49 protein-coding genes and 1 tRNA gene (2 of these 50 only partly in view) are annotated in these 56,648 nt (G+C 72.9%); 12 read left to right on the forward strand and 38 right to left on the reverse strand.

All coding sequences use genetic code 11. The features are described 5' to 3' along the window. Both ACIQFX_RS11085 and ACIQFX_RS11090 read left to right on the forward strand, forming a co-directional pair. Positions 1 to 1,476: the 3' portion of a LuxR C-terminal-related transcriptional regulator gene (locus tag ACIQFX_RS11085; protein ID WP_402461027.1), read on the forward strand. It extends 279 nt beyond the left edge of the window; the window shows 1,476 of its 1,755 coding nt (coding positions 280-1,755); its start codon lies beyond the left edge, outside the window; its stop codon occupies positions 1,474 to 1,476. Positions 1,477 to 1,671: 195 nt separating this feature from the next. Continuing rightward, positions 1,672 to 3,042, forward strand: coding sequence for an FAD-binding oxidoreductase (locus tag ACIQFX_RS11090; RefSeq protein ID WP_402461028.1), 1,371 nt, complete (start codon positions 1,672 to 1,674; stop codon positions 3,040 to 3,042). Positions 3,043 to 3,050: 8 nt separating this feature from the next. Here the strand turns inward: ACIQFX_RS11090 and ACIQFX_RS11095 are convergent, their stop codons facing one another. The 3 genes from ACIQFX_RS11095 to leuA all read right to left on the reverse strand — a co-directional run bounded on the left by ACIQFX_RS11095 (position 3,051) and on the right by leuA (position 7,197). Beyond that, positions 3,051 to 3,743: a TerB family tellurite resistance protein gene (locus ACIQFX_RS11095; protein ID WP_402461030.1), complete on the reverse strand. Its 693-nt coding sequence runs from the start codon at positions 3,741 to 3,743 to the stop codon at positions 3,051 to 3,053. Positions 3,744 to 3,874: 131 nt separating this feature from the next. Beyond that, positions 3,875 to 5,197: a choice-of-anchor A family protein gene (locus ACIQFX_RS11100; RefSeq protein ID WP_402461031.1), complete on the reverse strand. Its 1,323-nt coding sequence runs from the start codon at positions 5,195 to 5,197 to the stop codon at positions 3,875 to 3,877. A 236-nt stretch (positions 5,198 to 5,433) separates the two neighbouring features. Beyond that, entirely contained in the window at positions 5,434 to 7,197 is a 1,764-nt protein-coding gene (gene leuA, locus ACIQFX_RS11105; protein WP_402461033.1) for a 2-isopropylmalate synthase, read from the reverse strand. A 293-nt stretch (positions 7,198 to 7,490) separates the two neighbouring features. On the opposite strand from leuA, the gene ACIQFX_RS11110 reads away from it, so the two are divergent. Further along, positions 7,491 to 8,543: a M4 family metallopeptidase gene (locus ACIQFX_RS11110; RefSeq protein ID WP_402461035.1), complete on the forward strand. Its 1,053-nt coding sequence runs from the start codon at positions 7,491 to 7,493 to the stop codon at positions 8,541 to 8,543. 20 nt (positions 8,544 to 8,563) lie between these two features. Continuing rightward, on the forward strand, positions 8,564 to 8,815 hold the full coding sequence (locus ACIQFX_RS11115; protein ID WP_402461037.1) for a protealysin inhibitor emfourin: 252 nt from the start codon (positions 8,564 to 8,566) through the stop codon (positions 8,813 to 8,815). Positions 8,816 to 8,820: 5 nt separating this feature from the next. On the opposite strand, the gene ACIQFX_RS11120 is transcribed toward ACIQFX_RS11115, so the two are convergent. From ACIQFX_RS11120 to ACIQFX_RS11150, 7 genes are all read right to left on the reverse strand, one after another. Beyond that, positions 8,821 to 10,176, reverse strand: coding sequence for a TerD family protein (locus ACIQFX_RS11120; protein WP_402461039.1), 1,356 nt, complete (start codon positions 10,174 to 10,176; stop codon positions 8,821 to 8,823). Between the two features lie 39 nt (positions 10,177 to 10,215). Further along, positions 10,216 to 11,166, reverse strand: a complete 951-nt coding sequence (era, locus tag ACIQFX_RS11125) for a GTPase Era (RefSeq protein ID WP_402461041.1) — start codon at positions 11,164 to 11,166, stop codon at positions 10,216 to 10,218. 21 nt (positions 11,167 to 11,187) lie between these two features. Continuing rightward, a complete protein-coding gene (locus tag ACIQFX_RS11130) occupies positions 11,188 to 12,135 on the reverse strand; it encodes a DUF916 domain-containing protein (RefSeq protein ID WP_402461043.1) in 948 nt (315 codons plus the stop codon). Between the two features lie 70 nt (positions 12,136 to 12,205). Then, the gene (locus ACIQFX_RS11135) at positions 12,206 to 13,534 is read right to left on the reverse strand and encodes a beta-xylosidase (protein WP_402461045.1); all 1,329 of its coding nucleotides are present in this window, start codon (positions 13,532 to 13,534) and stop codon (positions 12,206 to 12,208) included. Between the two features lie 214 nt (positions 13,535 to 13,748). Further along, on the reverse strand, positions 13,749 to 14,228 hold the full coding sequence (locus tag ACIQFX_RS11140; RefSeq protein ID WP_376488733.1) for a hypothetical protein: 480 nt from the start codon (positions 14,226 to 14,228) through the stop codon (positions 13,749 to 13,751). 204 nt (positions 14,229 to 14,432) lie between these two features. Beyond that, positions 14,433 to 14,795 (reverse strand): cytidine deaminase, encoded by a 363-nt coding sequence (locus ACIQFX_RS11145; RefSeq protein WP_367824780.1) that lies wholly within the window; start codon positions 14,793 to 14,795, stop codon positions 14,433 to 14,435. A 138-nt stretch (positions 14,796 to 14,933) separates the two neighbouring features. After that, entirely contained in the window at positions 14,934 to 15,821 is an 888-nt protein-coding gene (locus tag ACIQFX_RS11150) for a helix-turn-helix transcriptional regulator (protein WP_402461048.1), read from the reverse strand. A 162-nt stretch (positions 15,822 to 15,983) separates the two neighbouring features. Between ACIQFX_RS11150 and ACIQFX_RS11155 the strand changes: the two genes are divergently transcribed. Continuing rightward, positions 15,984 to 17,378, forward strand: coding sequence for an MFS transporter (locus tag ACIQFX_RS11155; RefSeq protein ID WP_402461050.1), 1,395 nt, complete (start codon positions 15,984 to 15,986; stop codon positions 17,376 to 17,378). 1 nt (position 17,379) lies between these two features. On the opposite strand, the gene ACIQFX_RS11160 is transcribed toward ACIQFX_RS11155, so the two are convergent. The 5 genes from ACIQFX_RS11160 to ACIQFX_RS11180 form a co-directional block, all read right to left on the reverse strand. Further along, positions 17,380 to 17,733 carry an MmcQ/YjbR family DNA-binding protein gene (locus ACIQFX_RS11160; protein ID WP_402461052.1) on the reverse strand — a complete coding sequence of 118 codons (354 nt, stop codon included), beginning with the start codon at positions 17,731 to 17,733 and terminating at the stop codon, positions 17,380 to 17,382. Then, on the reverse strand, positions 17,730 to 19,025 hold the full coding sequence (locus tag ACIQFX_RS11165) for a hemolysin family protein (RefSeq protein ID WP_402461054.1): 1,296 nt from the start codon (positions 19,023 to 19,025) through the stop codon (positions 17,730 to 17,732). The genes ACIQFX_RS11160 and ACIQFX_RS11165 overlap by 4 nt, the downstream gene beginning before the upstream one ends. 4 nt (positions 19,026 to 19,029) lie before the next feature. After that, complete coding sequence (ybeY, locus tag ACIQFX_RS11170; RefSeq protein ID WP_017239253.1) at positions 19,030 to 19,527, reverse strand: rRNA maturation RNase YbeY; 498 nt, start codon at positions 19,525 to 19,527, stop codon at positions 19,030 to 19,032. A gap of 12 nt (positions 19,528 to 19,539) precedes the next feature. Next, a complete protein-coding gene (locus ACIQFX_RS11175; RefSeq protein WP_402461056.1) occupies positions 19,540 to 20,586 on the reverse strand; it encodes a PhoH family protein in 1,047 nt (348 codons plus the stop codon). 105 nt (positions 20,587 to 20,691) lie between these two features. Then, positions 20,692 to 21,810 carry a carbohydrate kinase family protein gene (locus tag ACIQFX_RS11180; RefSeq protein WP_402461058.1) on the reverse strand — a complete coding sequence of 373 codons (1,119 nt, stop codon included), beginning with the start codon at positions 21,808 to 21,810 and terminating at the stop codon, positions 20,692 to 20,694. Between the two features lie 255 nt (positions 21,811 to 22,065). On the opposite strand from ACIQFX_RS11180, the gene ACIQFX_RS11185 reads away from it, so the two are divergent. After that, the gene (locus ACIQFX_RS11185; RefSeq protein ID WP_402461060.1) at positions 22,066 to 23,415 is read left to right on the forward strand and encodes an MFS transporter; all 1,350 of its coding nucleotides are present in this window, start codon (positions 22,066 to 22,068) and stop codon (positions 23,413 to 23,415) included. Between the two features lie 80 nt (positions 23,416 to 23,495). Here the strand turns inward: ACIQFX_RS11185 and ACIQFX_RS11190 are convergent, their stop codons facing one another. The 5 genes from ACIQFX_RS11190 to ACIQFX_RS11210 form a co-directional block, all read right to left on the reverse strand. Further along, positions 23,496 to 24,509: an adenosine deaminase gene (locus ACIQFX_RS11190; RefSeq protein ID WP_402461062.1), complete on the reverse strand. Its 1,014-nt coding sequence runs from the start codon at positions 24,507 to 24,509 to the stop codon at positions 23,496 to 23,498. A 10-nt stretch (positions 24,510 to 24,519) separates the two neighbouring features. Beyond that, a complete protein-coding gene (locus ACIQFX_RS11195; RefSeq protein WP_402461064.1) occupies positions 24,520 to 25,422 on the reverse strand; it encodes a ribonuclease Z in 903 nt (300 codons plus the stop codon). A gap of 3 nt (positions 25,423 to 25,425) precedes the next feature. Continuing rightward, complete coding sequence (locus ACIQFX_RS11200) at positions 25,426 to 25,785, reverse strand: histidine triad nucleotide-binding protein (protein ID WP_402461066.1); 360 nt, start codon at positions 25,783 to 25,785, stop codon at positions 25,426 to 25,428. Between the two features lie 76 nt (positions 25,786 to 25,861). Continuing rightward, a complete protein-coding gene (locus tag ACIQFX_RS11205) occupies positions 25,862 to 26,965 on the reverse strand; it encodes a tetratricopeptide repeat protein (RefSeq protein WP_402461068.1) in 1,104 nt (367 codons plus the stop codon). Further along, positions 26,962 to 28,344 carry an AAA family ATPase gene (locus tag ACIQFX_RS11210; protein ID WP_402461069.1) on the reverse strand — a complete coding sequence of 461 codons (1,383 nt, stop codon included), beginning with the start codon at positions 28,342 to 28,344 and terminating at the stop codon, positions 26,962 to 26,964. Before ACIQFX_RS11210 ends, ACIQFX_RS11205 begins: the two co-directional genes overlap by 4 nt. A 73-nt stretch (positions 28,345 to 28,417) precedes the next feature. Between ACIQFX_RS11210 and ACIQFX_RS11215 the strand changes: the two genes are divergently transcribed. Next, positions 28,418 to 28,786, forward strand: a complete 369-nt coding sequence (locus tag ACIQFX_RS11215) for a hypothetical protein (protein WP_402461070.1) — start codon at positions 28,418 to 28,420, stop codon at positions 28,784 to 28,786. Here ACIQFX_RS11215 and ACIQFX_RS11220 read toward each other — a convergent pair. The 4 genes from ACIQFX_RS11220 to hrcA all read right to left on the reverse strand — a co-directional run bounded on the left by ACIQFX_RS11220 (position 28,783) and on the right by hrcA (position 32,898). Beyond that, positions 28,783 to 29,526: a 16S rRNA (uracil(1498)-N(3))-methyltransferase gene (locus ACIQFX_RS11220; protein WP_402461072.1), complete on the reverse strand. Its 744-nt coding sequence runs from the start codon at positions 29,524 to 29,526 to the stop codon at positions 28,783 to 28,785. The two genes, ACIQFX_RS11215 and ACIQFX_RS11220, sit on opposite strands and share 4 nt — an antisense overlap. Next, positions 29,523 to 30,605 carry a nitronate monooxygenase gene (locus ACIQFX_RS11225; RefSeq protein WP_402461073.1) on the reverse strand — a complete coding sequence of 361 codons (1,083 nt, stop codon included), beginning with the start codon at positions 30,603 to 30,605 and terminating at the stop codon, positions 29,523 to 29,525. Before ACIQFX_RS11225 ends, ACIQFX_RS11220 begins: the two co-directional genes overlap by 4 nt. Before the next feature lie 133 nt (positions 30,606 to 30,738). After that, a complete protein-coding gene (gene dnaJ, locus ACIQFX_RS11230; protein ID WP_402461075.1) occupies positions 30,739 to 31,878 on the reverse strand; it encodes a molecular chaperone DnaJ in 1,140 nt (379 codons plus the stop codon). Next, positions 31,879 to 32,898 (reverse strand): heat-inducible transcriptional repressor HrcA, encoded by a 1,020-nt coding sequence (hrcA, locus tag ACIQFX_RS11235; protein ID WP_402461076.1) that lies wholly within the window; start codon positions 32,896 to 32,898, stop codon positions 31,879 to 31,881. It lies immediately after the preceding gene. Between the two features lie 147 nt (positions 32,899 to 33,045). Between hrcA and ACIQFX_RS11240 the strand changes: the two genes are divergently transcribed. Further along, positions 33,046 to 33,774: an MBL fold metallo-hydrolase gene (locus ACIQFX_RS11240; protein WP_402461078.1), complete on the forward strand. Its 729-nt coding sequence runs from the start codon at positions 33,046 to 33,048 to the stop codon at positions 33,772 to 33,774. A gap of 10 nt (positions 33,775 to 33,784) precedes the next feature. Continuing rightward, positions 33,785 to 34,585, forward strand: a complete 801-nt coding sequence (locus ACIQFX_RS11245; RefSeq protein ID WP_402461080.1) for a DUF3097 domain-containing protein — start codon at positions 33,785 to 33,787, stop codon at positions 34,583 to 34,585. Between the two features lie 661 nt (positions 34,586 to 35,246). Here ACIQFX_RS11245 and hemW read toward each other — a convergent pair. The 3 genes from hemW to lepA form a co-directional block, all read right to left on the reverse strand. After that, positions 35,247 to 36,488 (reverse strand): radical SAM family heme chaperone HemW, encoded by a 1,242-nt coding sequence (hemW, locus tag ACIQFX_RS11250; protein ID WP_402461081.1) that lies wholly within the window; start codon positions 36,486 to 36,488, stop codon positions 35,247 to 35,249. 39 nt (positions 36,489 to 36,527) lie between these two features. Then, positions 36,528 to 38,405 carry an AMP-dependent synthetase/ligase gene (locus ACIQFX_RS11255; RefSeq protein WP_402461083.1) on the reverse strand — a complete coding sequence of 626 codons (1,878 nt, stop codon included), beginning with the start codon at positions 38,403 to 38,405 and terminating at the stop codon, positions 36,528 to 36,530. A 195-nt stretch (positions 38,406 to 38,600) separates the two neighbouring features. After that, entirely contained in the window at positions 38,601 to 40,466 is a 1,866-nt protein-coding gene (gene lepA, locus ACIQFX_RS11260; RefSeq protein WP_359670559.1) for a translation elongation factor 4, read from the reverse strand. 185 nt (positions 40,467 to 40,651) lie between these two features. On the opposite strand from lepA, the gene rpsT reads away from it, so the two are divergent. Next, positions 40,652 to 40,918, forward strand: a complete 267-nt coding sequence (gene rpsT / locus ACIQFX_RS11265; protein ID WP_367824803.1) for a 30S ribosomal protein S20 — start codon at positions 40,652 to 40,654, stop codon at positions 40,916 to 40,918. Positions 40,919 to 41,674: 756 nt separating this feature from the next. Here rpsT and holA read toward each other — a convergent pair. Then, positions 41,675 to 42,667 carry a DNA polymerase III subunit delta gene (gene holA, locus ACIQFX_RS11270; protein WP_402461085.1) on the reverse strand — a complete coding sequence of 331 codons (993 nt, stop codon included), beginning with the start codon at positions 42,665 to 42,667 and terminating at the stop codon, positions 41,675 to 41,677. 62 nt (positions 42,668 to 42,729) lie between these two features. Between holA and ACIQFX_RS11275 the strand changes: the two genes are divergently transcribed. Continuing rightward, the gene (locus ACIQFX_RS11275) at positions 42,730 to 42,972 is read left to right on the forward strand and encodes a hypothetical protein (protein ID WP_402461087.1); all 243 of its coding nucleotides are present in this window, start codon (positions 42,730 to 42,732) and stop codon (positions 42,970 to 42,972) included. A gap of 107 nt (positions 42,973 to 43,079) precedes the next feature. Here ACIQFX_RS11275 and ACIQFX_RS11280 read toward each other — a convergent pair whose 3' ends face one another. The 10 genes from ACIQFX_RS11280 to ACIQFX_RS11325 form a co-directional block, all read right to left on the reverse strand. Continuing rightward, the gene (locus tag ACIQFX_RS11280; protein ID WP_402461088.1) at positions 43,080 to 43,964 is read right to left on the reverse strand and encodes a YceI family protein; all 885 of its coding nucleotides are present in this window, start codon (positions 43,962 to 43,964) and stop codon (positions 43,080 to 43,082) included. 104 nt (positions 43,965 to 44,068) lie between these two features. Next, a complete protein-coding gene (locus ACIQFX_RS11285) occupies positions 44,069 to 44,989 on the reverse strand; it encodes an arylamine N-acetyltransferase (protein WP_402461090.1) in 921 nt (306 codons plus the stop codon). Positions 44,990 to 45,019: 30 nt separating this feature from the next. Continuing rightward, entirely contained in the window at positions 45,020 to 46,282 is a 1,263-nt protein-coding gene (locus ACIQFX_RS11290; protein ID WP_402461092.1) for an MFS transporter, read from the reverse strand. 5 nt (positions 46,283 to 46,287) lie between these two features. Beyond that, positions 46,288 to 46,908: a winged helix-turn-helix domain-containing protein gene (locus ACIQFX_RS11295; protein ID WP_402461093.1), complete on the reverse strand. Its 621-nt coding sequence runs from the start codon at positions 46,906 to 46,908 to the stop codon at positions 46,288 to 46,290. Between the two features lie 79 nt (positions 46,909 to 46,987). Next, positions 46,988 to 49,654, reverse strand: a complete 2,667-nt coding sequence (locus tag ACIQFX_RS11300) for a ComEC/Rec2 family competence protein (protein WP_402461095.1) — start codon at positions 49,652 to 49,654, stop codon at positions 46,988 to 46,990. 41 nt (positions 49,655 to 49,695) lie between these two features. Continuing rightward, complete coding sequence (locus ACIQFX_RS11305) at positions 49,696 to 50,610, reverse strand: helix-hairpin-helix domain-containing protein (protein ID WP_402461572.1); 915 nt, start codon at positions 50,608 to 50,610, stop codon at positions 49,696 to 49,698. A gap of 354 nt (positions 50,611 to 50,964) precedes the next feature. Then, the gene (locus ACIQFX_RS11310; RefSeq protein WP_402461097.1) at positions 50,965 to 51,810 is read right to left on the reverse strand and encodes a DegV family protein; all 846 of its coding nucleotides are present in this window, start codon (positions 51,808 to 51,810) and stop codon (positions 50,965 to 50,967) included. Between the two features lie 99 nt (positions 51,811 to 51,909). Further along, a complete protein-coding gene (locus ACIQFX_RS11315; protein ID WP_402461099.1) occupies positions 51,910 to 52,626 on the reverse strand; it encodes a hypothetical protein in 717 nt (238 codons plus the stop codon). Positions 52,627 to 52,767: 141 nt separating this feature from the next. After that, positions 52,768 to 55,644, reverse strand: coding sequence for a leucine--tRNA ligase (gene leuS, locus ACIQFX_RS11320; protein WP_402461101.1), 2,877 nt, complete (start codon positions 55,642 to 55,644; stop codon positions 52,768 to 52,770). Positions 55,645 to 56,019: 375 nt separating this feature from the next. Next, positions 56,020 to 56,092: transfer RNA gene (locus tag ACIQFX_RS11325), tRNA-Ala, on the reverse strand. Positions 56,093 to 56,216: 124 nt separating this feature from the next. Between ACIQFX_RS11325 and ACIQFX_RS11330 the strand changes: the two genes are divergently transcribed. Further along, a protein-coding gene (locus tag ACIQFX_RS11330; protein WP_402461103.1) for a glycosyltransferase 87 family protein crosses the window boundary here: on the forward strand, positions 56,217 to 56,648 show its 5' portion. 789 nt of this gene lie beyond the right edge of the window; 432 of the gene's 1,221 nt are visible here — the first part of the coding sequence; it begins with the start codon at positions 56,217 to 56,219; its stop codon lies off the right edge, out of view.

The following is a 56,648-nucleotide window of genomic DNA, read 5'->3' on the forward strand; positions in this document are numbered from 1 at the left end:
TGGTGGCTGCACTTCGAGTACGCCGGCCTCGGGCGCCCCGCCGCCGCCGCGGGCTGGCTCCACCGGGCCCGGCACCACCTCCAGGACCTGCCGCCGTGCCCCGAGCAGTGCTTCCTCGCCTGGACGGACGCCGAGGAGGCCGAGCAGCACGGCGACCGTGCCGCCGCCCTCGCCGCCGCCCGCCGCATGACCCGCCTCGCGCTCCGCTCCGGCAGCCCCGACCTGCTCGCCCTGAGCCGACAGGCCGAGGCCGCCGTCCTCCTCGCCGACGGCCGCCGCGCCCAGGCCCTCGCGCTCCTCGACGACGCCATGTGCGCCGTCTCGGCCGGCGAGCTCACCGGCATGTTCACGGGCTGGCTCTACTGCCTCGCCCTCACCCAGTGCATGGAAGCCGCCGACCTCGGCCGCGCCGTGGAGTGGACCAACGCGGCCATGGAGTGGTGCGCGCCGCCCTGGTCCGGCCGCCCGCCAGCGGACCCGGCCCCCGGCCCGGCCGCGCCCGGGGCCCCCGCGCCCCTCCCCCTGACCGTCCCCTCCGGCGAGAACCCCTTCCGGGGCGTCTGCCGGGCGCACCGGGTCCAGGTCCTCGACCTGGTCGGGGCCTGGGACCTGGCGGAGGAGGAGGCGCGGCTGGCGTGCCGGGAGGTGCCGGTGGACTGCCTGGAGTCGGCGGCGGCCGCCTACTACGCCGCCGGGGACGTGCAGCGGCGGCAGGGGCGGCTCGACGCGGCGGCCGTGTCGTACGCGCACGCGCACGAGCTGGGCCGGATCCCGCAGCCGGGGCTCGCGCTGCTGCGGCTGGCGCAGGGCCGGGCCGACGCGGCGGTGGCGGGCGTCGAGCTGGCGCTCGCCTGCCAGAGCGACCCGCGGCACGACCTCCTGGGCCGGGCCCGGCTGCTCGCCGCCCGCACGGAGGTGGCCCTCGCCGTCCGGGACGTGCCCGGCGCGGCGCAGGCGGCGACGGACCTGGAGGCGCTGGCCGGGGACGTACCGCTGCTGCGGGCGATGGCGGACACGGCGCGCGGCGCGGTCGCCCTGGCCTCCGGTGAGGCCGCGCTGCCGCCGCTGCGGCGGGCGCTCGCCGGGTGGCTGGAGCTGCGGGTGCCGTACGAGGCCGCGCAGGTGCGGATGCTGCTCGCGGCGGCCTGCCGGGCGGCGGGCGACGAGGAGGCGGCCGCTCTCGAACTGGGGGCGGCGCGGGCCGTGTTCGAGCGGCTCGGGGCCGTGCCGGACGCCCGGCGGGCGACGGCGCTGCTCTCCGGCGGGAAGCGGCGGCGGCTGCCGGGCGGGCTGACCGCCCGCGAGGCGGAGGTCCTGCGGCTGGTCGCGGCCGGGGGCACCAACCGGGACATCGCCCACGCCCTGGTGATCAGCGAGCACACGGTCTCCCGCCACCTGAACAACATCTTCGCCAAGCTCGGCGTCGGCTCCCGCGCGGCCGCCACGGCGTACGCGTACGCGCACGACCTGGTCTGACGGGCCGCCCGCCGCGTGAGCCGTGGACCACCCGCGCCGCGGACAGTCCGGCCCCGTGGACCGCCCGCGCACCATGGACCACACGCGCGCCGTGGACCGCCCGCACCATGGGCCGTACGGCCCACTCCCCGGTCCGGCCGCCGATGGCCGGTTCGGGCGATGCCCGGCCCGGCCGCGCGGGGCTACACCGGAGGCATGACCACCACGACCGCATCCCTGGACACGCTTCGCGGTGCCGTGCGCGGCACCGTCGTGACCCCCGGCGACCCGTCGTACGACGTCTCCCGGCGGGTCTACAACGCCCTGCACGACCGCCGGCCGGCCGTCGTCGTCCACGCCGTGGACGCCGGCGACGTGAGCGCGGCGGTCCTCCACGCCCGGGAGCACGGGCTTCCGCTCGCCGTGCGGGGCGGCTCCCACTCGGTCGCCGGGTTCGGCACCGTGGACGACGGCCTCGTGGTCGACCTGTCCCGCATGCGGGGCGTGCGGGTCGACCCGGAGGCCCGGACGGCCCGGGCCGAGGGCGGCGCCACCTGGGGCGACTTCAACCACGCCACCCACGCCTTCGGGCTCGCCACCACCGGCGGGGCCGTCTCCACGACCGGCATCGGCGGTCTCACGCTCGGCGGCGGCATGGGGCACCTGGCCCGCCGCTGCGGACTGAGCTGCGACAACCTGGTCGCGGCGGACGTGGTGACCGCCGAAGGGACGCTCCTGACCTGCGACGCCGAGCGGAACGCGGACCTGTTCTGGGCGCTGCGCGGCGGCGGCGGGAACTTCGGTGTCGCCACCTCGCTCGCGTACCGGCTGCATCCGATCGACGTGGTCTTCGGCGGGATCACCTGCTACCCCCTGGACGGGGACGTGGCGCGCGCCTGGCAGGCGATGGTCACGGCGGCGCCGGTCGAGCTGAACTCGATCCTCCTGATCGTGCTCGGCCCGGAGGAGCCGTTCCTGCCCGAGCGCTGGCACGGCCGCCCGATCTGCGCCGCCTTCACCTGCTTCTCCGGCCCGGTGGCGGACGACGAGAAGGTCCTCGCCCTCCTGGACGGGCTCGGTCCGGTCGTGGGCCGCTTCATGGACCGGATGCCGTACCCGGTGATCAACACCCTCTTCGACGAGCAGCTGCCGCCGGGGCTCTACCACTACTGGAAGGGCAACTTCAGCCGCGAGCTCTCCGAGGGCGCCGTCGCGGCCCACATGGCGTACGGCGAGACGATGCCGTCGATGGAGTCGGACACGGCCGTCTTCCCGATCGACGGGGCCTGCCACGAGGTGGGACCGGAGGACACCGCCTTCGCCTACCGGGACGCCGTCTTCTCGCACTCCTTCGGAGCCACCTGGACCGACCCGGCGGACTCGGAGCACAACATCGCCTGGACCCGCGCCTACGACGAGGCGCTCCGCCCGCACACCCAGGAGGGCGGCTACGTCAACTTCATGGACACCGACGACCAGGACCGGGTCCGGGTCAACTACCGCCAGAACTACGACCGGCTGCGCACGGTGAAACGCCGGTACGACCCCGACAACGTGTTCCGGCTCAACCAGAACATCGCCCCGTAGACCGGGGCCTACGGCACCGTCCGCGCCGAGTCGAGGAGGCGGACGGTGTCGTCGGGCGCGAACGCGAGGGCGTTCCCGACGGTCCCGAGGACCTCCATCTCGGCCGGGCTGTACGCCCCGTCGGCGAGGGCGATCCGCGCCGCCTGGACCAGGATCGACTCCCGCCCCGAGGGCGCGAGGTGCGGGGTGAGGGGTTCGAGGGCCTCGTGGAGCTCGATCGCGAGGAGCGTGCCCTCCGGGTTCACCTCGGGCATGAAGCGCCCGGTGTCGGCGGCCAGGGCCTCGACGAGGTCGACGAGCTGGACGGCCGTGCACTCGGTGAAGCCGGCGGACCGGACCGCCGTGACGGCCCGGTCGAGGACCGCGCGGGAGTCGGTGCCGCCGGCCGCGAGCACGGCCAGCGCGACGGTGTGCACGCCGTCCCTCAGCATCGCCGAGAAGCGGCTGGTCGTCGGGTGGTCGAGGACCTCCGTGCCGAAGTGCGTGTGGCAGGCCGCGCACTCGACGACGGGGCCCGTACAGCCCCGGGGCAGGACCGGGACGCCCAGGACGGCAAACCTGCGGCGGCCGGTGCGCCGCCGGTAGTTCCGGTCGCCGCCGCACTCCTCGCAGAAGAACTCGCCGTCTCCGACGGTGTTCCAGGAGGTGCGGATTCCGCAGACGCCCACTTTCCCACCACGTGAATTCCGGGCAGACCGCACACGCACCTCCTCAACGGCCCGGCTGCACTGCCGGCGTTGGCGTGATGTTAGCCACATCCATGATGTGACGTCAGCACCCCGTGAGGAGTTCACCGTGGAGTTGGCCGAGACACGTCACCCTGCGGAATCCGTCAGGAGGCGCGGCGGCGACGCTTTGCGAAGGCCAGGAAGCCCCCGCCGACGACGACGGCGGCCGCGGCGGCACCGATGGCACCCGGACCGATGGCCGATCCGGTCGTCGCGAGATCACCCTCCGGGGTGGCGGACGGCGCGGGGGTGGTGGCGGGGGCGGTGGTGCTCCCGCCCGGGGTGGCGGGCGCGGACGGGGACGCGGAGCCCGTGGGCGTCCCGGAGGCGCTCGGCGTCGCGCCGCCCTCGCTGGGGGTCGGCTCGGGGGTGGCCGGCGGCGTGGGGACGGGGGTGTCGGTCGGCTTCGGCGTCTCGGGGGTGACGACCGGGCCGGGCGTCGGCTCGCCGGGCAGGCAGCCGGTGAAGTTCATCCGGTGGGTCTCGGCGCCGGGGACGGTGACGAGCTCCTCGGCGATGACGGAGCCGTTGACGTGGCCGGGGCCGACGTTCTTGCCGCCCATCTCGACCTTGGCGTTCGGCGCGAGGATCGTGCCCGGCCACGAGGTGTAGTTCTTCTTCACGCTCTCGGCCTGCGGGAAGTTCCACAGCAGCTTGGAGCGGATCTGCCCGTACTCCGGGCGCGGCACCGCGTAGTCGTCGACGACCGGGGCGCCGCCGTCGAGGTTCTTGTAGTAGACGCCGTAGGTGGCCGAGGTGCTCATGTCGTACGAGGTGCCGAGCACGTTCACCAGGGTCGAGGAGCCGACCGGGACGTCCAGGGTGATCGCGCGGAACCTCTCCAGGTCGGCGGCGTTCACGGCGAAGACGTTCAGCTTCGGGTCGGTGCCGGTGAGGAAGACGCCGTCGCCGGAGGTGGAGACCGTGCCGTTGGGCTTCGTCGCGGCCCAGCCGGTGGACAGCGCGCGCAGCCCGGTGAACTCCTTGCCGAAGTCGACCGGCGAGGCGCCCTTCGCGTGCGGGCCGTCGACGGCGAAGCCCGCGCCCTTCACCGAGCGGTCGTCGAGCGATCCGTACACGCCGGAGCCCTTGTTGATCACGACCTGGTTGGCGTGCAGGGTGCCGCCGACGACGAGGCTGTGGCCGCCGGGCAGCGCGGCCAGGTCGGCGCCGGTCAGCTTGTGGCCGACGGAGAAGCCCTGGCCGACCTTCGCGTCGCCGAAGAAGGCGTCGCCACCGACCGCGACCGCGCCCTCGGAGTCCGAGTAGCGGGTGGAGTCCTTCTCGACGAACTCGGCGTACCGGCCGGCCGTTCCGAGCGGGTTCGTCGCGCACTCCGCGGAGTTCGTGGCGGAAGCGGCGGGGGCCCAGGAGAGGGCGGCACCGGTCACCGCGAGAACGGCGGCCACGGCAGCGGTCGTGCGCATACGAAACTCCAGGTCAGGGAGGTATAGAGGGGGCGCGTGGGGGGTGTGTCCGAAGGGACGAGCCGACCTTCCGCCATTCCCCGATGTGCCGTCAACTCACCTGATATGGCGCCGATTCCGGCATGCCGGGATCATCTTCCTTAAGCGAACCTGAAACCGTGACGCAGCTCACACGAGACGGCCGCCCCGCACCCTCCGCGAGGAGGGTGCGGGGCGGCCGTCGGGCGCGGTGCGGGTCAGCGGGCGGAGCGGTTGACCGCCGAGATGACCGCCTTCAGGGACGCGCGGGTCGTGTTGGCGTCGATGCCGATGCCCCACAGGACCTGGCCGTCGATGGCGCACTCGATGTACGAGGCGGCCTGCGCGGACGCGCCCTCGCTCATCGTGTGCTCCTGGTAGTCCAGCAGGCGGGCGTCGACGCCGATCGACTGCAGCGCGGCGAAGAACGCCGAGATCGGGCCGTTGCCGGAGCCCGTCAGGACGGTGTCGACGCCGTCCACGACCGCCTCGACGGTCAGCGTGTCCGTGCCGTCGGTGTCCGAGGTGCTCTGGCCGGAGCGCAGCTGGATGCGACCCCAGGCGTTCTCCGGGTTGGGCAGGTACTCGTCCTGGAAGACGGACCAGATCGCGGCCGGCGTGACCTCGCCGCCCTCGGTGTCGGTCTTCTGCTGGATGATCTTCGAGAACTCGATCTGCATCCGGCGCGGCAGGTCCAGCTTGTGGTCGTTCTTCAGGACGTACGCGATGCCGCCCTTGCCGGACTGCGAGTTGACCCGGATGACGGCCTCGTACGAGCGGCCGACGTCCTTGGGGTCGATCGGCAGGTACGGCACCGCCCACTCGATCTCGTCGACCGTCCTGCCGGCGGCGGCCGCGTCGGCCTCCATGGCGTCGAAGCCCTTCTTGATGGCGTCCTGGTGGGAGCCGGAGAAGGCCGTGTAGACCAGGTCGCCCGCGTAGGGGTGGCGCGGGTGGACCTCCATCTGGTTGCAGTACTCGGAGGTGCGGCGGATCTCGTCGATCTGCGAGAAGTCGATCTGCGGGTCGACGCCCTGCGAGAACAGGTTCATGCCCAGCGTCACCAGGTCGACGTTGCCGGTCCGCTCGCCCTGCCCGAACAGGCAGCCCTCGATGCGGTCCGCGCCGGCCATGATCGCCAGCTCGGCCGCCGCGACGGCCGTACCGCGGTCGTTGTGCGGGTGGACCGACAGGCAGACGTGCTCGCGGCGGGTCAGGTGCCGGGACATCCACTCGAACCGGTCCGCGTGCGTGGACGGCGTCGAACGCTCCACGGTGGCGGGCAGGTTGAGGATGATCTCGCGGCCCGGGCCGGGCTGCCAGACGTCGCAGACCGCCTCGCAGACCTCCAGGGCGAAGTCCAGCTCGGTGTCGGTGAAGATCTCCGGGCTGTACTGGTAGCCGAAGGTCGTCTCCGGACCCAGCAGCTTCTCCGCGTACTCCATGACCAGGCGGGTGCCGTCCACGGCGATCTGCTTGATCTGCTCCTTCGAACCGCGGAAGACGACCCGGCGGAACGTGGGGGCGGTGGCGTTGTACAGGTGGACGGTGGCGCGCTTGGCGCCGACCAGCGACTCCACGGTCCGCTCGATCAGGTCCTCGCGGGCCTGGGTCAGTACGGAGATGGTGACGTCGTCCGGGATCGCGCCCTCTTCGATGATGGAGCGCACGAACGCGAAGTCGGTCTCACCGGACGACGGGAAGCCGACCTCGATCTCCTTGTAGCCCATCCGGACCAGCAGGTCGAACATCTCGCGCTTGCGCGCCGGGGACATCGGGTCGATCAGGGCCTGGTTGCCGTCCCGCAGGTCGGTGGACAGCCAGCGGGGTGCCTGGGTGATGCGCTGCTCGGGCCACGTCCGGTCGGGGATCTCGACGGCCTCGTACCGGCCGTACTTGTGGATCGGCATGCCGGACGGCTTCTGCAGCTGCGTCGCGTTGGTGACGGGCGTGGGCCGACTGACGAACGGTGACTGGGACATTGCGTTGGGCTCCTCGGGTCCAGCAAGAAGGACGGCCGACTGTCGAACGCAACACCAGGTCCCGCGGGGAGGGGGTCGGCCTACGACTACAGGCCCTCGCCGCGGCAGCTAAGGAGAAGCAGCCCGAAACGCATGATGGGCGTCACCCTAGCCCAGGTCCGTGGAGGACGGACGGACCGTTCCAGTATGCGGGACGGCCGCCGCGTCAATGCCGAATGGTGACTCATCACTCCATTTCGCCAATCCTCGTCTCCCCCCGTGACAGCTGCGTCACACAGTGCCACATTGCAGGGATGCATCCCCACACGCCCGCCTTCTGCTCGATCGTGCCGCCCCACCTCCTGGAGCACCTCGCCCGCTCCTCCGACCCGGCGATCGCCGCCGCGGCCCGCCGCACCCTGGTCGCGGACGCCGCCGCCCGCACCTTCCGGGTGCTGCCGCTGCCCGGCGCCGCGCCGACGCTCGCCCCCGGTGACGCGGGCAAGCCCCACCGCACCGTCCACGACTGCGCGCGCGGCACCGACCTGCCGGGCCTCAAGGTCCGCGGCGAAGGCGAGGAGGCCGTCGCCGACGCCACCGTCAACCGGGCCTACGCCGGCCTCGGCGCCACCTTCGACCTCTTCATGAACGTCTTCGGGCACGACTCGATCGACGGCTCCGGACTGCCGCTGATCGCCTCCGTCCACTACGACGAGAACTACGGCAACGCCTTCTGGAACGGCGAGCAGATGGTGTTCGGCGACGGCGACGACGAGATCTTCCTCGACTTCACCCTCCCGGTGGACGTCATCGGCCACGAGCTCGCCCACGGCTTCACCCAGTACACGGCGAACCTGGAGTACTTCAGCCAGTCCGGCGCCCTCAACGAGTCGGTCTCCGACGTCTTCGGCTCCCTCGTGAAGCAGTACGCCCGCGGCCACAGCGCCCAGGACGCCGACTGGCTCATCGGCGAGGGCCTCTTCCACCCGAACGTGCAGGGCACCGCGCTGCGCTCCATGAAGGCTCCGGGCACCGCGTACGACGACGACGTCCTCGGCAAGGACCCGCAGCCCGGCCACATGGACGACTACGTCCGCACGGGCCGCGACAACGGCGGCGTGCACATCAACTCCGGCATCCCCAACCACGCCTTCTACCTGGTCGCGACCGAGCTCGGCGGCAACGCCTGGGACCGGGCCGGGCAGATCTGGTACGACGTGATGACCGGTGGCACCCTCACCCCCGAGACCCGGTTCTCCGAGTTCGCGGCGGCCACGGTGGCGGCGGCCCGCGCCCGGTACGGCGACGGCGAGGAGATCCAGGCCGTCCTCAAGGCGTGGGCGGCGGTGGGGGTGCCCACCGACTGACCGGCTGGTAGACAGGGCCCATGCGAATTCGAGTGCGGCGCACCGGCGGTTTCGCGGGCATCGAGCGGTCGGCGGAGGTGGCGGCCGCGGACCCCGAACTGGAGTCCCTGGCCGCCGCCGTCCTCACGGACGGCGACGGCGACGTCCGGGGCGTCCCCGACGGCTTCTCCTACGAGATCACGATCGACGGCGTCACGGTCCGCTGCGGCGACCCCCGCCTCACCGACGCCCAGCGGGCCCTCGTCACCAGGGTCCTCAAGGAAGGCGCGTAGCGGCCCTACCGGGTGCGGCGCCAGAAGCGCCCGGACCGGCGCCCTTCGTCCCGGACGGGCCCGACGTCGAGGGTCCAGTCCCCCTCGGCGCTCCGGACCGCCACCAGCAGAGGCCCCTCGGGGAGCGGCCGCGAGGACTTCGGTCGCCTGCTCGCCTCGTTCACCAGCAGGTGGCCGCTTCCGTCCGGCTCGTAGCCGTGCGCGTGGAAGTACGCGTGGTCGTCGCGCGGGCGCAGCCGGCCGACGAGCTCGCCGGCCGGCCCCGTGTGCAGCAGGACGTCGGCGCCCCGCCCTGCGGCGCCGTCGCCGAGCGGCCGCACGGCGCTGATGGGCCGGATCACGATCTTCCAGTCCTCCTCGCTGTGGGAGCCGACGCGGAGGCGCAGCGGATTCCGGCCCTCGTGGCGCAGCAGCATCCGGCCCTCGTAGTCCTGCAGAGTGGTGTTCGCGAGGAGCTTCTCGCCCTTGCCCGTCTTGCCGAGCGCTTCGAGCAGGAAGTAGCCGTCACCCCACCGGTAGGAGTCGACCAGCAGGAACCCGGCCGGCAGGGGAACGTCGACGGTGATGTCGGTCCTGCCGTTGCCGGTGCGCACGAACTCGGGGAAGTCCTCGCCGAAGAGACCGGCGGGTGAGGCCGCCGAGGACACCGGTGAACCCGGCGACGGGGACTCGGCGCGGGCCTGGACGCCCGGAGCGGGAGTCGCGACCGGAGAAGCGACCTCAGCCGGGGTACCGACCGGGGAAGCCACCTGGGCCGGGATGTCGACCGGGTCCGTCGTCTTGGTGACGGCGAGGTGCTGCGGCCCCACGGGGGCGGGCTCGACGGGGTCCCTGCCCTCGATGCCGAAGTCCTCGGCCAGTCCGACGAGCCCGGAGTCGTACCCCTGGCCCACGGCGCGGAACTTCCACGCGCCGTCGCGCCGGTAGAACTCGCCGAGGACGAACGCGGTCTCGGTGCTCGCGTCGTCGACCTCGTACAGCGCCAGCTGCTCGCCGCTTCCGGCGCTCACCGTCCGCACGTACAACCCCGGCACCTGCCCGAACATGCCGCCCTCGCTGGAGGCGGTGATCACGACCCGCTGGACGGCCGGCTCGACGCGCGCGGTGTCGATCTCCAGCCAGTCGGCGACCTGGTCGTCCTCGAGACTCACCCGGCCGAGCAGGCGGACCGCCCCCGACGCGTGGCTGAGCTGGTTGTAGAAGACCAGGTCACCGTCGCCCCTGACCCTGCCGGCGGCGTCGAGCAGCAGCGCCGCGGTGTCGACCTCCGGCACCTCGCCACCGGCCGCTCGCCGGACGACCGCGATCCGCCACACCTGGCCGGGGACCGGCAGGTTTCCCCCCTTGACGATCTTTGTCATCGCGCCATGCTGGCACGCGGCCCGGGGGATGTCGACGGGCTAGAAGCCCAGCTTGCGGAGCTGCTTCGGGTCGCGCTGCCAGTCCTTCGCGACCTTGACGTGGAGGTCGAGGAAGACGGGGGTGCCGAGGAGCGCCTCGATGTGCTTGCGGGACTTCATGCCGACCTCCTTGAGGCGGCTGCCCTTGGGGCCGATGATGATGCCCTTCTGGCTGGGGCGCTCGATGTACACGTTGGCGTGGATGTCGAGGAGCGGCCGGTCAGCGGGGCGGTTCTCGCGCGGGATCATCTCCTCGACGACGACCGCGATGGAGTGCGGCAGCTCGTCCCGTACGCCTTCGAGCGCGGCCTCGCGGATCAGCTCGGCGACCATGACCTGCTCCGGCTCGTCCGTGAGGTCGCCCTCCGGGTAGAGCGGCGGGGACTCGGGCAGCAGCGGGATGATCAGGTCGGCGACGAGCTGGACCTGCTTGTCGCCGACGGCCGAGACCGGGACGATCTGCTGCCACTCGAAGCCCAGCTCCTTGCCGAGCTGGTCGACCGCGATGAGCTGCTCGGCGAGCGTCTTGGAGTCGACCAGGTCGGTCTTGGTGATGATCGCGACCTTCGGGGTCTTCTTGATCGCGGCGAGTTCCTTGACGATGAACTTGTCGCCGGGGCCGAGCTTCTGGTCGGCGGGCAGGCAGAAGCCGATCACGTCGACCTCGGCCCAGGTGGTGCGCACGACGTCGTTGAGCCGCTCGCCGAGGAGGGTGCGCGGCTTGTGGAGGCCGGGGGTGTCGACCAGGATCAGCTGCGCGTCCGGGCGGTGCACGATGCCGCGGACGGTGTGCCGGGTGGTCTGCGGCCGGTTCGAGGTGATGGCCACCTTCTGGCCGACCAGAGCGTTCGTGAGGGTGGACTTGCCCGCGTTGGGGCGGCCGACGAAGCAGGCGAAGCCGGCCCGGTGGACGGCTTCGGTTTCAGGTTTGCGAGCGCTCATGGGGGCCATTGTCCCCGATGAGCGCCCGCCTCACGTACTCAGTGCCCGGCGGCGCCGTATCCGCAGGCCGAGGAGGCCGGCCGCGCCGCCCACGACGAGGACCGCGGCGGCGAGCCACGGCACGGCCAGGAAGGAGACGGTGCCGGTCTCCCGCACGTCCTTCGCGGTGACGGTCAGGGTGACGTCGCCCCGGTCGAACTGCGGGGAGCCGGTCCACCGCTCGGTGAGCCGGATCTTCTGGCGGGGCAGCAGCTCGGCCGGGACCCGGGCCAGGTCGCGGTCGAGGAGGGTGCGTCCGAAGAGCCCCCGGGCCTTCAGCTCGACCTTCGGGTTGAGGGTGACGTTGCCCCGGTTGTGCAGGGTGTAGGAGACGAGGGCGCTGCTCGCGCGGGTGCCGGGGACGAGCGGCCGGTCCTGGTCGAGGGTGACGTCCTCGACGGCGAGCGCGGGGACGGTCGGCCCGTTGACCCGGAGGTAGAGGCGGGCGGCGACGGCGCGCTGGACGCCGACGGCGACGGAGCCCTGCCCGCCGGGGCTGATCCGCTCGTCGAGCGCGACGAGGGCGCCGGGATGGTCGCCGGGGTCCGCGTCGGCGGGGACGGCGAGGGTGTACGCGACGGTGACGGCGGAGCGGGCCGGGACGGTGACCCGGGTCCGCTCGGGCTTGATCCAGGCGCCGGCGCCGGTCTGCTTCTCCGCCCGGGTGCGGACGGCGAAGCCGCCGTCCCGGTCCGTGTTGTAGGCGTCGGCGCCGTACAGCCGGAAGGTGAGCGGGGCGGCGGTCTTGTTGGCGACGGTGACCCGGTCGGTGAGGGTGCCGCCGGGGTCGGCGGAGAGGAAGAAGTAGGGGCGGCTGCCCAGTCGCGCGGCGGCCGGGTAGACGGCCCACTCGCCGTTCTCGGCGGCCTCCGCGCTCGGGGCGAGGGACAGCAGCACGAGGAGGGTGCTCAGGAGGAGGACGTACGGCTTGGTGCGCACGGGTGCGGAACCCCCCGGGGGTGCGGAGACGGAGCGGGCCGGCCGGGTGCGCGCCCGGCCCGCGGGGTGGTCAGGACAGCGTCAGCGTGAGCACGCCCGCGTACGAGCCGGGCGCGGTGTACGCCGGCACGTCGAGGGAGAGGCCCGCGTCGACGGTGAACTCACCGCCCGTGAGGGTGCCGTTCGGGGTGGAGGCGAGGGTCGCGCCGCCACTGCCGACGGGACCGGCCGAGCCGGCCGCGCAGGTGCTGGGGCTGCCGGCCTTGGCGGTGCAGGCGGGCGTCCAGCTGAGCTTCCCGGCGCCGATGGCTCCGCCGGGACCGGTGAAGTCGGTGACCTTGCCGGTCAGGGACCAGCCCGCGGGTCCGCCGCGGAAGTCCTTGACGGTCACCGTCTGGAGGGCGCCGGTGGCCGCGCCGCCCGCGCCGAAGTCGACCGAGGACAGCTGGACGGCGTCCCCCGCCTGGGTCATGGACAGCTCGCCCGCGGTGACGGCCGCCGTGATCGTCTGGCTGTTCGGCGGAGTCGGCACGATCACCTTGTACGCGGCGGGTCCGGCGCCCTTCTCGGCGTCCCAGGCCGCGCCCTCGTACGCCACGATCCCCGTGGTGGCCGGGTCGTTGACCTTCAGGCGCGCGGCGAAGCCGCCCTCGCTGTCGGTCGTGACCGTCATCTTGTCGGCGGTCTCGGCCGCGCCGGACCGGCCGACGACGGTCACCTCGGTGAGCGGGGTGAACTTGGCGCCGGTGACGGTGACCCGGACGCCGGGGTCCCCGGACGCGCTGTCGAGCTGGAGCGTGCGCGTGTTGGGGCTGGTGACGGGGCTCGCGACGACCGTCTCGGAGACCGGGGCGGGCGGGTTGAGCACCGTACAGGGGGTGTCCAGCTCCATGAGGTAGCTGGTGTGGATGTTGTAGTCGCCGGGCGAGAGGGTGATCGAGCCCGCCGCGGTGGCCGTGAAGGTGCCGGTCATGGAGAAGCCCGGGAAGGCGCCCTTGCCGGGGACCGGCGGGTTCTTCTTGGGGCCGGTGACGGTGACCTCGCCGGTCTGGGCGCCGCCGAGGACGACCTTGCCGCTGGGCGTCAGGATGTCGGCCGGGAGCGCGAGGTCGACGGGGTTGGACGCGGCGGGCTTGGTGACCGCGTAGGTCACGGTCACGGTCTCGCCGACCTTGGGGTTGGGCTTGTCGACCGTGATCTGGGCGGTGGTGGTGCCCTCGATCGGCGGGATCTGGGCGACCGGCGGCGGGACGCAGCGGGTCTGGAAGTCGACCGACTGCGAGACCGCGCCGGCCGGGGCGGCGATGACGCCTCCGCCGGCGACCGCGAGGGCGGCGACGCCGAGGACGGCGGTCCAGCGCCGTCTTCGGGTCGCCGCCCGGGATCGATTGAGTGCCATGGGTGTGCCCCTCCTGAGGGATGAGTGGGCGCCATTGACGGCTGCGGGCGGAGAGAAGTCAATGGAATCGGGAGACATCGACTGATGACCCATCAGATGGTGTCAAGATCGCCCCATGGTGACGTTTCCCCAGTTCACAGGGGTCGGATCGACGGCCGGGCACACCAGAGACCGGTGCCGCCGAGGGCGACACCGGTCGAGGTGCGGGACGTGCTCAGCTGAAGACGAACGGGCCGGGCGACTGGGACGTCAGCGCGTCGCAGTTCACCGTGACCCCGAAGATCACCATCTTGAGGGCGACCCCAGCGAAGTACGAGTTGAGACTGTCGCCCGAGGCCACGGTCCCGCTCAGCGGGCCGATGACGACGGACTGGCCGGCGCCGAGCGCCGGGTTCTTCTTGCCGGTGAAGACCCGGGTGCCGCCGCCGCCCTTGGCCATCGTCAGGGTGGCGTTGATCGAGTCGGCGCCGACCGCGATCGGCGTCGTGATGGCCGAGGTGAGCTTGACGGTCGCGGCGGTGCCGCTCTGCGTGGCCGTGAGGGTGGCGGTGCCACCGCCCCAGCTGCCGCAGTCGTACGTGGCCGTGGCGGAGCCCGGCGCGACGGCGCCGGCCGTCGGCGCGAAGGCGAGTCCGGCGGCGGCGAGCGCCCCCGCGAGGACCGCGACGGTTCCTAAGCTGCTTCTGCTTCTCATGGCGGGTTCGTACCCCTTCCGATGCTGAACGCAGGGGTGCGGACACTGCGTGGACGATGAACATCTGACGGTCCGTCGGGCGAACCGTTGCCATTGATGCGCAGACGGCCGGGGAAGGCAAGAGAAGGTGCGGTGATCCTTCACAAACGCGCAAAGGGCCCGGCGTGCCGCCGGGCCCTCGATGGCCTGCTCCCGCCGCCCGGCTCAGCCGGCCGTGACCGCCGTGCGCAGCTGCCCGTCGGGGCCCGCGAGCAGCACCGGGGTCTCCGGGCCGCCGAGGTCGCGCACCGCGGCGCGGTCCTCGTCCGAGGCGGCCCCGGCGTTCGACACGACGGCCGCCGCCTCCAGGGACTGGGCGCCGCTGGCCACGGCCATGGCCACCGCCGTGCGCAGCGCGCTCAGCTTGAGCGACTCCAGCTCCACGGTGCCGGCCACGTACGTCCGGCCCGTCTCGTCGCGTACGGCCGCGCCTTCGGGCACGCCGTTGCGGGCGCGGGCGCTGCGCGCCAGCGTGATGATCTTGAGGTCCTCGGCGCCGAGGTCGCCGTGCTCGCTGCTGAGTGTCATGCCCCGAGCATAGGTCGGGGGCCGGACCCGACCGGAGGGCGTCTCAACCCTCGACCGGCGCGTCTCAGCGGGCGACCGTCCCGAATCGGCGCGCGACCCGTCCGGGAACCGGAACCGGCGCACGCGCCCGTCCGGAGGTCAGACCGCCACCGGGTACATCGCGCCCCGGCGGCCCTCCGGCGACACCAGCCACTCCAGCTTCCCGGCCGTGTCGGCCTCGGGGAGCGGGGTGTGCAGGACGATGACGAGGTCCGGACGGGCCGGGACGCGGAGCTGGGTCGCCTCGACGACGAGCGTGCCGACGACCGGGTGCTCCATCTCCTTGCGGTTCTGGCCGCCGGGCAGGATGTCCCGCCGCTCCCACAGCTCGACGAACTCCTCGCTGCACTCCCTGAGTTCGTCGATCACCGCCCGGAAGCCGTCGTCGTCGTCGCACTCCGAGCAGGCCGACCGGAACTGCGCGACCACCTTCGGCGCGAGCTCCTCCCAGTGACCCATCCGCGACCGGTACAGCGGATCGGTGAAGAACGCGATCAGGCAGTTCTGCGAGATCTCCGGCCGCATCCCGAGCACGATCGACGCCGCGTCGTTGTACATGACCGTGTTCCAGTACTGGTCCATGATGTGCGCCGGGAACGGCATCCACGCGTCGATCAGGCGCCGCAGCCCGTCGCACATGTCCCGGTCCTCCGGGGCCGCCTCCAGGGCCGGCGGGTTCAGGGCCGCCAGGACGTACAGGTGGCGCCGCTCCGCGGGGCTCAGCCGCAGCACCCGCGCGACCGAGTCGAGGACCTGCGGCGAGACCGTGATGTCCCGGCCCTGCTCCAGCCACTGGTACCAGGAGACGCCGACGCCCGCGAGGACCGCGACCTCCTCCCGGCGCAGCCCCGGGGTGCGGCGGCGCGCGCCGCCGTCCGGGAGACCCGCCTCCGCCGGGCTGACCCGGGCCCGACGGCTCATCAGGAACTCGCGCAGTTCGGCGAGTCGGCGCTGCTTCGCTCCGGCGCTCTCGAGGACCGCGGCCACGTGTGCTTCCTCCCCCTGGACGCATGGTGGACACCCGGTGGTGCCTGGCGGTGCCTGGTGGTGCCTGGCGGTGCCCGGCGGTGCCCGGCGGTGCCTGGTGGTGCGACCAACAGGATAAGTTCCCGCTCCCCACGGTTGTTCCCGGACTCCGAAGGTGGGGCCATGGCAACGACGACCTCTCCCCCGACCGCCCCCGCGGCTCCCCCGGTGCTCACCGGCCGCACCCGGCTCATCCTCTTCGTGCTGTGCGCCGCCCAGTTCATGGTGGCGCTCGACTTCTCCGTCCTGAACGTGGCGCTGCCGGTCCTCGGCGCCGACCTCGGCCTCGGCCGGTCCGCCCTCCAGTGGGCCGTCACCGCCTTCGCCCTGCCGTCCGGCGGCTTCCTGCTCCTCTTCGGACGGGTCGGCGACCTCTACGGACGCAGGAAGCTGTTCCTCGCCGGGCTCGCGCTCTTCGGCGCCGCCTCGCTGCTGGCCACCTTCGCCTGGAACCCGGCGAGCTTCCTCACCGGCCGCGCCCTCCAGGGACTGGGGGCCGCCGCGATCGTCCCCACCGGCATGTCGCTGCTGACGACCACGTTCCCCGAGGGGCCGCTGCGCGACCGGGCGCTCGGCATCTCCGGGACGCTGCTCTCGCTCGGCTTCACCGTCGGCATGGTGCTCGGCGGCGTCATGACCGACACCCTCGGCTGGCGCTCCACGATGGGCCTGCTCGCCCTGTTCACCGTGGTGGTGCTGCCGCTGGCGCCGGGCCTGCTGCCCGAGTCCCGCACCCCGGAGCGGCCCCGGCTCGACGTGCCGGGCGCGGTGACCGTCACCGGCGGTCTGCTGGCGCTGGTCTACGCCCTGTCGACGGCGGCCCAGCGCGGCTTCGGCGGCGCGGACGTGCTGGTCACCCTGGTGGCGGGGCTGCTGCTGCTCGCGGTCTTCGTGCGGGTCGAGTCCCGGCACCCGGCCCCGCTGGTCTCGCTGCCGATGCTGCGGCGGCGGACGGTCGCCTTCGGCAACCTGGGCGGTCTGATCACCTTCTCGATGATGTCGACCGTCGTCTTCGTCCTGACCCTGTACCTGCAGGAGACGCTGCGCCTCTCGGCCTTCGTCACCGGCCTGGTCTTCGGCGTGCAGGGCGTGTCCGCGATCGTCGCCGGCATGCTGGCCCCGAAGGTGATCGGCCGGCTCGGCACCCGCCGCGTCCTGATCGGCTCGCTCGTCGGGCAGGGCCTGCTGACGGCCGCGATCCTCGGTGCGGGACGGGAGTCCGGGGCGGTCCTGGCGACCGTCGCGGCCTCACTGGCCTGCATGTTCCACCTGGGCGCGATCATCTCGTACGGGCTGACCGTCACCTCCGGCGTCCCGGACGAGGAGCAGGGCCTGGCGACCGGTCTGGTGACCACCACCCAGCAGGTCGGCATCACGATCGGCATCCCGCTGCTCGGTGTGCTCGCCACCACGGGCGGCGACCTGTTCGGCGGCGTCCGCACGGTCCTCGCCCTGGACGCGGCGATCGTCCTCGGCACGGCGGTCCTCGTCGGCCTCGGCCTGCGGCGCAGCTCCTGAGTCAGGGGCGGTCGAGGCGGAGCCGTACCGCCTTGGGCAGACCGGCGACGACGAGGTCGTACGAGTCCTCGACGAGCTCCCGGACCATCCGGTCCGGAAGCTCTCCGACGGTCACGGTGTTCCAGTGCCGCTTGTTCATGTGGTAGCCGGGGGCGACGGCGGGGTACTCGGCGCGGAGCCGTACCGCCTCGTCCGGGTCGCACTTGAGGTTGATCCGCAGCGGATCGCCGTCGAGCCACGACAGCGCGAACATCTTCCCGGCCACCTTGAAGACGGAGGTGTCGGGTCCGAACGGGAACTCCTCCGAGGAGTCGTTGAAGTCCAGGCAGAGCGCGCGCAGCTCGTCGGGGGTCATTCCGGTGCGTCCTCCGGTTCCAGGGGTTCCACCAGCACGGTGACGATCTTGTTCCGGCGGCCGGCCGGCGCCTCCGCCGTCAGCCGCAGCGAACGGCCGTCGGGCAGTTCCACGACCGCCTTGGCACCCGCGATCGGGACGCGGCCGAGCGCCTTGGCGAGCAGTCCGCCGACGGTCTCCACGTCCTCGTCGTCGTACTCGTCGGGGCCCAGGCCGTACAGCTCGCCGAGGTCGCCGATGTCGAGCCGGGCGGTCACCCGGCGGCGGCCCTCGCCGAGGTCCTGGACGGGCGGCAGCTCCCGGTCGTACTCGTCGGTGATCTCGCCGACGATCTCCTCCAGGATGTCCTCGATGGTGACGATGCCGGCCGTGCCGCCGTACTCGTCGATGACGACGGCGACGTGGTTGCGCTCCTGCTGCATCTCGCGCAGCAGGTCGCCCGCGTTCTTGGTGTCCGGCACGAAGGCGGCGGGCCGCATCGCGGTCGACACCAGGTCCGCCTCGGAGTCGCGGTTGATGTGCGTCTTGCGGACCAGGTCCTTCAGGTACACGATGCCGACGATGTCGTCCTCGTTCTCGCCGGTGACCGGGATCCGGGAGAAGCCGGAGCGCAGCGCGAGGGTGAGGGCCTGACGGATCGTCTTGTACCGCTCGATGCAGATGAGGTCCGTGCGCGGCACCATCACCTCGCGCACCAGGGTGTCGCCCAGCTCGAAGACCGAGTGCACCATGCGGCGCTCCTCGTCCTCGATCAGCGACTCCTGCTCGGCGAGGTCGACCATGGCCCGCAGCTCGGCCTCGGAGGCGAAGGGGCCCTTGCGGAAGCCCTTGCCCGGGGTCAGCGCGTTGCCGATGAGGATGAGCAGCTGCGGGATCGGGCCCATGATCCGGGCCAGCGGCAGCAGGACGTACGCGGCGGCGGTCGCCGTGTTCAGCGGGTGCTGGCGGCCGATGGTGCGCGGCGAGACGCCGACGGCCACGTACGAGACGAGGACCATGACGACGATGGCGACGAGCAGCGCCTCCCAGGTCTCCGGGAAGGCCTCCAGGCAGGCGTACGTGACGAGGACGCCGGCCGCCATTTCGCAGGCGACGCGGACGAGCAGCGCCACGTTGAGGTAGCGGGTCGGGTCGGAGGCGACCTGCGCCAGCTTCTCCGCCCCGCGCCGCCCGGACCGTACGGCCTCGGCGGCGCGGAAGCTGGAGACGCGGGCGAGACCGGCCTCGGCACAGGCGGCGAGCCAGGCCACGACGACCAGCGCGACGGCGCCGAGGACGAGCGAGACGTCCATCGGGTCAGGACACGGTCGGCGCCGGGGACGGGCCGGTGAGGCCCTTCTCCGCGCGCCAGCCGTCGACGATCGCCGCCTGGAGGCCGAACATCTCGGCCTTCTCGTCCGGCTCCTCGTGGTCGTACCCGAGGAGGTGCAGCACGCCGTGGACGGTGAGGAGCTGGAGCTCCTCGTCCATGGAGTGCTCGGTCGGCGCGTCCTTGCCCTGCTGGGTGGCGACCTCGGGGCAGAGCACGATGTCGCCGAGGAGCCCCTGCGGGGGCTCCTCGTCGTCCTTCGACGGCGGGCGCAGCTCGTCCATCGGGAAGGACATGACGTCCGTCGGACCCGGCAGGTCCATCCACTGGATGTGGAGCTGCTCCATCGCCTCCGCGTCCACGACGATCACCGAGAGCTCGGAGAGCGGGTGGATGCGCATGCGCGCGAGCGCGTAGCGGGCGATGTCGAGGATCGCCTGCTCGTCGACCTCGGTACCGGACTCGTTGTTGACGTCGATCGACATGGTGCTTGTGTACTACTTCCCGTTGCGGCCGTTTCGGCTGTCGTACTGCTCGTACGCGTCGACGATACGGCCGACGAGCTTGTGCCGGACGACATCCTGCGACGTGAGCGTCGAGAAGTGGACGTCCGGGACGCCGTCCAGGATGTCGCGGACCTGCCGCAGACCGCTCTTCGTCCCGTTCGGCAGGTCGACCTGGGTGACGTCACCGGTGATGACGATCTTCGAGTCGAAGCCGAGGCGGGTGAGGAACATCTTCATCTGCTCGGGGTTCGTGTTCTGCGCCTCGTCGAGGATGATGAACGCGTCGTTCAAGGTCCTGCCCCGCATGTAGGCCAGCGGCGCGACCTCGATCGTCCCGCTCGCCATGAGCTTGGGGATCGAGTCCGGGTCGAGCATGTCGTGCAGGGCGTCGTAGAGCGGACGCAGGTACGGGTCGATCTTCTCGTAGAGCGTGCCGGGCAGGAAGCCCAGTCGCTCGCCGGCCTCGACGGCGGGCCGGGTCAGGATGATCCGGGTGACCTGCTTGGACTGCAGGGCCTGGACCGCCTTGGCCATGGCGAGGTAGGTCTTTCCGGTGCCGGCGGGGCCGATGCCGAAGACGATCGTGTGCTTGTCGATCGCGTCGACGTACCGCTTCTGGTTGAGCGTCTTGGGTCGGATCGTGCGGCCCCGGTTGGAGAGGATGTTCTGCGTGAGCACCTCTGCGGGAGTCTCCTCGCCGCCCTCCGCCGAACCGTTCCCGCTCGCCCTGAGCATGGCGATCGAGCGTTCCACTGCGTCCTCCGTCATCGGCTGACCGGTGCGGAGCACCAGCATCATCTCGTCGAACAGGCGCTGGATCAGGGCGACTTCCGCCGCGTCTCCGACCGCGCTGACCTGGTTGCCCCGGACATGGATGTCGGATCCCGGGAACGACCGCTCGATGACGCGGAGCAGCGCGTCACCGGAGCCGAGGAGGCTCACCATCGGATGCTTGGCGGGGACCGTGAACTGGGCGCGGGCCTGACCGGGCGTGCCGTCGTGGGCCGCGCCGTTGTGGGCTGTGGGTGACTGAGTCATGGGCCGGCACTGTGGCCTGCACATACCTCCCGTTGCGGGGTTCTCGCCGCTCGACAACCTCTCGATCTCCAAGCCTACGACTTGGCGGCGGCGGGTCGAAGGAATTTACGAGGCAGCGGCCCGGAAGCCGATCGTCGGCACGGCCCGGCGCAGCGGCCAGGGGCGGGCGGGGGCGGGCAGGAGGCTCTCCAGGAAGGCGTAGCGGCCGCGCAGGGCCTCGGGGTCCTGCTGGGCGTGCCCCTGGACGTGCTGCCACCAGGCGGCGATCTCGCCCCAGGTGGGGGCGGAGAGGGAGCCGCCGAACTCCTGGACGGAGAGGGCCGCGGTGAGGCCGGCGAAGGCCAGCCGGTCGGCGAGGGGCCAGTCGGCGAGGGTGCCGGTGACGAAGCCGGCGACGAAGACGTCCCCGGCGCCGGTGGGGTCGAGGGCGGAGACCCGGATGGCGGGGACCTCGGCGGTCTCGCCGGTGGCGCCGTCGACGGCGTAGGCGCCGTCGGCGCCGAGGGTGACGACGGCGTAGCGGACCTTGTCGGCGAGGGCGCGGGCGGCGGCCCGGGGGCACTCGGTGCGGGTGTAGCGCATGGCCTCGGCGGCGTTCGGCAGGAAGGCCTCGCAGTGCTCCAGGTCGGTGAGCCCGGCGAGGTCCCAGCGGCCGGTGTCGTCCCAGCCCACGTCGGCGAAGACCTTGGCGCCGCCGCGGGCGGCCCGGGCGACCCAGTCCTCGGAGCGGCCGGGGACGAGGGAGGCGACGGCGGCGCGGGCGCGCGGCGGGTAGGCGGTCAGGGCGCCGTCGAGCGGCGGGGCCTCGTGGCCGTGGGAGACCATCGTGCGCTCGCCCTCGTAGGCCATGGAGACGGTGACCGGGGAGTGCCAGCCGGGGACGGTGCGGGAGAGCGAGAGGTCGATGCCCTCGCCCTGCTCCAGGGCGTCCCAGCAGTACTCGCCGTAGTGGTCGTCGCCGAAGGCGGCGGCGAGGGAGGTGCGCAGGCCGAGGCGGGCGAGGGCGGTGGCCATGTTGGCGACGCCGCCGGGGCTGGAGCCCATGCCGCGGGCCCAGGACTCGGTGCCGCGGACGGGGGCGCTGTCGAGGCCGGTGAAGATGATGTCGAGGAAGACCGTGCCCGTCAGGAAGACGTCGCAGGCGGGGTCGGTGGGCTCGCGCAGGCACACCAACGGGTCGACCCCGGCGTCGTGTTGCGGCTGGTCTCCCCTTGCTGTGGTCACGGCGGACTCCCCGGTTGCGGTGCGGTTCCGGCCAGTGTGCCCGATGGGGAGGGGGTGGCGGGTGGGACGCAGCGAGGAAGCCGACTCCTACCCGGGAATCGGAGAGCCAAACCGACAGTGACCCAGATCACGTGGCGAATCGGCGGATTCCACCTTCTCCGGTCAAGCACCTGCTTGATACACATGGTTCCGCGACCCCGTGTTCCCCGCACCACCGGGCGCTCCACCTCCCCCCTTCTGTTCCTGGGAACGCCCATGTCCTCGCGGACCCGCGGCCCGGGCGCCCTCGCCGCCCTCGTCGCCCTCTTCACCGCCGGCTACCTCGCCCCGTACCTGCTGCCGACCGTCGTCGGCCGGCTCTCCGCCGGACTCGGCCTCACCCCCGCCCAGGCGGGCCTCGTCGGCTCCGTGCTGCTGCTCGGCTCCTCGTCGGCCGGATTCACGCTGGCCGCGCGCGGGGACCGGATCGGGCCCCGCACCGCCGCCCGCGCGGGCCTGCTCGCCATGGCCGTCGGATACGGCTCCGCCGCCGCGACCGCCACCGTGCCGCTGGTGGTCGCCGGCGCGGTCCTCGGCGGCCTCGGCTCCGGAACGGCGACGGCGGTGGCCGCCGCCGGGATCGCCGGGCAGCGCGACCCGCACCGCGCCTCCACGCTGGGCCTCCTCACCGTGTCGGCCACGGCGGGCGCCCTCTACCTGACGCTTCCGCACCTCGGCGGCGGCCACGCGGCGCCGCTGCTCGCCATCGCCTGCGCGGCCGCCCTGGTGTGGCCGCTGACCGGCCGGCTGGCCGGTGCCACGCACGCGCGTGACGGGCGCCCCGAGCGGCGGACCGCGCCGACGGGCCCCCTGCCGTACCGCCGGGCCGGGGCCGTGCTCGCCGGGGGCATCCTCTGCTGGTCCCTCGCCCAGAACGCGCTGTGGGGCGTGAGCGGCCGCATCGGCACCACCCAGGCCGGACTCTCCGAGGTCACCGTCGGCGCGGTCTTCGCGGCGGCGCTCGGCGCGGGCCTCGCCGGGGTCACCGCGGCGGGCGCGCTCGGCTCCCGCCTGGGCCGCGCCGTCCCGATCGGCGTGGGCACCGTCCTCATCGCGGGGTGCGTCCTGCTGAGCTCGGCCGCCGGCAGCCTGGCCTCCTTCGCCACCGGCGAGATCCTGTGGAACGCCGTCTACCCGGTCGTCCTCTCGTACCTCCTCGGCCTCGCCGCCTCCCTCGACCCGCGCGGCCGCTGGGCCGTCCTGGTCGGCTCGGCGTCCTCCCTCGGCGTCGCCTGCGGCCCGGTCGTCGGCAGCCTCCTCTCGGAGCACGCCGGCTACCCGGGCATGGGCGCCGTCCTCTGCGCCCTCCTCGTCCTCGTCGCCGTCCCGATGACCGCCGTCGCCCGCCACGCCTCGGGCCGCCCGCTGGTCCCCGGCTCCGTGCGGCGCCGCGGCGGCGCCCCCGCCGCCGTCCTCGCGGGCACGGCCTCGGCGACGCCGGCCCTGGTCCCGCAGATGGGCGCCCCGGAGCAGCCGGTGGCCCCGGTCGCCGTCCCGGTCCCGGCGGGCCGCCGCCGCCCGGGGAAGGCCGCCTTCCGGCTGGCCCGGCCGAGCGACCGGGGCTGAGGCCGCTTCCCCCTGGAGGGGCCGGGTCGGGGAGGGCCGGCCGCGGGCGCCCGCGCACCGGCCCCCGCCCGCCCGTCCGGCTACTCGGCGGCCGGGAACTCGTACGCCGCGACCTCCGCCAGGTACCGCGCCCTGCGCGGCTCGTCGTCCTCCAGGAAGGACGCCTCGAACGAGTTCCTCGCCAGCTCGCGGAGCTGTTCCGGCGAGAACCCCAGCGCGTCCCGGACGCCGTCGTAGTTGTCGCCGACGTACCCCCCGAAGTACGCGGGGTCGTCGGAGTTGACGGTGACGAGGAGACCGGCCGCCATCATCGTGCGGAGCGGGTGGTCGGCGAGGGTGTCGATGACGCGGAGCCGGACGTTCGACAGGGGGCACAGGGTGAGCGGGATGCGCTCGCGGGCCAGCCGCTCGACGAGCTCCGGGTCCTCCACACAGCGCAGACCGTGGTCGATCCGCTCCACGCCGAGCACGTCCAGCGCCTCGCGGACGTAGGCGGCGGGGCCCTCCTCGCCCGCGTGGGCGACGCGGCGCAGGCCGAGCCGGGCGGCCTCCTCGTACACCGCGCGGAACTTGGCCGGCGGGTGGCCGACCTCGGCCGAGTCGAGGCCCACGCCGGTGATCCGGTCCAGGTACGGCTTCGCGGCCTCCAGGGTCGCGAGCGCCGACTCGGCGGACTCGTCGCGCAGGAAGCACAGGATGAGCCGCGTCGAGATCCCGTACCGCTCCTCGGCGCGGTCGAGGGAGGCGCCGAGTCCCTCGACGACGGTGCCGAGCGGGACGCCGCGGGCGGTGTGCGCCTGCGGATCGAAGAAGATCTCGGCGTGCCGGACGCCCTGGGCGGCGGCCCGCTCCAGATAGGCGTCGGCGAGCTCCGTGAAGTCCTCGGCCGTGCGCAGGACCGCCATCAGGCCGTAGTAGAGGTCCAGGAAGGACTGCAGGTCGCTGAAGCGGTACGCCTCGCGCAGGGCGGCGGTGTCCGCGTACGGCAGGGTGACGCCGTTGCGCGCGGCGAGCGCGAAGGCCAGCTCGGGTTCGAGGGTGCCTTCGATGTGGAGGTGCAGTTCGGCCTTGGGGAGAGGCTCGGGGAGGTGCATGGGTGGTGCTCTATCTCTTCGGTACGGGGACCCTCATGAGGTCCTGGGCAATGCTCAGCTCGCCTTCGAACCCGGCCGCCCGCGCCTGCCGTTCGAACTCCGAGGGGTCGGAGTAGCGCTGCGAGAAGTGGGTGAGGACGAGGTGCCGCACCCCCGCGTCCCGCGCGACCGACGCGGCCTGTCCGGCCGTCAGATGGCCGTGGTCGGTGGCGAGCCTGACGTCCTCGTCGAGGAAGGTCGACTCGATGACGAGCAGATCGGCGCCCTCGGCGAGGGCGTGCACGCCGTCGCAGAGGCGGGTGTCCATGACGAAGGCGAAGCGCTGCCCGCGCCGGACCTCGCTGACCTCGTCGAGCGTCACGCCGTCCAGGACGCCGTCCCGCTGGATCCGGCCCACGTCGGGGCCCTTGATGCCGTGCGCGGCGAGCTTCTCGGGCAGGATGCGGCGCCCGTCGGGCTCGGTGAGCCGGTAGCCGTACGACTCGACGGGGTGCGAGAGCCTGCGCGCGTCGAGGGTGTACGCCTCGGTGACGGCGAGCGGCCCGTCGGCGGCGACCGGCGACTCGGTCAGCTTCACGGTCTCCCGGTACGCCGTGGCGTACCGCAGCCGCTCGAAGAAGTGCTGCCCGCTCGCCGGGTAGTGCGCGGTGACCGGGTGCGGGACCTGGTCGAGGTTGATCCGCTGGATCACCCCGGCCAGGCCGAGCGAGTGGTCGCCGTGGAAGTGCGTCACGCAGATCCGGTCGAGGTCGTGCGCGGCGACCCCGGCCCGCAGCATCTGCCGCTGGGTGCCCTCGCCGGGGTCGAAGAGGATGCCCTGGCCGTCCCAGCGCAGCAGGTAGCCGTTGTGGTTGCGGTGCCGGGTCGGGACCTGGCTGGCGGTCCCGAGCACGACCAGTTCGCGTACGGACACGGCTTATCCGGGGGGCCAGTTGAGGCCGCGGCCGCCCAGCACGTGCGCGTGGGCGTGGAAGACCGTCTGGCCGGCGCCCGCGCCGGTGTTGAAGACGATCCGGAAGCCGTGGCCGTCGACCTTCTCCTGGGCGGCGACCTCGCCGGCCTCGCGCAGTATGTCGGCGGCCACCGTCGGCGCGGCGGCGGCCAGCGACGCGGCGTCCGGGTAGTGGAGGCGCGGGATCACGAGGACGTGCGTCGGCGCCTGCGGGTTGATGTCGCGGAACGCCAGGGTCGTCTCGGTCTCGCGGACGATCGTCGCCGGCACCTCCCCCGCCACGATCTTGCAGAACAGGCAGTCGCTCTGCGGCTCTCCGGCCATGGCCCGGGCCTCCTCGCCTCCGTCGGTCAGTACACGCGCATGCTATCGGCCGCCCCCGGCCCGGCCGCGTCCCCGGTCAGTCCTTCGGCGCGCGCCGGTTCAGGGCCGAGCGGCTCACCCAGTACGTGATGATCACGGCCCAGAACAGGGGCGTGCCGAGCCCGTTCACCACCCCCGAGCCGACGGACCGCAGGGCCAGGGCCACGAGCGAGTACAGGCCGAGGAGCCCGACGGCCCCTCCCATGAACAGCACCGGCCGGCAGTTGCGCGCCACCAGGAGCATGGGCCGGCGCAGCCGGGGCGGCACCCGGCGGGCCATCCACACCGCCCACCCGGTCCAGGAGCCGACGACCACGGTCCCGCCGACGAGGAGCGGGACGGCCGCCTCGGACCAGCCCGCGCCGTCGGGCACCCAGGCGCGTGCGACGGCGGAGGCGATGAACCCGAGCAGGGCCACCCAGCGGGCCCCGGCGACCGTGTTCCAGGCCATGGCCTCCAGGTTGTGGCGGGCCTTGCGGTCCTGGAGGTCGAGTGCGGCGGAGGCGACGAAGCCCTCGGCGGCCTGCGTCCACGCGCCCCGGTGGAACCAGCGGCGGCGCAGCCGCAGCAGCGACAGGTTGTTGTGGGCCTCGCTGCTCTGCGGGTTGAGCCGCAGCGTCGTCTCGTACGCCCGCTGCGCGGTGACCCGGTCGCCCCGGCGCTGGGCGGTCAGACCGACCAGGAAGTGGGCCGCGTCCTCCTCGGGGGCGAGCTCGACGGCCGCCCTGGCCGCCTCGTACGCCTCGACGGTCCGGCCGGGCGTGCGGGCGTGCTCGCCGTGCTCCGCGAGGGCGGTGCCCAGCGCGTAGTGGGTGCCCCAGTACTGCGGGGCGAGCTCGACGGCGTGACGGGCGGAGGCCTCCGCCTCCGGGTACCGCTTCGCGGCGAGCAGGACGTGCACGCGCATCAGCCAGCCCCCGAGCAGGTCGGGCTGGGCCCGCAGGGCCTGGTCCACCGCGGCCAGGGCGGCGGGCCCCTCCCCGCTCCGGTGGTGGCAGCGGGCGAGCAGCACCAGGGCCTCGGCGTCCTCCGGATCGGTCGCCAGGTGCTGGGCGACGAGCGCCCCCGCCTGCGCGTACCGCCCGGCGTCGTACAGCGCCTCGGCGCGCAGCAGCGCGGTCGGTCCGCCCGGGGCGGTCACAGCTTGCGCTTCCGCTTGAGGTGGGCGAGGAGGTCGTCGTACAGGCCGCCCTCGTTGGCGAACATGGCGACGTTCCGGGCCGCCGCGAACCACGGCTCCGTCGACGGCTTGATCTGCTTGGCCGCGCCGAGCAGGTCCTTGGTGGTGATCAGCCGTACGGAGCCGGTGCGGGCGGAGTCGAGGAGCGCCGCCTCCGCGGCCGTCTCGCACAGGTGGGCGAGGTCGGCGCCGGAGAAGTCCTCGGTGACCTTGACGAGCTTGCCGAGGTCGACGGCCTCGATCGGGCGCTCCCGCAGGTGGTAGCGGAGGATCGCCTCCCGGGCCTTGGCGTCCGGCGGCAGCACGAGCAGGGTGCGGTCGAGGCGGCCGGGGCGGCGCAGCGCGATGTCCACGTCCCAGGGCACGTTGGTGGCGGCCAGCACGAAGACGCCCTCGTTGCCGGCGCCGCTCGCGATGCCGTCGAGCTCGGTGAGCAGCTGGTTGACGACGTTGCGCAGACCGCTGTGGTGGGTGCGCGAGCGCTTGGCGCCGAGCGCGTCCAGCTCATCGAGGAAGACGACGCAGGGCGCCTGGCGGCGGGCGGTCTCGAAGATGTCGTGGATGTTCTTCTCCGAGGCCCCGATCCACATGTCGAGCACGTCGGAGAGCGACACCGTGAGGAAGTTCGCGCCCAGCTCGCCCGCGACGGCCCGCGCGATGAACGTCTTGCCGCAGCCGGGCGGCCCGTAGAGCAGCAGCCCGCCGCGCAGCGACTTCCCGTACAGCCTGCGCAGTTCGGGGTTCCGCATCGGCGCGAGGAACGCGGCTTCCAGGCGGTCCTTGACCTCCTCCATGCCGCCGACGTCCGCCAGCCGCACGGTCCCCGGCGCGTCGACGTCCCAGGCGGCCGCGTCCCCCGCCGTCCCCTCGCCCCCGTCGGCCTGCGGCGCGTCCAGGAACCGGGGCCCGACCAGGTCCCGCACCTGCTGCTCGGCGGCGTCCCAGTCGAAGGCGGGCGCGGGCTCTGGGGACTCCGCGGGCTTGTCGGGAGCCGGAGCGGGCGTGGACGGCACTTCGGGTGCGGGCGCGGACGCGGGCGGCTCGTCCGGGGACGGAGCCGGAGCGGGCGTGGACGCCGCATCGGGCCGCTGCGTCGGCGCGGGTGCGGGCGTCGGCGCGGGTGCGGAGGCCGGGGGCATGCCCATCGCCCGCATCATCAGCGCCCGCGCGGCCGCGTCCCCCGGCGCGTGCTGGAGCGCGACCGCCGCCTCCGCGACGGCCTCGTCGTTCCGCCCCTCGGCGAGCAGGAGTTCGGCGAAGTGAAGACGCAGGGGTACGTCACCCGGGGCGGCGCCCACGGCGGCGCGCAGACTGCGGAGGAGAGGGGACTCGTCGGCCATGCGGCCAGCCTAAGGAGCGGCGGGGGGCCGTTGTCCACCGGGTGCGGCGGGGCGCGGGCGTAGGGTGCCCGGCATGAGACGGGAAAGCGCGCCGCGCAGGCTGACCGTGGACGGCACCGTGTGGCTCTGGAACGTCCGGCACCGGCACCCCGACTGCCGGACGGTGCTCTCCCTGCGCCGCGCCGAGCACCGCCACGCCCAGCTCCGGCTGGTGTTCCGCGACGGCCCGGGCCGCGTCGTCGCCGGCTACCCCTTCGGTCTCGGCGACGTCGCCTCGACCGGCGGCGCCATCCTGAACCTGAACAAGCCCGGTGTCGTACGCCGCTTCCTGGCGGAGGCCGCGGCCCGCGGCCTCCTCCCCACCGCCCACGGCATCCGCGAGGAGGACGCCTGGCCGCTCTACGACACCCTGGCGGGCACCGAGGAGGAAGTCACCGCCTAGCCCCAGCGGCCGGTGCGGCCCAGGACGAGGGCCGTCGCGGCCGTGCCCGCCGTGGAGGTGCGCAGGACGCTGCGGCCCAGGCGGTACGGCTTCGCCCCGGCCGCCTCGAAGGCGGCGAGCTCGTCGGGCGAGACCCCGCCCTCGGGGCCGACGACCAGGACGATCGAGCCCTTCTCCGGGAGTCCGGCGGTGGCGAGCGCGCCGCTCGGGTGGTCGCGGTCCTCGTGCAGGACGGCCGCGAAGTCGGCGCCCGCGAGGAGCGCGGCGACCTGCTTCGTGCTCATCAGGTCGGCGACCTCGGGGAAGCGGGTGCGGCGCGACTGCTTGCCCGCCTCGCGGGCGGTGGAGCGCCACTTGGCGAGGGCCTTGAGGCCGCGGTCGCCCTTCCACTGGGTGATGCAGCGGGACGCGGCCCACGGCACGATCGCGTCCACGCCGGTCTCCGTCATCGTCTCGACGGCGAGTTCGCCCCGGTCGCCCTTGGGGAGCGCCTGGACGACCGTGATGCGCGGCTCCTCCTCGGGGTCCTCGGACACGGACGAGAACTCCACGGTCAGCCGGTCCTTGCCCTCCGCGGCGACGACCACGCAGTCGGCCCAGCGGCCCCGGCCGTCGGTCAGGACGACGCCCTCCCCGGGGTTCAGCCGCTTCACGGAGACGGCGTGCCGGCCCTCGGGCCCGTCCAGGACGAAGTGCCGGGTGTCGGGGAGGTCGTCGACGACGAAGACGGGTGCGGTCATGAGGCGCTCCTGTGGGCGATCTCGGAGAGGGCGGTGTCGAGTTCGGCGGCCAGCACGTCGACCAGTTCCCCGGCGGGGAGCGCCCGGGCGAGCCGGTGGCCCTGCCCGGCCCACAGGGCCATGCCCTGGGCGTCGCCCGCGGTGGCGGCCGCCTTGCGGATCGGGGCGGTGAGGTGGTGGACCTCGGGGTAGGCGGCGGGGGCGTACGGCCCGTGCTCGCGCACGAAGCGGTTGACCAGGCCCCGCGCCGGGCGTCCGGAGAAGGCCCGGGTCAGGGCGGTCCTGGTGAACAGCGGGTCGGTGAGGGCCCCCTTGTGCAGGGGGTGGGCGCCGGACTCGGGGCAGCCGAGGAAGGCGGTGCCGAGCTGTGCGGCGTCCGCTCCGGCGGCGAGGACGGCGGCGATCTGCGCGCCGCGCATGATCCCGCCGGTGGCGACGATCGGCAGTGCGACGCGCTCGCGGACCTGGGTGACGAGGGCGAGCAGCCCGGTGCCCGGGGTGTCGTCGTGGGCCGGGTCGTTGCGGTACGAGCCCTGGTGCCCGCCCGCCTCGACGCCCTGGACGCACACGGCGTCGGCGCCCGCCCGCTCGGCGGCGAGGGCCTCCTCGGCGGAGGTGACGGTGACGATGGTGAACGTGCCGATCCGGGCGAAGGAGGCGAGGACCTCGGGCTCCGGGCAGCCGAACGTGAAGGAGACGACCCGGACCGGGTCCTCGCGGAGGATCGCCAGCTTGGCGTCGTAGGCGTCGTCGCGGCTGTCGTCGGCCTCGCCGAGCGGGGTCTCGTACCAGGTGGCCTCGCCCGCGAGCTGGTGACGGTAGACCTCCACCGCGGCGGGGTCGGCGGGCCGGCCGTCCTGCGGCATGAAGAGGTTGACGCCGAAGGGCCGCGCGGTCAGCCGGCGTACCTGCTTGATCTCCTGGTACAGGCCTCCGGCCGTCTTGTACCCGCCGGCCAGGAAGCCGAGCGCCCCGGCCTCGCAGACGGCTCCGACGAGCTCGGGACAGGAGGCTCCACCCGCCATGGGGGCCTGCACGATCGGAAACCGAGAGAGATCGTTCAGTGCGGTGGTGGACATATGGGCATCGTGTCATGCCCCTGCTTCCGGGCCGAATCCGCGCGTCAGGTCATGGAAGGAACCACTCCGGAAACGGCGGGAGGGGCGGCACCCGCGCTCCGCGCGTGCCGCCCCTCCCTCGTACCGCTCCGTCCTACCGCCCGTTGAAGGCGTCCTTCAGGCGCGAGAACAAGCCCTGCTGGCCCGGCTGGAACTGGCCGGTCGGCCGCTCCTCGCCGCGCAGCTTGGCGAGCTCGCGCAGCAGCCGCTCCTGCTCCGCGTCGAGCTTGCCCGGGGTCTGGACCTCGACGTGCACGATCAGGTCGCCCCGGCCGTTGCCGCGCAGGTGCGTGACGCCGCGGCCGTGCAGCGGGATCGACTGGCCGGACTGCGTGCCCGGCCGGACGTCGATCTCCTCCAGCCCGTCGAGGGTCTGCAGCTGCACCTTGGTGCCGAGCGCGGCCGCCGTCATCGGCAGGGTGACCGTGCAGTGCAGGTCGTCGCCGCGCCGCTGGAACGTCTCGTGCGGGATCTCGTGGATCTCGACGTACAGGTCGCCGGCGGGGCCGCCACCGGGGCCGACCTCGCCCTCGCCCGCGAGCTGGATGCGGGTGCCGTTGTCGACGCCGGCCGGGATCTTGACCGTGAGCGTGCGGCGGGACCTGACCCGGCCGTCGCCCGCGCACTCGGGGCACGGCGTCGGGACGACGGTGCCGAAGCCCTGGCACTGCGGGCAGGGACGGGAGGTCATGACCTGGCCCAGGAAGGACCGGGTGACCTGGGAGACCTCGCCACGACCGCGGCACATGTCACAGGTCTGCGCGGAGGTGCCGGGAGCGGCGCCCTCGCCCGAGCAGGTCGTGCAGACGACCGCCGTGTCGACCTGGATGTCCTTGGTGGTGCCGAAGGCCGCCTCGTTGAGGTCGATCTCCAGGCGGATCATGGCGTCCTGGCCGCGGCGGGTCCGCGAGCGCGGGCCGCGCTGCGAGGCCGTGCCGAAGAAGGCGTCCATGATGTCGGAGAAGTTGCCGAAGCCGCCCGCGCCGAAGCCGCCGCCCGCGCCACCGCCGCCGGAGGCCGAGAGCGGGTCGCCGCCGAGGTCGTAGACCTGCTTCTTCTGCGGGTCCGACAGGACCTCGTAGGCGGCGTTGATCTCCTTGAAGCGTTCCTGCGTCTTCGGATCGGGATTGACGTCCGGGTGCAGCTCGCGGGCGAGCCTCCGGAACGCCTTCTTGATCTCGTCCTGGGACGCGTCGCGGCGCACGCCGAGTACGGCGTAGTAGTCCGTGGCCACTTACGACTCCGCCAGGATCTGTCCGACGTAACGTGCCACTGCGCGTACCGCTCCCATCGTTCCGGGGTAGTCCATGCGGGTCGGTCCGACCACGCCGAGTTTGGCGACTGCCTCGCCGCCCGAACCGTAGCCGACCGAGACGACGGACGTGGAGCTCAGCCCCTCGTGGGCGTTCTCGTGCCCGATGCGTACGGTCATGCCCGATTCCTTGGCCTCGCCGAGCAGCTTGAGGAGCACGACCTGCTCCTCCAGGGCTTCCAGGACGGGCCTGATCATCAGGGGGAAGTCGTGTCCGAAGCGGGTCAGATTGGCGGTGCCGCCGATCATCAGCCGCTCCTCGTGCTCCTCCACGAGCGTCTCCAGGAGGGTCGCGAGCACGGTGGACACCGTGGCGCGGTCCTCGACCTCCTCGAAGGACTCGGGAAGGTCCTGCACCAGCTGCGGCACGTCGGCGAACCGGCGGCCGACGACCCGGCTGTTCAGCCGGGCCCGCAGGTCGGCCAGCGAGACCTCGCCGAAGGGCGCCGGGCAGTCGACGACCCGCTGCTCGACCCGCCCGGTGTCCGTGATGAGCACCAGCATCAGGCGGGCCGGGGCCAGCGAGAGCAGCTCCACGTGCCGGACGGTCGAACGGGTCAGCGAGGGGTACTGGACGACGGCGACCTGACGGGTCAGCTGGGCGAGCAGCCGGACCGTGCGGCCGACGACGTCGTCCAGGTCCACCGCGCCGTCGAGGAAGTTGTGGATGGCGCGCCGCTCGGGCGTCGACAGCGGCTTGACGCCGGCCAGCCGGTCGACGAAGAGCCGGTAGCCCTTGTCGGTCGGGATGCGGCCCGCGCTGGTGTGGGGCTGTGCGATGTAGCCCTCGTCCTCCAGCACCGCCATGTCGTTGCGCACCGTGGCCGGCGAGACGCCGAGCTTGTGCCGCTCGGTGAGCGCCTTGGAGCCGACGGGCTCCTCCGTCCCGACGTAGTCCTGGACGATGGCGCGCAGCACCTCGAGTCTGCGTTCGCTGAGCATCGTGCGCACCTCCAGCTGTCGACGTCGTTCCGGTTGCTCCGCTTTTGGCACTCACCCGGTCCGAGTGCCAGCGATCCCCGGTCAGTGTACGGCGGCGGGCATCGCTCCTGGCAAGGAGGCGGCGCCCCCACCGGCTAGCGTCGCCCCATGGACGCGGATTGGGAAGCGCACGGATGGGAACGCCTCGCGGACGGGGTGGGGCGTCGGAGACTGCCCCGCTGGGACGCCACGGCCGGACTGGTACTGGGGGAACGGGGGGTGCTCCTGTACGACACGGGCTCCTCCCTCGCCGAGGGCGCCGAGCTGCGGTCCCAGGTGACCGCACTCACAGCCGGCCGCAAGGTGACGCACATCGCACTCAGCCACCCCCACTTCGACCACGTGTTCGGCACGGCGGTCTTCGCGGGCGCCGAGGTCTTCGGCGCGGTCGGCTCCGACGAGCTCCTCGGCCGGCCGCGGGAACGGGAGGAGCTGCGCAGCGACGCGGTACGCCACGGCCTGGACGCCGCGGCCGCCGCGGAAGCCGCTGACGTCCTGGTGGCCCCGCGGCACGTCGTCTCCGGCGAGTGGACCCTCGACCTCGGCGGCCGGCAGGTCCTCCTCGCGAACGTCGGCCCCGGCCACTCCGGCCACGACCTGGCCCTCTGCGTTCCCGGCACCCGCGAGGTCGTCTTCTGCGGAGACCTGGTCGAGGAGTCGGGCGAACCCCAGGCCGGCCCGGACGCGATCCCGTCCCGCTGGCCGGACGCCCTCGACCGGCTGCTGGGCCTCGGCGGCGAGGACGCCCTGTACGTGCCGGGGCACGGCGCGGTCGTCGACGCCGCGTTCGTACGACTCCAGCGGGAGGAACTGGCGAGGCGCTTCTCCGTCGCATAACGTCGCCCGAATGCGCAGCTACAACCCGGATCTGACGCCCCCTTGGAAGCGCTCGGCACCCGTCCCCGAGGTGCCGGCCGACCGCGACCTCGTCGTCGAGGAGGTCACCACGGGCTTCTGCGGGGCGGTCATCCGCTGCGAGGCGGGCACGGTGACCCTGGAGGACCGCTTCGGCAAGCACCGGGTCTTCCCGCTCGACCCGCGGGGCTTCCTCCTGGAAGGCCGCGTCGTGACCCTGGTCCGCCCCTCCGCCGCCCCGGCCCGCCCCACCCGCACCGCCTCCGGCTCGGTCGCCGTACCGGGCGCCCGGGCCCGCGTCGCCCGCGCCGGCCGCATCTACGTCGAGGGCCGCCACGACGCCGAGCTCGTCGAACGGGTCTGGGGCGACGACCTGCGCATCGAGGGCGTCGTCGTCGAGTACCTCGAAGGCGTCGACGACCTCCCGTCGATCGTCGCGGACTTCGCCCCCGCGCCCGACGCCCGGCTCGGCGTCCTCGTCGACCACCTGGTCCCGGGTTCGAAGGAGTCGAGGATCGCCGCCCAGGTGACGTCCCCCGACGTCCTCGTCGTCGGCCACCCCTACATCGACGTCTGGGAGGCCGTGAAACCCTCCTCCCTCGGCATCCCCGCCTGGCCCCGCGTCCCCCGCGGCCAGGACTGGAAGACCGGCGTCTGCCGCGCCCTCTCCTGGCCCGACAACACCGGCGCCGCCTGGCAGCACATCCTCTCCAAAGTCACCTCCTACAAAGACCTCGAACCCGCCCTCCTCGGCCGCGTAGAAGAACTCATCGACTTCGTCACAACCCCCTGACCCCCACCCCCACGCGGACGCGCGCCACCCCCGCCCCAGGCCCGCGCGTCGCCCGGCGCCCCCACGCGGGCGCGCACCGCCCGCCACCCGCCGTGTGGGCCCGCGCGCCGGCCGCCGGCCCACCTCTGTACGGGCCGCGCCCGCCACCCTGGCCCACCCCCGCGTGGGCCCGCACGCCGGCCGCCGGCACCCTCCGTGTGGGCAATCGTCCCGCTGGGGCGGGACGGGTGGGCACACGGGACGGCGCCCTCGGCGGCGCCCCCGCCCCTTGGGCCTGGACCCGCACCGATACGGCGCCGTACAGCGGGTGCGGGTTCGGGCGCGGAAGCCTGGCCCGGCAAAGGGGCGCCGTCCGTTGTGCCCACCTTCCCCCAGACTCCGTCCGGGGGGACCCCCACGCCCCTGGCGGACGATTGCCCACAACGAGGCGGGCCAGGCCCTGCACCGCGCACAGGTCGAGCAGGCGAACCCCCGCGCCCCGGGGAGGGCCACCAGGCTCGCCCGGGCACAGCGACGACCCGGCGGGGCGCAGGCAGGGATGAGCGCAAGCCCAGACAGACGCGGGCCCGAACGCACGCAGGCCCAGCCAGGCACAGGCCCGAACGCACGCAGGCCCCGGCGGACGCGGGCCCCGACAGGCGCGGCCCCGGCAGGGGAGGCCTCAGTCCACCAGGTCCCGTACCACCGCGTCCGCGAGCAGCCGGCCCCGCAGGGTGAGGACCGCGCGCCCCGTCTCGTACGGCGCGGGGTCGAGGAGCCCGTCGGCGAGGGCCTTGCCGGCCGCGGCGAGCCCGGCGGGCTTGAGGAGGGACAGGTCGACGCCGTCCCGGAGCCGCAGCTCCAGGAGGATGCGCTCCACCCGCCGATCCTCCTCGGAGAGGAGCTCGCGGCCGGCGCCCGGGGACTTCCCGGCGGCCAGCGCGGCCGCGTAGGCGCCGGGGTGCTTGACGTTCCACCACCGGACGCCGCCCACGTGGGAGTGGGCGCCGGGGCCGGCGCCCCACCAGTCGGCGCCGCGCCAGTAGAGCTCGTTGTGGAGGCAGCGGCCGGCCTCGGAGGTGGCCCAGTTGGAGACCTCGTACCAGGAGAAGCCCGCCGCCTCGAAGGCCGCGTCGGCGATCAGGTAGCGGTCGGCGTGCACGTCGTCGTCGGTCATGGGCACCTCGCCGCGCCGGATGCGCCGGGCGAGCTGCGTGCCCTCCTCGACGATCAGGGCGTAGGCGCTGACGTGGTCGGGGCCCGCGCCGATCGCCGCGTCGAGGGAGGCCCGCCAGTCGTCGTCGGTCTCGCCGGGCGTGCCGTAGATGAGGTCGAGGTTGACGTGCTCGAAGCCGGCCGCCCGCGCCTCGGCGACGCACGCCTCGGGGCGCCCGGGGGTGTGCGTGCGGTCGAGGATCTTCAGGACGTGCTGCTTGGCGCTCTGCATGCCGAAGGAGATCCGGTTGAAGCCGCCCTCGCGGAGCTCGGCCAGGTACGCCGGGTTCACGGACTCCGGGTTGGCCTCGGTCGTCACCTCGGCGTCGTCCGCGAGCCCGAACTCGTCGCGGATCGCCCCCAGCATCCGTACGAGGTCCCCGGCGGCGAGCAGCGTCGGCGTGCCGCCGCCGACGAAGACGGTCCGCACCGGCCTCGGGTCGTCGCCGAGGACCTTCCGGGCGAGCCGGACCTCCTCGACGACCTGCTCGGCGTAGTTGTCCCGGGAGGCCAGCACCCCGCCCGTACCGCGCAGCTCGCTCGCCGTGTACGTGTTGAAGTCGCAGTAGCCGCACCGCGTGGCGCAGTACGGCACGTGCAGGTAGAACCCGAGCGGCCGCTCCCCCGCCCCTTCCAGGGCGTGCGGGGGCAGCGCCCCGTCGTCGGGCACGGGCTCACCATCGGGCAGTACGGAAGGCATGGGCCCCATTGTCCCGTACTGCCCGGGGTGGCCGTCGTGCGGCGGGGGTCAGGACTCGCGGGAGCCCGCGTACATCTCCTCGATGAGGTCCTTGTACTCGCGCTCGACGACCGGCCGCTTCAGCTTGAGCGACGGGGTGAGCTCGCCGTGCTCGATGTCGAGGTCGCGCGGCAGGAGCCGGAACTTCTTGATCGTCTGCCAGCGCTGGAGGCCCTCGTTGAGGCGGTCGACGTAGCCCTGGATCAGCTTCTGGGTGCGCGCGTCGGCGACGACCTCGGCGTACGGCTTGCCCGCGAGGTCGTGCTCGGCGGCCCAGCCGAGGATGGCGGGCTCGTCGAGGGCGATCAGGGCGGTGCAGAAGTTCCGGTCGGCGCCGTGGACGAGGATGTTCGAGACGAACGGGCAGACGGCCTTGAACTGGCCCTCCACCTCGGCCGGCGCGATGTACTTGCCGCCGGACGTCTTGATCAGGTCCTTCTTGCGGTCGGTGATGCGGAGGTAGCCGTCGGCGGACAGCTCGCCGATGTCGCCGGTGTGGAACCAGCCGTCGGACTCCAGGACCTCCGCCGTCTTCTCGGGCAGGCCGTGGTAGCCCTCCATGATGCCGGGGCCGCGCAGCAGGATCTCGCCGTCGTCGGCGATGCGGACCTCGGTGCCGGGGAGCGGCTTGCCGACGGTGCCGGTGCGGTAGGCCTCGCCGGGGTTGACGAAGGAGGCGGCGGAGGACTCGGTGAGGCCGTACCCCTCCAGGATGTGGATGCCGGCGCCGGCGAAGAAGTAGCCGATCTCGGGGGCGAGCGCGGCGGAGCCGGAGATGCAGGCGCGCAGGTTGCCGCCGAAGGCCTCGCGGATCTTGCCGTAGACGAGCGCGTCGGCGACCTTGTGCCTGGCCGTGAGGCCGAAGGGCGCGGAGGCGGTGCCGGTGCGGCGGAAGTTGTCCTGGGTGGTCTTGGCGTACTCGCGGGCGACGCCGGCCGCCCACTGGAAGATCTTGTACTTGGCGCCGCCGGCCGCGCGGGCCTTGGCGGCGACCCCGTTGTAGACCTTCTCGAAGATGCGGGGGACGGCCGCCATGTAGGTCGGCTGGACCACCGGCAGGTTCTCGATGATCTTGTCGACGCGGCCGTCGACGGCGGTGACGTGACCGACCTCGATCTGGCCCGAGGTGAGGACCTTGCCGAAGACGTGGGCGAGCGGCAGCCACAGGTACTGGACGTCGTCCTGGGTGACGAGGCCGGTCGCGGCGATGGCCTTGGCCATGTACGACCAGTTGTCGTGCGGGAGGCGGACGCCCTTGGGGCGGCCGGTGGTGCCCGAGGTGTAGATGAGGGTGGCGAGCTGGGTGGAGGTGATCGCCCCGACCCGCTCCTTGACCGCCTCGGGGTGCTTCTCCAGGTAGGCCTTGCCGCGCGCCTCGAGCTCGGCGAGGGAGAGCACGAACTCGCCGTCGCTCTCCACGCCGGTGGCGTCGACGACGACCACGTGGTGGAGGTTCGGCAGCTCGGCGCGGCGCTCGACCGCCTTGGCGAGCTGGGCCGCGTCCTCGGCGATGAGGACCTTCGACTCGGAGTCCGCGAGGATGAACGCCGACTCCTCGGCGTTGGTCTGCGGGTAGACCGTGGTGGTCGCGGCGCCCGCGCACATCACGCCGAGGTCGGCGAGGATCCACTCGACCCGGGTGGAGGACGCGAGGGCGACCCGCTCCTCGGCCTGCACGCCGAGGTCGACGAGGCCGGCGGCGATGGCGTAGACCCGCTCGGCGGCCTGCCCCCAGCTGAGCGACTTCCACTCGTCGGGGCCGGTACCCGAGGCGGCGGGGACCGGATGGCGGTAGGCCTCCGCATCCGGAGTCCGCTCGACGCGCGTAAGGAAGAGGGACGCCACGGAGGGCGGCCGGTTCTCGATCTGGGTCTGTGTGTCGCTCACGACGTCCTCCGGGCGGCGGCGGTGCCTTCTGGTGGTTCGTAACTAACTGGCGAGTAACCTTCGAGCCGGGATCAGAGTAAGGGGCCGAGGACCGGCGCGTAAGAGGCTGCAGGGCGTCGCTTGATAACGAACGGGCCCACGCGCGCCGGCGCGTGGGCCCGTCGTTTGCACAGGGCAGCTGTGTGCGGCGCCTTGCTACTTCTTCTTGCCGGACGACTCGTCGCTCGACAGGACGGCGATGAAGGCCTCCTGCGGCACCTCCACCGAGCCGACCATCTTCATGCGCTTCTTGCCTTCCTTCTGCTTCTCCAGCAGCTTCCGCTTACGGGAGATGTCACCGCCGTAGCACTTGGCGAGGACGTCCTTCCGGATGGCGCGGATGGTCTCGCGGGCGATGACCCGGGAGCCGATCGCGGCCTGGATCGGCACCTCGAAGGCCTGCCGCGGGATCAGCTCGCGCAGCTTGGCGACGAGCCGCACACCGTAGGCGTACGCGGCGTCCTTGTGGGTGACGGCGGAGAACGCGTCCACCTTGTCGCCGTGCAGCAGGATGTCGACCTTGACCAGGCTGGACGCCTGCTCGCCGGTGGGCTCGTAGTCCAGGGAGGCGTAACCGCGCGTCTTGGACTTCAGCTGGTCGAAGAAGTCGAAGACGATCTCCGCGAGGGGCAGGGTGTAGCGGATCTCCACCCGGTCCTCGGACAGGTAGTCCATGCCGATCAGCGTGCCGCGACGCGTCTGGCACAGCTCCATGATCGCGCCGATGAACTCGCTCGGGGCGAGGATCGTCGCGCGCACGACGGGCTCGAAGACGTCGTTGATCTTGCCTTCGGGGAACTCGCTCGGGTTCGTGACCGTGTGCTCGCTGCCGTCCTCCATGACCACGCGGTAGACCACGTTGGGGGCGGTGGCGATCAGGTCGAGCCCGAACTCGCGCTCCAGACGCTCGCGGATCACGTCGAGGTGGAGCAGGCCGAGGAAGCCGACGCGGAAGCCGAAGCCGAGCGCGGCGGAGGTCTCCGGCTCGTAGACGAGCGCGGCGTCGTTGAGCTGGAGCTTGTCGAGGGCCTCGCGGAGGTCCGGGTACTCCGAGCCGTCCAGCGGGTACAGGCCCGAGAACACCATCGGCTTCGGGTCCTTGTAGCCGCCCAGCGCCTCGGTCGCGCCCTTGTTCAGGGAGGTGATCGTGTCACCGACCTTGGACTGGCGGACGTCCTTCACACCGGTGATCAGGTAGCCGACCTCGCCGACGCCGAGACCGTCCGAAGCCGTCATCTCGGGAGACGAGACGCCGATCTCCAGCAGCTCGTGGGTGGCGCCCGTCGACATCATCTTGATGCGCTCGCGCTTGTTGAGCTGGCCGTCGACGACACGGACGTACGTCACGACGCCCCGGTACGAGTCGTACACGGAGTCGAAGATCATCGCGCGGGCGGGCGCGTCGGCGACGCCGACCGGCGCCGGCACGTCCCTGACCACCCGGTCGAGCAGCGCCTCGACGCCCATGCCGGTCTTCGCGGAGACCTTCAGGACGTCCTCCGGCTGGCAGCCGATGAGGTTGGCCAGCTCCTCGGAGAACTTCTCCGGCTGGGCGGCCGGCAGGTCGATCTTGTTCAGGACCGGGACGATCGTGAGGTCGTTCTCCATCGCCAGGTACAGGTTGGCGAGGGTCTGCGCCTCGATGCCCTGCGCCGCGTCCACCAGCAGGATCGTGCCCTCACAGGCGGCCAGCGAACGCGACACCTCGTACGTGAAGTCGACGTGCCCGGGAGTGTCGATCATGTTCAGGATGTGGGTCTTCCCCTCACCCTGCCCGTCGGTCGGCGCCCACGGCAGCCGGACCGCCTGGGACTTGATCGTGATGCCGCGCTCCCGCTCGATGTCCATCCGGTCGAGGTACTGGGCACGCATCTGCCGCTGGTCGACCACACCGGTCAGCTGGAGCATCCGGTCGGCGAGCGTGGACTTGCCGTGGTCGATGTGCGCGATGATGCAGAAATTGCGGATCAGAGCCGGGTCGGTACGGCTCGGCTCGGGCACGTGGGTAGGAGTCGCGGGCACGCAGGGTCTCGTCTCGGGGCGATGTCGGATCGATACGTAGGCTCCATGGTCCCATGCCCGTCGCCCGGCGCCCGGTTTGGGCGGCCCCGAGAGTGACTGGTAGTGTGGACAGCTGTGTCTCGTGTGCCCTCTCAGCCTGCGAGATCACACTCCAGAAGGAACATCGAACCTGTAAGGGCTCTTCAGTGGCGAACATCAAGTCCCAGATCAAGCGGAACAAGACCAACGAGAAGGCGCGCCTGCGCAACAAGGCCGTCAAGTCGTCGCTCAAGACCGCGATCCGCAAGGCCCGTGAGGCTGTCGCCGCCGGCGACCTCGAGAAGGCCACCATCGCCTCTCGCGCCGCCTCGCGTCAGCTCGACAAGGCTGTCTCGAAGGGTGTCATCCACAAGAACGCCGCCGCCAACAAGAAGTCGGCGCTGGCCACCAAGGTTGCCGCTCTCCAGGGCTGAGCTCTGATCTAACCGGTCGCACGGGACCCAGCGGGCCCTCTCTCCCGCTCCCGCCCGACCATCCGGACTCGCACGCGGACGCGTTCGCCACGCGGGTGCGAGCCCACCCCTTTACGCCGAAGGCCCCGCCTCTCCTTCCCCAGGAGCAGCCGGGGCCTTCGCCGTACCCGCAACCCCAACTACACCCCAACCCCAACCCCACTCGCACTCGCACTCGCACTCGCACTCGCACTCGCACTCGCACTCGCAAGCCACACGAGGCAGCCCGCGCCCGGGTGCGACAGCTCGCGGCCGGGTGCCGCGGCTCAGAGCCGGGCGCCGCAGTCTCACGCCAGGGTGCCGCAGCTCAGGGCCGGGCACCGCAGTTCGGGGCCGGGCACCGCAGTCTCACGCCAGGGTGCCGCAGCTCAGGGCCGGGCACCGGGGCAGCAGGGCGGGCGGCGTACGGCCGGGCCCGTCAGGGGTTCTGGACAACCTGCGGCGCGAAGCGGCCGCTGCCGCTGCCGCTGCCCGCCAGGGGTCCGGGGGGAGCCCCAGGAGTCACCTCATCACCGGCGGCTCCCGGCAGGGTTTCGGGAAGGGGCGGGGTGGGGGAATCAGCTCGGGCACCAGCCACGCCCGACCCGCACCCGCACAGGCACAGACACAACAAGCTCGCACCAACCGCGCCCGACCCGCACCGACCCACCGGCACCCAAGCCCGTCCCGTACGGCCCCGTACCGCGCCCCCCCCGTACCGGAAAACCGCCCCGCCCCCTACTGCCCGCGCCGCATCCTCGCCGCCCGCGCCACCGCGACGACCGCTTTTTCGAGGGCGTATTCGGGGTCGTCGCCGCCGCCCTTGACGCCCGCGTCGGCGTCGGCGATGGCGCGGAGGGCGAGGGAGACGCCGTCGGGGGTCCAGCCGCGCATCTGCTGCCGGACTCGGTCGATCTTCCAGGGGGGCATGCCGAGCTCGCGGGCGAGGTCGGCGGGCCGGCCACCGCGGGCGGAGGAGAGCTTGCCGATCGCGCGTACGCCCTGGGCGAGGGCGCTGGTGATGAGGACGGGCGCGACGCCGGTGGAGAGGGACCAGCGCAGGGCTTCGAGGGCTTCCGCGGCGCGCCCCTCGACGGCGCGGTCGGCGACGTTGAAGGAGGAGGCTTCGGCGCGGCCGGTGTAGTACCGGCCGACGACGGCCTCGTCGATCGTGCCGTCGACGTCGGAGGTCAGCTGCGCGACCGCGGAGGCGAGCTCGCGGAGGTCGCTGCCGATCGAGTCGACGAGCGCCTGGCAGGCCTCGGGCGTGGCGGAACGCCCGAGGGCCCGGAACTCCTGCCGTACGAAGGTCAGCCGCTCCGCCGGTTTCGTCGTCTTGGGGCAGGCCACTTCCCGCGCCCCGGCCTTGCGCGCGGCGTCGAGCAGGGCTTTGCCCTTGGCGCCGCCGGCGTGGAGGAGGACGAGGGAGATGTCCTCGATGGGATCGCCGAGGTAGGCCTTGACGTCCTTGACCGTGTCGGCGGAGAGGTCCTGCGCGTTCCGCACGATCAGCACCTTGCGCTCGGCGAAGAGCGAGGGGCTGGTGAGCTCGACGAGCGCGCCGGGCTGGAGCTGGTCGGGGGTGAGGTCACGGACGTCGGTGTCGGCGTCGGCGGCCCGCGCGGCAGCCACCACCTCGTGGACGACGCGGTCGAGGAGCAGGTCCTCCTGGCCCACCGCGAGTGTCACGGGGCCGAGGAGGTCGTCGGGGGAAGTCTTTCTGGTGGCCATCGCGATCCAGCATCCCACGGGCCACTGACAGCCCGTTCCCGGCGGCACGCGAGAATGGCGGCGTGAGCGAACGACACGTACTGGTACTCCCCGACCGCGACTCCGCCGAGGAACTCGCGGGGGAACTCCCCGACCGTTTCGGCGTCGCCGAGGAGCCCCAGCTCGTACGGGACTCCCTGGCCGGTGAGGACGACGCCGAGGACGCGCAGTGGCTGGTGGTCGTGGAGGACCCGGACGGCCGCCTCGACCCGACGGCCCTGGATGCGTTGGCGGCCGAGTACGAGGGCTGGCTGGAGGCCCCGTAACTCCGGGGCGCCGCCGCAACCCCGGGGTCACAGCCGCAGCCCCAGGGGCACCGCCTCAAACTCGGGGTCACCGCCGCAGCCTCGGGGGCACCGCCGCCCCGCCCCCGTCAGCCCTTCTTCGGCACGATCTGGATGTCGAGGTCGATGCTGATGCTGGATCCGACGGCCGCGATCCCGCGCGCGAGCAGCGTCTGCCAGGTGAGGGTGAAGTCCTCGCGGTGCAGTTCGGTGCTGGCGCGGCAGGCGCCTCGCGTCTCGCCCTCCAAGCCGTTCCCGAGGCCGAGGTACTGGGTGTCGAGCGTCACCGTGCGGCTGACGCCGTGGAGGGTGAGGGCTCCGGTGACGGCCCAGCGGTTGCCGCCCCGGTGGGTGAAGCGTTCGCTGAAGAACTCCAGCGTCGGGTAGGCGCCGACGTCGAGGAAGTCGCCCGAGCGCAGGTGGTCGTCGCGCATCTGGACCCCGGTGTCGATGGAGGCCGCGTCGATGACGACGTGCATCGCCGAGTTCTCCATGCGGTCGGCGATCCGCACGGCGCCCGCGAAGCCGTTGAACCGGCCGTGGATCCGGGCCAGGCCGATGTGGCGCGCGGTGAAGCCGATCTGCGAGTGCGTCGGGTCGATCTCCCAGTCGCCCGGCTCGGGCAGCTGGGGCTGCGGGGCGACCTGGAGCAGGACGTCGCCGAGGCCGGTGTGGCCGCCCTCGGCGACGACGGCGGTGCCGTGGTGCGGTGTGTAGCCCTCGGCGGTGACGGCGAGCCGGTACTCGCCCGCCGGCACGGTCGCGAGCGCGGTGCCGTACGGGTCCGTCTCCCCGGCGAGCACCTTGCGGCCGGCGGCGTCGCTGACGACGAACTCGGCCTGGCGGACGGGCTCGTGCACGGGGTCGAGCACCCGGCAGCTGAGCACTCCCGCCGTGGCGGGGACGGGGACACCGGCGAACGGTCCGCCCCGCGCTGCCCCCGCCGCATGCTTTCCGAAGAGACGGTCGAACATTCTTCACGCACCCCCGTGCGACTCGTTCACTGTGCAACGAATTCGCATTCGATCACCGATGGGGGGTTCGAGGCAAACGAGGCAAGTGTTACCGAGGGTCCGAATTATGGATTCCGCTTTTCGGCTTCTCCCCCGCGTACGACCGGCAGCGCGTCGAGCACGATCCCGAACAGGTCCCGGTACGCGCCGCGCACCTCCGCCTCCCCTTCGAGCTCCCGCTCGGACCGCTCTCCGTGGACGCGGGTGATCAGCTTCCCGCCGCTGAGCGTGACCCGGCCGTCCTCGGTCAGCAGGGAGCAGATGAGGGAGCGCGTGAAGTGCGAGTCGGGCGAGGTCCGGTGGTACCAGGCCCCGGCCCTGAAGTCGGCGAGCTCGCGCGGCCGGGTCTCCAGCCGGTACTGCGGCTTCCCGTCCCGCAGCACGTCCAGGTCGCCTTCGGCGGTCTCCACGATCCGGAAGACACCGCCCGGGTCCTCCTGGTCGGCCCGCTCGTCGAAGGCCAGCGGGAAGTGCCCGTGGTCGCCGAAGCCGACGTCGGCCAGCCACCGCTCCCCCTCGGCCGTCTCCACCAGCAGCGCCATGTGGTCGTACGGGATGCCCGGCTTCCCCTCCGGCCCGATGACCCGCCCCTGGAGCAGCGACACCCGGTATCCGAGGCCGCGGAGCAGAACGGCGAACGCGGTGTTCACCTCGTAGCAGAAGCCGCCCCTGCCCGCGCCGACCACCTTGTCGAGCAGCGCCTTCTCGTCCAGGACGATGTCCTCGCCGAGGTGGATCGACAGGTTCTCGAAGGGAACGGCTCTCAAGTGCCGCAGGTGCAGCTCGCGCAGCGCGGCGGCGTCAGCCCGGTCCGGACGCTCCGCGCCGATGCGCCGCAGGTAGGCGTCCACGTCGCCCGACTCGGGGGCGAAGGGCCCCGGGACGGAGGACTCGGCAACGGAGGACTCGGGAGCGGAGGATTCAGCGACAGAGGGTTCGGGAGCGGAGGGCTCGGGCGGGACGGGCAGCGTCGGCGGTGTCGTCATACCCGCAGTCTGCCGGGCGCCGGCCCCTCCCTAGCCGATGGGTACCGACTCCTCTTCCCTCGTGGGCAGTTCACGCATCCGCGGCAGCGGCGAGGGCAGCAGCCACAGCACGGAGAGCACGGCGCCGGCGGTGCCGATCCACAGCGTCGGACGCAGCCCGATCGTGGTGCCGAGCAGGCCGCCGACGAGCGCGCCGAGCGGGCGGAAGCCGTGGTTGAGCGTCCGGTACGCGCCCATGACCCGTGCCCGTACGGCGTCGGGTATCAGCGCCATCTGGAACGATCCCCCGGCGATGTCCGCGATCATCACGCCGACGCAGGAGAGGAACTCCGCGGCGAACATCACGCCCACCACCAGCGGGAGCGGCCCGTCGGCCAGGGGTATCAGCAGCAGCGGCAGCGTGAATCCGAGGAAGCCGGCGACGAGCGAGGGCCCGACGCCGATCCGCCGGACGACGGATCCGGCGCACGCCGCGCCGATGAGTCCGCCCACCGCTCCGGCGGCGAGGATGAGGCCGAGCAGACCCGCGCCGATGCCGAGTTCGGTCGTCACGTAGAGCACGAAGAGGGTGTGGAACATGTAGTTGAAGAACTGGATGGTGCCGGAGGCGGCGAACAGCGCGCGCATCGAGCGCTCCCGGAGCACCCAGCGCAGCCCCTCGGTGAAGTGCCCCTTGGCCACGGGCGCCGGCGGGGGTTCGACGGGCTTGATCCGGGCCAGGTACCCGGCCGACACGACGTAGGTGAGGGCGTCCGCGACCAGGGCGAACGGAGCAGTGAGCACCTGCACGAGGACGCCGCCGATCCCGGGTCCGGCGAGCCAGGACATCGAACGGCTGCCGTTGACCAGCGCGTTCGCCTGCACGTAGCTCTCGGTGGGCACGAGCGCGACGAGGAGCGTGGTGTTGCAGACCTCGAAGAGCACGGTGAGCGCTCCGATCCCGAAGGCCACCGCGTACAGCTGACTGAGCGTCAGGACGTCGAGGGTGTAGGCCACGGGGAGGGTCAGCAGCAGCACGGCCCGGCCCAGGTCGGCCGCGATCATCGCCCGTCTGCGGTGGGCGTACCGGTCGGCCCAGGCGCCGAGCGGCAGGTTGAACAGGAGGGTGGGCAGGAGTTCGGCGGTCTTGAGCCAGCCCATCGCGGCGGCGTCGGCGCCGAGGATCAGGACGGCGGCGAGCGGGATGGCGATCAGCGAGATCTGGTCGCCGGTGAGGGAGACCGTCTGGCCGATCCAGTAGCGGCGGAAGGCGCGCTCGCGCAGCAGTGCCGGTACACGTTCCACGAGGGCCATCCCCCTCACTCCCCTTCACCGTCGGGAACGCCCTGGTCCAGGTAGGCGAACCGCACGATGCTGACCTGCCGCGAGCCCTCGGGCCTGAGGGACGGGTCGGACGCGCGCGCCTCGTAGGGCCGGAGCAGGGCGTCGATCCGCTCTCCGAGCCCGATCAGCTCCTCGGGAGTGAGGTGGAGCAGGGAGTCGCCGAACTGCTCGGCCTCCCGCCACTCCCTCGGCAGCCGGTGGCGGTTCTCCATGGCGCGGGTGACCCGCTCGAAGTAGCGCTCGGCGACCGCGGCGCTCAGCGCGTCGGCGGCCTCCGCGACGGTCGCGTCCTCGCTGTACTCGGGCCACTCCGTGTACCGGGCCGTGGCCTGCCAGGGCTTCTCCCGCCCCCGCCCGCCCGGCGCCTCCTCCACGAGCCCGTACTTGGCGAGTATGCGCAGGTGGTACGAGCAGCTGGCCACGGATTCGCCTGTCAGCTCGGCGGCCCGGGTCGCGGTGAAGGGCCCGCTGCTGCGCAGCAGCCCCACGAGGGACATCCGCAGGGGGTGGGCGTAGGCCCGCAGGGCGCGGGGGTCGGTCAGGCGGATACTGCGGGGCTGCTCGCCCCCGGGGGACGGCTCACTGGTCTCCGGCATAATGAAAACCTATCTTTAGAAAGACTTCTTTACAAGGATTTCTTTACAAGGGTTCTCCGCGAGAGTTCCCCACGAGGTCTCACCACCCCCTCGGAACGGCCACGAGCCCCCGCCCCGCCCCCACCACCGCGACCGCCCCGTCCCGGTCCGTCCGCAGCACCCGCGCCCCGCCCGCCCGCAACGCCTCCACCGTCCGGGGCGAGGGATGCCCGTACGGGTTGTCCCGCCCCGTCGACACCAGCGCGAGCCTCGGCCGTACCGCGTCCATCAACCCCGGGTCCTGGTGCGCGGACCCGTGGTGCGCGACCTTGAGCACGTCCACCGGCCCGAGACCTGGGTGGGCCCGCAGCAACTCCCGCTGCGACGGCGGTTCCAGATCTCCGAGGAGCAGCAGGCTCACCCCTCCCCCGGTACGGACGAACAGCGTGACACTCGCGTCGTTCGGCCCCGCGGAGAACACCCCGGAAGCGCCCGACCTCCCCGAAGCGCCCGGCCTCCCCGAAGCACCCGGCCTCCCCGAGGCCGCCGACCTCCCCGAAGCACTCCCGGAATCCCCCGGAGGCCAGAGCACCCGCCACTCCAGGGCGCCCACACGCCTCACCTCCCCCGGCCCCGCCGGGATCAGCGGAACCCGCGCGGCGGCGGCCGTCCGCCGTACGAACGCCGCCTGGGCCGGCGGCTCTTCGAGCCCCGTGGTCTGGATCGCCCCCACGGACCGCCCCCGGAGCACGCCCGGCAGCCCTGCCACGTGGTCCGCGTGGAAGTGGGTGAGCACCAGCAACGGCACCCGCCTCACGCCGAGTTCCCGCAGGCACCGGTCCACCGGTACGGGGTCGGGTCCGGCATCCACCACCACCGCGGCGTCCCCGCCCGCCGCGAGCACCGTCGCGTCCCCCTGCCCCACTTGGCACATCGCGAACACCCACCCCGTCGGCGGCCACCCGGTGACCCATCGGGGCAGCGGCTCCGGCCGCACCACCACGACCAGGAGCAGCACGGCCAGGAGCACGGCGACGGGCCCCCGGTGCGGCAGCCTGCGCGCCCCCAGCACCACCAGGGCCGTGAGCAGTGCGAGGCCCAGACCGCCCCACCACCCTCCGGGCCATTCCAGCTCCGCCCCCGGCAGCGCGGCACCCCTGCGGGCCACCCACGCGATCCACCCGGCCGGCCATCCCGCCGCCCACGCCAGACCCTCCGCGCCCGGCGTCCACACCGGCGCGAGGGCGAGCGTGGCGAATCCGAGCACGGTCGCGGGCGCGACCGCGAGCTCGGCGAACAGGTTCGCCGGAATCGCGACCAGGCTCACCCGGGCGGCGAACACCACCACGACCGGAGCGCACACCGCCTGCGCGGCCAGCGCGGCGGCCAGCGCCTCCGCAAGTCGGCCGGGCACCCGGCGCCGCCGCAGCGCCTCGCTCCACCGCGGGGCGATCGTCAGCAGCGACCCGGTGGCCAGGACCGAGAGCAGGAATCCGTAACTCCGTGCGAGCCAGGGGTCGTAGAGCACCAGGACGAGGACGGCGGCGGCCAGCGCGGGGATCAGCGATCTCCGGCGGCCGGTGCCGATCGCGAGCAGGACGACGAACCCGCAGGCCGCGGCGCGCAGCACGCTGGGATCGGGCCGGCAGACGACCACGAAGGCAACGGTCAGCGCTCCCCCGGCCAGCGCGGTGGCCCGCAGCGACATGCCGAGCCGGGGCGCGAGCCCGCCCCTCTCCACGTGGTGCGCCCGCCCGGGGCGCCCGACGAGCAGCAGCAGGACGATCGACAGATTGCTGCCGGAGACCGCCAGCAGATGAGTGAGGTCGACCGCTTCGAACGCGTCCCGCAGCTCGGGGCTGATCCTGGAGGTGTCCCCGACGACCAGGCCCGGCAGCAGGGCCCGCGCGTCCGGGTCGAGCCCGTCCGTCGCCCTCCGCAGCCCGGCCCGCAACTCCCCCGCCGTCCGCTGCGGCAGGCTCGGCGGGCCCACGACCGCCGGCGGTCCCGCCCTGTCGGCCTTCAGCACCGCGGCGAACGGCTCACCGGGACGCAGCGGTGGCGCGAGCCTGCCGCCGATCCTCAGCCGGGTGGAGGGCAGGAGCCGCAGCCATTCCGCCCGCCCCTCACCCGGCGGCACGATCACCAGGACCGGCGCACGGGTCCGGTGGACCGCTCCGCCCGACCGCTCGACCCGGGTCACCTCGCCGTCCAGGACGACCGACACCGGCGCCATCGCGTTGCCCCGCACCCGGGGCCGGGTGAGCCGTGGATCGGAGGTCACCGTCACCTCCGCCCGTACCCGCGCGTACTCCTCCGCCAGGGCCGGCACGGGCCCGCGCCGCAGATCCGCCGCGTGCAGCCCCGCCGAGGCCGCCCCTGCCGCCGCACACAGCAGCACCCCGGCGCACGCCGTCGCCCGCAGCCGCCACCCGGGCGAGACCCGCCGCGCCCGCCCCACGTCCACCAGGGGCACCGCGCTCACCTCGGACACGTTGTCCACCACGGGCAGCGAGGACGCCACCGGGTCCGGCACCACGGGCGCCTCACCGACCTCCTCCGCCGCCCGCCCGACGGCGCGCTCCGCGGAGACGCCTTCAGCGCCGCCACCGCCTCCGAGCCGCCGGGCCGACGCCGGCACCAGCAGGACGGCGGCCCCCACCAGACAGACGGCGACACCCGCCACCGTCCACCACCCCGTGACGCCCACCGCGCAGGCGGCCGCCGCCCAGGCCGCGACCGCGAGCGGAACGAGCCGGAGATCCACCGGACCCTCGTCACCGGGCTCCGTGCCGCGCCTGCCGCGCCTCACAGCCGGACCAGTGGTTCGAGGTCGGCGAACCTTCGCTCGCCGATGCCGTTGACCTCACGCAGCTCTGTGACCGACCGGAATCCACCGTGCTCGACACGATGGTCGACGATGTGCCGGGCGAGGACCGGCCCGACACCGGGAAGGGCGTCCAACTGCTCCACCGTGGCCGTGTTGAGGCTCAGCGGCACCCCGGGCGCACCACCACCCGCGCTCCCGGCGCCCGCGCCGACCCCGCCGGACGGCATCCCCGGCAGACCGACGAGCACCTGCTCGCCGTCGGACAGGACGCGGGCCCGGTTGAGTCCGGTGAGATCGGCGCCGGGGCGCGCCCCGCCGGCGGCCCGCAGGGCGTCCGCCACCCGTGAGCCCGCCGGCAGGGTCAGCACTCCGGGCCTGAGCACCTTCCCGCCCACGTCGACGACCACCTTCGCTCCGGAGTCCCCAGAGGCCCCGGAAGCCGCAGACGCCCCCTGACTCCCGAGCCCCGGTCCCGGCCCCGGCCCCGGCCCCGGCCCAACTCCATCCCCAGCTCCCATCCCAGCCCCAACCCCAGGCCCCGTCCGCAGGCCAGGTACGCCGGCCACTCCCCGCGCCTCGGGTGCCGTCGCCGTCGCCTCACGAGCGGCCCGGACGAGCTCGGGGGCACCCACCGGTTCCGGCCGCCCCGTCCAGAAGTGCGCGCCCGCGAGTCCCGCGGCCACGACGAGGAGCACCGTCAGCGCGGCCAGCGTCCTCGGTTCCAGGCCGCACCTCGTCTGCACCCGGACCGGCGTCCTCTCCCGGACGGCCACCGCCAGGCGCGCCCGCAGTCCGGGGGGCGAACCGCGCTCCGGTGCCGCGGGTTCCTCCCGTACCTCCGGAGGCGACTCCCCTGTCTCGGGCTCCACCGGCGGCGCCACCGCCGGGAACATGGCCTCCCCCCGCTGCCGCGCGACGGCGCCGGGCGCGGAGGCGACCCGCCTCACCCGGGCGCGCCTCCTGGCGCTGCCCGGGGACGTGCCGCGTCCTCCGGGGCGGCTCCGTCCGTCCGAGCCCGGCGGTCGGCCGGGCCCGCTCGTCGAAGAGCCCATGGAGCCCGTGGAACCCATGGATCCCGTGGATCCCGTGGATCCCGTGGTCCGGGGAGTGGTCGATGCGATGCGTGTGCGAAGAGTCATGCTCGTGACGGTAGGAGTCACGACGACGCCGTGCGGGGCTCACCTTCGTTCCGTGGAGAGGGCGGCCGTTGTGGATAACTCCGTCACTCTCCCGGGGGACGGTCGGTGTCAGCGCGGCGAGACGACCACCGCGAGGAGCCCGGGGCCCGTGTGCGCGCCGATGACCGCGCCGACCTCGCTGACCTGGAGTTCTTCGACTCCCGGTACGCGCTCCCTGAGCCGGTCCGCCAGGGCGGCGGCCCGTTCGGGTGCGGAAAGGTGGTGCACGGCGATGTCGACGGCGCCGGAGCCGGCGCGCTCGACGGCGATCTCTTCGAGGCGGGCGATGGCCTTGGAGGCGGTCCGCACCTTCTCCCGGAGTTCGATGCGTCCGCCGTCGAGTTCGAGGAGGGGCTTGACCGCGAGCGCCGAGCCGAGGAGCGCCTGCGCGGTGCCGATGCGCCCGCCCCTGCGCAGATAGTCCAGGGTGTCGACGTAGAAGTAGGCAGAGGTGCCCGCGGCGCGCTTCTCGGCCGCCGCGACCGCCTCGTCGAGCGAGCCGCCCGCCTCGGCGACCTGAGCGGCCGCCAGGGCGCAGAAGCCCAGAGCCATGCCCATCATGCGGGTGTCGACCACCCGCACGGGCACGGGTGCTTCCTTGGCCGCCAGGACGGCGGCGTCGTAGGTTCCGGAGACCTCGGCGGAGAGGTGGAGCGAGACGACGCCGGTCGCCCCGGCCGCGGCCGCCTCGCGGTACGCGGCGGCGAACACCTCGGGACTCGGGCGCGAGGTGGTGACGGGCCGCCGCTTCTGCAGCGCCTCGGCGAGGGCCACGGCCGAGATCTCGGTGCCCTCCTCGAGGGCCTGGTCGCCGATGACGACGGTCAGCGGGACCGTGGTGATCTCGTGCCGCTCCCTCGTCTGGCGTGGCAGATAGGCCGTGGAATCGGTGACGATCGCGACATGCCGGGACATGAGCGGGAGGTTACCCGCCGGGGCCGCCGCGCGGCAGCCCGACCCCCCTGAGGGACGTCCTGCCCGTGAGCAGCCGCTCCGTCGGACGATGGCCCGGGGTCAGGTGGTGGTCTCCGGCCGGGCGCTCTTCTCCCAGGGGTAGGCGGTCCGCCGGGGGTCGGGCGCCGTGATCGCGGACGGCTCCGCTCCGGGCGCCGTCCCCGGGGCCCCGGCGCGCGCGGCACCAGCTCCGGGAGCGGTCCCGGGCGCCGTCTCCGGCGCGTCCTCCGGTCCGGTCCAGTGGCGCAGGGCGCCCGCCTCGACGTCGATCTGCGCGCTGAGCGTCGACAGGTCGTCCTCGGCGAACCTGACGGCCCGGTCCCGGGCCGCGCGCCGCAGCGCGTCGGCCGAGCCGGTGATCCGCTCGGTCCGTGCGGTGAGCTCGGGGAGCTGTCCGGCCACCCAGGCCCGGTCGGGCTCCCGCTCCAGGCGCTTGAGGTCCCCGTCCAGTTCGAGCCCGTGTGCGCTGAGCCGGTGGAACAGTTCGAGCGACTCCTTCAGTGAGGCGTCCTCGACGGCACCCGCCTGCAGCGCCTCCTGGGTGGCCCGCATGGAGGTGCGCAGGGTGAGCCGCAGCCGGGCCAGCTCGCTCGCGACCCCGGCCTGGCCGAAGCTCTTGGCGCGCAGCGTGGTGTCCTCGACCGTGCGCCGGGCCTGGTCGAGGGTGCGGTCGACGCCGCGCTTGGCGGCCTTCGCGACCTTCACGGTGACGAACACCCCGAGGGCCACGAAGGACAAGAAGAGCAGCGCCATGATCGTGATAATCGCGGCTTCCATGTGTGCCCCTCCGGCGTCCGTCGAGTCCCCACGACTGTGGTTCCTCCACCGTAAACGGATCAGGCAGGTTGGGGGTTCCAATCGAACCCCCAACCTGCCCGTAGGGGAAACCCCTATGTGCCGCTGCTCAGTGCTGTGCCGCTAGCCCGCGACGATGTTGACCAGCTTCGGCGCGCGCACGATGACCTTGCGGATCTCCGCGCCGCCCAGCGCCGCGACCACGTGGGAGTCGGCCAGGGCCAGCGTCTCCAGCTCCGCGTCGGTGATCGACGGGGAGACCTCCAGGCGGGCCTTGACCTTGCCCTTGATCTGCACGACGCAGGTCACGGTCTCGTCGACGACGTACGCCGGGTCGGCGACCGGGAAGTCCCGGTGGACGACCGAGTCGGTGTGGCCCAGCCTGCGCCACAGCTCCTCGGAGATGTGCGGGGCCAGCGGGGCGACCAGCAGGACCAGCTGCTCGGCGACCGTCCGGGAGATCGCACCGCCGGACTTGGTCAGGTGGTTGTTCAGCTCGGTGATCTTGGCGATGGCGGTGTTGAAGCGCATCGCCGCCATGTCCTGCGAGACACCGTCGATCGCCTTGTGCAGGGCGCGCAGGGTGTCCTCGTCGGGCGCGGTGTCGACGACCGTGACCTCGCCGGTCGACTCGTCGACGATGTTGCGCCACAGGCGCTGCAGGAGCCGGTACTGGCCGATGACCGCGCGCGTGTCCCAGGGGCGGGACACGTCCAGCGGGCCCATCGCCATCTCGTACAGGCGCAGCGTGTCGGCGCCGTACTCGGCGCAGATCTCGTCGGGCGTGACCGCGTTCTTCAGGGACTTGCCCATCTTGCCCAGGACGCGGCTGACCTTCTCTCCCTGGTACCAGAAGCCGCCGTCGCGCTCCTCGACCTCGGCCGCCGGCACGGCGATCCCGCGCGCGTCCCGGTAGACGAAGGCCTGGATCATGCCCTGGTTGTAGAGCTTGTGGAACGGCTCGGCCGACGAGACGTGGCCCAGGTCGAAGAGCATCTTCGACCAGAAGCGCGCGTACAGCAGGTGCAGCACGGCGTGCTCGGCACCGCCGACGTACAGGTCGACGCCACCGGTCGGCATGCCCTCGCGCGGGCCCATCCAGTACTGCTCGACCTCGGGGTCGACCAGCTTCTCGGAGTTGCGCGGGTCGAGGTAGCGCAGCTCGTACCAGCAGGAGCCGGCCCAGTTGGGCATGGTGTTGGTCTCGCGGCGGTAGCGGCGCGGACCGGCGCCGTCGCCCAGGTCCAGGGTGACGTTGACCCAGTCCTCGTTGCGGGACAGCGGGGTCTCGGGCCGGGTGTCGGCGTCGTCCGGGTCGAAGGTGCGCGGCGAGTAGTCCTCGACCTCCGGCAGCTCCAGCGGCAGCATCGACTCGGGCAGCGAGTGGGCGACGCCGTCCTCGTCGTAGACGATCGGGAAGGGCTCGCCCCAGTACCGCTGGCGGCTGAACAGCCAGTCGCGCAGCCGGAAGTTGACGGTGCCCTCGCCGATGCCGCGGTCGGTCAGCCAGGCGGTGATCTTCTCCTTGGCGTCGACGACGCCCAGGCCGTCCAGGGAGATGGCGTCGTTGGCGGAGTTGACCAGCTTCGCCTCGTAGGAGGCGAAGGCGTCGTCCCAGGTCGACGGGTCGGTGCCGCGGTCGTCGCTCGGCTCCACGACGCAGCGCATCGGCAGCTCGAAGGCGCGAGCGAAGGCGAAGTCGCGGGTGTCGTGCGCCGGGACGGCCATGATGGCGCCGGTGCCGTAGCCCATCAGGACGTAGTCGGCGATGAAGACGGGGACCTGCTCGCCGCTGACCGGGTTGGTCGCGTACGCGCCGGTGAAGACGCCGGTCTTGTCCTTGGCCTCGGCCTGGCGCTCGACGTCGGACTTGGAGGCGGCCTGCTTGCGGTAGGCGTCGACGGCCTCGGACGGGGTGGCGTGTCCGCCGGTCCACACGTCGTGGGTGCCCTCGGGCCAGACGGTCGGGACGATCTTCTCGACCAGGTCGTGCTCGGGCGCCAGGACCATGTAGGTGGCGCCGAACAGCGTGTCCTGGCGGGTGGTGAAGACGGTGATCGCGCCGGTGTCGCCTACCTGGAAGTCGACGCGGGCGCCCTCGGAGCGGCCGATCCAGTTCCGCTGCTGCAGCTTGATGGCCTCGGGCCAGTCCAGCCCGTCCAGGTCGTCCAGCAGGCGGTCCGCGTAGGCGGTGATCCGCATGTTCCACTGGCGCAGCTTGGACTTGAAGACGGGGAAGTTGCCGCGCTCGGAGCGTCCGTCGGCGGTGACCTCCTCGTTGGCGAGGACGGTGCCCAGGCCGGGGCACCAGTTGACGGGCGCCTCGGAGGCGTACGCCAGGCGGTACTCGCCCAGGACGTCGGAGCGTTCGGCGGCGGTCAGCTCGCTCCACGCGCGCGTGGAGCCGGGGATCTCACGCGTGCCGTTCTCGAACTGCTCGATCAGCTCGGCGATCGGACGGGCCTTGCGGGCCTCGTCGTCGTACCAGGAGTTGAAGATCTGCAGGAAGATCCACTGGGTCCACTTGTAGTACTCCGGGTCGATCGTGGCGAACGACCGGCGCTTGTCGTGGCCCAGGCCCAGCCGGCGCAGCTGGACCTTCATGTTCTCCATGTTGGCCTCGGTGGACACACGCGGGTGCGTGCCCGTCTGCACGGCGTACTGCTCGGCCGGCAGGCCGAAGGCGTCGAAGCCCAGGGTGTGCAGGACGTTGTGCCCCGTCATGCGCGCGTGGCGGGCGAAGACGTCCGTCGCGATGTAGCCGAGCGGGTGGCCGACGTGCAGACCCGCACCCGAGGGGTAGGGGAACATGTCCATGATGAACTTCTTGGGCCGGGCGGCGACCGCAGGGTCGCCCGCCAGATCACCGGTGGGGTTCGGCGCCTCGTAGGTGCCCTCGGCGTCCCAGAAGTCCTGCCAGCGTGCCTCGATGTCGGCGGCCATGGCTGCCGTGTAGCGATGCGGGGCCGCCGTCTCGGCGGCCGTATTGATCTCGGTCATGGTCCTTGAAGCTCCATCGATCGTCTCTGCCCACGGCCACTGGCTGCCCGAAATGAAAAATCCCCTCGCACAGGAGGGGATGCCGCGCCGACTCCGACGGATTGTCTGTCGTCCGCCGGGACTGGTCAGCGCGGCTCGGTAAGCAGGAGGCGTACGGCACGCATGGCGCCAGGGTACCGCAGGGCCCGCACGGGCCGCACCGGCGTTCCAGGGATGCCGCGGGAGATCACGCAGGAGGGCGTGGCGGAGGAGAGATGACGCCGGAGAGGCCGTACGGACGGAGGCGAATGAGACGGAGGCGGCGAAGTCGAAGACAAAGCAAGGTGACAACAAAGAAGCGGGCCACCCTGTTCGGGTGGCCCGCTTTCTCTTCTGTGGAGCTAAGGAGAATTGAACTCCTGACCTCCTGCATGCCATGCAGGCGCTCTACCAACTGAGCTATAGCCCCTTGCTGTTTTCCGTCTCCGTTTCGGTTTCCCTCGCGGCGACAGACAGAACATTAACCGGCTCCCGGGCAGATCGCCAAATCCATTCTCCGGACCCCTCTGACCAGGCGGGTAGGGTCGCCGACTGTGTCCGTCTCCGTGCTCTCCAAAACCCGCGCCCGGCCGTGGCCCCTGGCCACCGCCGCGGCGGTCTGCCTGCTCTCGTTCGCGGCCTTCTGGGTGGCGCAACGCCTCGCCCACGTGAACATGCTCGACGTGATGGTCTACCGGGCGGAGGGCGAGACGGTCCTGGCCGGCGGCGACCTCTACGCGATGCGCGCCACCTCGGCGAACCTCGGCATGACCTACCCGCCCTTCGCGGCCCTGCTGTTCGTCCCACTGACCCTGGTGGGCGTCCCGCTGATGCGGACGCTCAGCACGGCGGGCAACCTCCTCCTGGTCGTCGCCCTGGTCCAGCTCTCGCTCCAGCTGGTCCGCCCGTCGCTCTCGCGCACGGACCTGTGGCGCACGACGCTCTGGGTCGCCGCGGTCGTGGTCTGGTGCGAGCCGGTGTGGACG

The organism is Streptomyces sp. NPDC093089 (assembly GCF_044754405.1).
In the GTDB taxonomy this organism is placed as follows: domain Bacteria; phylum Actinomycetota; class Actinomycetes; order Streptomycetales; family Streptomycetaceae; genus Streptomyces.

Bases quoted from the DNA above. Each gene is read 5' to 3' on its own strand.
- ACIQFX_RS11090 (WP_402461028.1), top strand. From the start codon at position 1,672: ATGACCACCACGACCGCATCCCTGGACACGCTTCGCGGTGCCGTGCGC.
- ACIQFX_RS11100 (WP_402461031.1), bottom strand. From the start codon at position 5,197: ATGCGCACGACCGCTGCCGTGGCCGCCGTTCTCGCGGTGACCGGTGCC.
- leuA (WP_402461033.1), bottom strand. From the start codon at position 7,197: ATGTCCCAGTCACCGTTCGTCAGTCGGCCCACGCCCGTCACCAACGCG.
- ACIQFX_RS11110 (WP_402461035.1), top strand. From the start codon at position 7,491: ATGCATCCCCACACGCCCGCCTTCTGCTCGATCGTGCCGCCCCACCTC.
- ACIQFX_RS11115 (WP_402461037.1), top strand. From the start codon at position 8,564: ATGCGAATTCGAGTGCGGCGCACCGGCGGTTTCGCGGGCATCGAGCGG.
- ACIQFX_RS11120 (WP_402461039.1), bottom strand. From the start codon at position 10,176: ATGACAAAGATCGTCAAGGGGGGAAACCTGCCGGTCCCCGGCCAGGTG.
- era (WP_402461041.1), bottom strand. From the start codon at position 11,166: ATGGCCCCCATGAGCGCTCGCAAACCTGAAACCGAAGCCGTCCACCGG.
- ACIQFX_RS11135 (WP_402461045.1), bottom strand. From the start codon at position 13,534: ATGGCACTCAATCGATCCCGGGCGGCGACCCGAAGACGGCGCTGGACC.
- ACIQFX_RS11140 (WP_376488733.1), bottom strand. From the start codon at position 14,228: ATGAGAAGCAGAAGCAGCTTAGGAACCGTCGCGGTCCTCGCGGGGGCG.
- ACIQFX_RS11145 (WP_367824780.1), bottom strand. From the start codon at position 14,795: ATGACACTCAGCAGCGAGCACGGCGACCTCGGCGCCGAGGACCTCAAG.
- ACIQFX_RS11155 (WP_402461050.1), top strand. From the start codon at position 15,984: ATGGCAACGACGACCTCTCCCCCGACCGCCCCCGCGGCTCCCCCGGTG.
- ACIQFX_RS11160 (WP_402461052.1), bottom strand. From the start codon at position 17,733: ATGACCCCCGACGAGCTGCGCGCGCTCTGCCTGGACTTCAACGACTCC.
- ACIQFX_RS11165 (WP_402461054.1), bottom strand. From the start codon at position 19,025: ATGGACGTCTCGCTCGTCCTCGGCGCCGTCGCGCTGGTCGTCGTGGCC.
- ybeY (WP_017239253.1), bottom strand. From the start codon at position 19,527: ATGTCGATCGACGTCAACAACGAGTCCGGTACCGAGGTCGACGAGCAG.
- ACIQFX_RS11175 (WP_402461056.1), bottom strand. From the start codon at position 20,586: ATGACTCAGTCACCCACAGCCCACAACGGCGCGGCCCACGACGGCACG.
- ACIQFX_RS11185 (WP_402461060.1), top strand. From the start codon at position 22,066: ATGTCCTCGCGGACCCGCGGCCCGGGCGCCCTCGCCGCCCTCGTCGCC.
- ACIQFX_RS11190 (WP_402461062.1), bottom strand. From the start codon at position 24,509: ATGCACCTCCCCGAGCCTCTCCCCAAGGCCGAACTGCACCTCCACATC.
- ACIQFX_RS11200 (WP_402461066.1), bottom strand. From the start codon at position 25,785: ATGGCCGGAGAGCCGCAGAGCGACTGCCTGTTCTGCAAGATCGTGGCG.
- ACIQFX_RS11210 (WP_402461069.1), bottom strand. From the start codon at position 28,344: ATGGCCGACGAGTCCCCTCTCCTCCGCAGTCTGCGCGCCGCCGTGGGC.
- ACIQFX_RS11215 (WP_402461070.1), top strand. From the start codon at position 28,418: ATGAGACGGGAAAGCGCGCCGCGCAGGCTGACCGTGGACGGCACCGTG.
- ACIQFX_RS11220 (WP_402461072.1), bottom strand. From the start codon at position 29,526: ATGACCGCACCCGTCTTCGTCGTCGACGACCTCCCCGACACCCGGCAC.
- ACIQFX_RS11225 (WP_402461073.1), bottom strand. From the start codon at position 30,605: ATGTCCACCACCGCACTGAACGATCTCTCTCGGTTTCCGATCGTGCAG.
- hrcA (WP_402461076.1), bottom strand. From the start codon at position 32,898: ATGCTCAGCGAACGCAGACTCGAGGTGCTGCGCGCCATCGTCCAGGAC.
- ACIQFX_RS11240 (WP_402461078.1), top strand. From the start codon at position 33,046: ATGGACGCGGATTGGGAAGCGCACGGATGGGAACGCCTCGCGGACGGG.
- ACIQFX_RS11245 (WP_402461080.1), top strand. From the start codon at position 33,785: ATGCGCAGCTACAACCCGGATCTGACGCCCCCTTGGAAGCGCTCGGCA.
- hemW (WP_402461081.1), bottom strand. From the start codon at position 36,488: ATGGGGCCCATGCCTTCCGTACTGCCCGATGGTGAGCCCGTGCCCGAC.
- holA (WP_402461085.1), bottom strand. From the start codon at position 42,667: ATGGCCACCAGAAAGACTTCCCCCGACGACCTCCTCGGCCCCGTGACA.
- ACIQFX_RS11280 (WP_402461088.1), bottom strand. From the start codon at position 43,964: ATGTTCGACCGTCTCTTCGGAAAGCATGCGGCGGGGGCAGCGCGGGGC.
- ACIQFX_RS11285 (WP_402461090.1), bottom strand. From the start codon at position 44,989: ATGACGACACCGCCGACGCTGCCCGTCCCGCCCGAGCCCTCCGCTCCC.
- ACIQFX_RS11290 (WP_402461092.1), bottom strand. From the start codon at position 46,282: ATGGCCCTCGTGGAACGTGTACCGGCACTGCTGCGCGAGCGCGCCTTC.
- ACIQFX_RS11295 (WP_402461093.1), bottom strand. From the start codon at position 46,908: ATGCCGGAGACCAGTGAGCCGTCCCCCGGGGGCGAGCAGCCCCGCAGT.
- ACIQFX_RS11305 (WP_402461572.1), bottom strand. From the start codon at position 50,610: ATGTTCCCGGCGGTGGCGCCGCCGGTGGAGCCCGAGACAGGGGAGTCG.
- ACIQFX_RS11310 (WP_402461097.1), bottom strand. From the start codon at position 51,810: ATGTCCCGGCATGTCGCGATCGTCACCGATTCCACGGCCTATCTGCCA.
- ACIQFX_RS11315 (WP_402461099.1), bottom strand. From the start codon at position 52,626: ATGGAAGCCGCGATTATCACGATCATGGCGCTGCTCTTCTTGTCCTTC.
- leuS (WP_402461101.1), bottom strand. From the start codon at position 55,644: ATGACCGAGATCAATACGGCCGCCGAGACGGCGGCCCCGCATCGCTAC.